This is a genomic window from Mycolicibacterium brumae (genome assembly GCF_025215495.1).
Taxonomy (GTDB): domain Bacteria; phylum Actinomycetota; class Actinomycetes; order Mycobacteriales; family Mycobacteriaceae; genus Mycobacterium; species Mycobacterium brumae.
Genome location: NZ_CP104302.1, coordinates 3,846,256 through 3,902,452, shown reverse-complemented (window position 1 = coordinate 3,902,452; position 56,197 = coordinate 3,846,256). Strand labels below are relative to the sequence as shown.

Genomic DNA, 56,197 nt, shown 5'->3' with positions numbered 1-56,197 from the left:
GCGATGACCCCGTCGTCGCCGCCGTCCTGATCTGGGGACAGTGGCAGATCACGTTCAGACCTGCGGTGTCCGATACCGGGCGTCGATGTCCGTGACCTTCTGGACCCGGCGGGCGTATTCCTCCCCGGCCGCGGTTGTTCCGAGCCAGTCCGTGGACATCCACACGCGCACGATCTCGAGCGCGATCGCCGAGCCGATGATCTTGCCTCCGATGCACAGAACGTTGGTGTCCGAATGCGAGCGCGCCAACTCGGCACAGAACGAGTCCTAGCACACGGCGGCGAACACACCCGCCACCTTGTTGGCGATCATCGCGCTGCCGTAGCCGACGCCGTCCACAAAGATCCCGCGGTCCACCTCGCGCCGGGCGACTGCCAGGGTGGCGGGAAGAACGTGGTCAGGCAGGTCGACCGGGTCATCGGCGTCGGTGCCGAAGTCGAGGACCTCATGTCCGCCGGCCGTCAGGGCAGCTTTGATCTCTTCCTTGAGAGCGAGGCCGGCATGGTCATTCGCCATTGCGATGCGCATTATCGGGACCTTCTTCCTCGGGTGACACCGTTAACCTAAGCAGCCCGATGCGATAGTTTCGTCGGGTTGTCCCGAACAGCGTCCAACGAAAGAAGCCACTATGTCCGAGGACCCGAACGCAGACAGCCCGCCGGATCACCTCTCGATCGATCCGCGCAGCCCGTTCTACGACGAAGAGACGCTCCTCCGCGGCGTGGGCATTCGGTTCAATGGCGCCGACAAGACGAACGTCCACGAGTACGACGTGACCGAGGGTTGGGTGCGCGTCGAGGTCCCCACGTCGAGGGACCGCCGTGGAAATCCGATGGTGGTCAAGCTCAACGGCACGGTGGAGCCGTATTTCCGTTCCGCGGCAGGGAACTGATCCTCGGCCAAATGTCACATGGGCGGCAGACGTCTGATCACAGGGTCTCCTCCGCGGCCTCACCGTGCAGGCGGCTCAACTCGGCCGCCAACTCGGCCAGCGTCTCGATGTCCTGGCCCTCGCGGTACAGCACCAGGCCGACGGCGCCGCTGGTCATCGACGACATCTGGATCAGGTCAGCGGGAAAGTCGATGGTGCGCGTCACCACCGTGGGTCGCACCTCGCCGTGCCAGATGAGTTGCACGTGCACTGGGAACCCGACGTCGACCGCCAGCGCGTCGGCCGGTTGGTAAACGTTCTCGCGGATCAACTCCAGGTCCTCGAACCGGTAACCGTGGACCGCGTGGCTGTCGGCGCCGACCACGATCAACAGCGGATCGTTCATCACGTAGCCGTGCATGTGATAAATCGTCGGGAGAATGACCAGCGTGGCGCCGCCGCGGCTGAGCACGTCGAGGTGCAGCGTCGGGGGCTCGATGCCGGAGGCCTGCACAATCGTGTCGGCGAGGATGCGTTGACCGGACTGCGACCAGCGCCGCACTGTACGGCTCGACGGTGGTTCGGCGCCACGCGGCTCACGTTCGTGCTGGGCGACGGCGAAGGTGTTGAGCCGCTCCTCGGTATTGCCGGTATAGCCGAACCCGCCCAGGTGGGCGAACGCGGCGCCCACGTCACGGCTGGTGTTGCGCCGCCGGATCCCGTCGATCACCAGGAACGCCTGCTCGAAGTCGCCGCGGGCCAGTAGAGCGGTGATGGTGGGGCACTGCACGAGGTTGTCGGCGGTGATGCCGCCCGGGCGGTCGATCAGGCTGTCCAACTCGGCGGTGATCGTCTCGACAATGCCCATCGACGTCCCCCTTGTCAATTTGGTGTCACGACTTCTGGCTGTGAATCCAGGAGCCTAGGGGTTGTCCGATCGGCACGAAGGAGGTGCGGCATGGCACGGCCGAAGTCGAAGAAAACTCATCCTGTTCGCCGGACGTCGATTTGGGATGCGGTGATCGCGGCGACGACCCAAGGATGGTCGGCGACGATGCGCCTGTGCGTGCTGCTGCTGGTGATCTGCGGCGCCCTGATCGCGGCATCGGTGCTCAACGCGCCTTTGCTGACCACGCTGACATCGCTGTTCGGAAGTTGAGGACCCCGAAGCGGCAGCGCATTCTCGTTCTCGGGCCGGAGGAGGATTTCGACCGGCTGACCGGCGGACGTGACCTCGTCGGTGACAGGCTCTGGGCGCGAGGCGCCAGCATCTGGTGGTGCCGTTTAGCCAGATCACATGACTACCGATAGCTCCACCGAAACGTCGCCGAGACGGCCGAGTTATGGGAGCGGGTGCCCACCTCGATGCCGATCCGCCACAGCACGGATCCGGCCACCGTGGAAGAACTCGACCGAACCGTCTCGGAGGAGATGGAACCGGAGGACTGGAGCGACGTTCTGTGAACCGATGCCGGTCGTCAGTTACGTGCAGTGCGAGCTGATCCGCGCTATCTCCCATGATCGGCTGGTGCGCCAAATCAGCGAGGTCGATCCGAGGGACACGTTGCAGATCGCCAAGATTGTTTCCCGAATGCTCGGTTTCTGAGGCAGGCCGGACGAGCGGGATCGCGCAGCCGACCGCCGTCGCCGTGGCATCCTCAAGGGATGGCGCGGACCTGGCTGTCGGTGACGGTGGAACTGCTCGGTGGGGGTGGGACAGACCTGTGGCCGTGGCCGGGTCGCATCTTCGCGGTCGGGCCGGCGCACACGTTCTCGGATCTCGCCGAAGCCATCAACGACGCGTTCGCGCGGTGGGACCGGTCGCATCTGTCGATGTTCAACCTCGCCGACGGGCGGATGATCGCCGACGTCGACACCGGCGCCGACCTGACGAACTCCATCGCCGGCCCCATCACCGATTCGTTGGACATCGAGACGACGAAGGTCGCCCGGACCCTGGCTCTCGGCGAGGAGTTCCAATTCACCTTTGACCTAGGCGACAACTGGGTGCACCGCTGCGAAGTCGGCCCCGCCAAGATTGATCCGCTGGACACCCTGGGCATCGTGCCGCGAAAACCGTTGCCGTACTGGGGCTGGGGCAGCATCCCGGACCAGTACGGCCGGCGCTGGTCCGACGACGACGGGGAGAGCCGGGTGCCAAGGCGGCCGGCATACCCGCATCCGATGCAGACGCACGCCTGGCCGGCGAAGGCGCGGGAGACGCCGGTGGACATGACCGAATTGCGGCAAGCCATCGCGGACGCAGACGCGGAGGGTTTCCTCGCCGCAGTGCGCGGGCATGAGATCGAGGACGTCCTGCAACAGGTCGGCGCCGGCCTGCCGATGCTGCTGTCGAAGCAAGGAGAGCGGGCCGAGCCGGTGGTTTTGGCGGTGGTCAACCGACTTTCGTTCCGCGGCGGTGACGGCGACGGCGTGTTGGCGGACGACCTGATCGCGTTGCTGCGCGGCGAGCCACTCGCGGGTCGGGTGGCGCCGGTCGATCTGGAGACGCTGGCCTACCTGCGCGAGGGCGATCCCCTCGAGTCGAGCGGCGGTTACCTCGATCTCGTCAGCGGTGAGGCGTTCAACGAGAGCGCCGCCGACGAGGGGATGGTCGGCGAGGACGCCGCGATCGATGTCGATGAGGACCCCGAGCGCTGGCTCTGGTTTCCCCGCGCCGGGGGACGGGACGGGTGGGAAGACATGGCGGCCTTCGCGGCGCGTCAGCGTGACGCGCAGCTGCGCGAGCGGCTGGAGCGGGCCATCGAGGGCCGGGGAGCGTTCCGGCGGTTCCGCGACGTGGTCGATCAGGAGGGTATGGCCGAGCAGTGGTTCGCCTATGCCGAGGACCGTAAGCAGGGTCGAGCCCGCCAGTTCCTCGCCGACGAGGGCATCCGGGTAGGCCGTCCTTCGGAGGCCTGAAACACGGGCCACGACGGCCGATCCAACTGAGCGACCGGAAACCTAGGAAATGCGGCGGTTGGTGAGGCAACCCGCTTCCGGTCGCCTCTAGTGAACCGACGAGCGAATCCTGCTAGTCTACCTACAGTAGGTACATGAGAGGTGCGGCGTGAGCATCACAATCACCAGCCGGGAGTTCAATCGCGACGTTTCGGCGGCCAAGCGTGCGGCCGAGCAAGGGCCCGTGACGATCACCGACCACGGGCGTCGTTCGCATGTCTTGCTCACCGCAGAGGAGTTCGACCGTCTTTCCCGCAATCGTGACCTCGTCGGCGAGCGGCTCTGGGCCCGCGGCGCCGAAGACATCGAGATGGAGCTGCCGGAGCGACGGGTGCAGACGCCCCGCGAGCTTGATCTGTGAGGTTCCTTCTCGACACGAACATCATCAGCGATGCCCGGCTGAAGCGGTCGCCGGCGCTGATGTCCTGGTTGCGAGGCCAGGAGGTGGGCGACCTGGCGATCAGCGTCGTCACCCTATTGGAGCTCGAGCGGGGCGTTCGGCGAAAGGAGCGCACCGACCCCAGGGGTGCGCGACCCTTGCGGCTTTGGCTCGAGGAAGACGTCCGCCCCATGTTCGACAGGCGTCTGCTACCTGTGGATGAGCCGACGGCGGTCACGGCCGCGCGGCTGCACATCCCGGATCCGTTGCCGGAGATGGACGCCCTCATCGCGGCGACAGCGATCGCGCATGATCTTGTGCTCGTCACCCGTAACGTCGGAGACTTCCACCGCACGGGAGTGCGGTTGCTGAACCCCTGGGTTGAGGGGTCATAGGTTCACGCCTATGGCAGAGGACACGCTTCCCGAACTCCGGGTCGACCTCCCCGCGCTGGAACACAACATCGCGGTCATGGCGCAGTGGTGCGCGCAGCGCGGCGTCGAACTCTGCCCGCATATCAAGACCACCATGACCCGGCCCATCGTCCAGCGCCAGTTGGCGGCGGGGGCGTGGGGCGTCACCGTGGCCACCGTGCGCCAGGCAGGGGTGGCACTGGATTGGGGGCTGCGCCGAATCCTGATCGCCAATCAAGTCGTTCACCCCGGTGACCTGGAGACTATTGCCCAGTGGCTCAACGCGATCGGCGACCTGGAGCTGTACTGCCTGGTCGATTCGGTGGCGGGGGTGCGGGCAGCCGGGTCAGCGATGGTCGGTGTCCAGAACCCGCTGCGGGTCCTGGTGGACGTCGGAACCGCCAACGGCCGCACCGGAATTCGTGAACTCGCGCTCGGACTCCCAATCGCTGAGCTGTGCGCCGCGACGCCCGGACTGTTGTTGGCCGGCGCGGCGGGTTACGAGGGCATCCGCCCCAATCGCCGCGACACCGAAACGATAGAACTGGTGCGGGCGCACTGCCGCGCGACCGTGGCAGTGTTCGAGCAGATCCGCGCGCAGACGCAGACCGAACGCCCGATCTTCAGCATGGGCGGATCAGCATTCCCCGACCTGGTCGTCGATGTGCTCGCCGGCCTGAGCGACCGCGACCAGGCGCTGGTCGTGCTGCGGTCCGGCTGCTACGTCACCCACGATCACGGCACGTACGCCAACGTGTCACCGGTGGCCGGGTTGCGACCGGCGCTGAGTGTGCGGACCGTCGTCCTCTCCGCCCCGGAGCCGGGGACCGTCGTCGTCGGCGCGGGCAAACGCGAACTTCCCTACGACGCCGGAGTTCCGGTGCTGCTCGGCGCCCGTGGCGTCGCGACGCGATTGTTCGATCATCACCTGGTGTTCACCGAGGCCGCTGGGCTCGAAGTCGGGGACGTCGTCGACCTGGGCATCTCGCATCCCTGCTCGGCGTTCGACCGGTGGGCGGAGATCGCCGTCGTCGACGCGGCGGGCCGGACAAGCGAACGTTGGCGCCCGCAGTTCCGCTGAACGCAGCAGGGCTGCGGCGTGGAAATGCAGCGCAGCATGAGAACCCGCACACGCTATAGATTCGGCCCCGTGGCCCGCGCAAACGTTTCTCCGGACGGTGGAGCGCGATCGCGGGCGGGCGCGATGGTGAGCACCGCGGGCATGTGCGTCTACCTCGCGGCGCTGGTCACCGTCGCCGTCGCAGGCGAGGGCCGGATTCGATACACCGCCGACAGTGACGACACCATCCCGATGTGGCATCCGCTGCTGGCCGCGGCCGTGGGTGTGATGCTCATTCAGCTCACACCGGGCGCCGCGCCGGCAGCCTCCACGACGCCGCGCCACCGAGCCGGGTTCGACGCCGTGACGCTGCTCGGGCTCGCCACCGGTTTCACGATCTCGTTGACGTTGCTCGGCGCCGACGACGCGAACTACCTCGTGCTCAAGGTGGCGCTCCTGGTGGTCGCGCCGATGCTGTTGTTCGCGGCTGGACGGCGGCGCGAGGCTGCGCAGCACACCGACATCGAAGTGCCGCAAACGCAGTCGCACCGATGGTGGGCGCTGACGCCCACGCTGGGCTGGGTGGCCACCTTCATGGCGTTGTCGCGTCCCCAGCCGGCAGGAGGATTCGAGGCCGACGTGGTCACCATTGCCGCCGCGGTGATCTTCGGGTTCGTGATCAACGCCGTCGTGGAAGAGTTCTTCTACCGGCGGTGGCTGCAGTCACGCTGGCAACTCGTGCTCGGCGGGGTGTGGCCCGCGATCGTCATCAGTTCGTTGGCCTGGGCGTCGTGGCACATAGCCATCCAGGGAACGGGTGACCTACCGCTGGACCTGGCGAACGTCGTTGCCAATCAGGGCATCACCGGGATTTTCCTGGGGCTGCTCTGGCAGCGCTACAAAGTGATGTGGCCACTGCTCGTCGCGCACGGCGTGATGAACGCGAACCCGATCGCGTTCATCTGAGTCGGGACGACGACGGCAGTCAGGGCCGCTCGGCCGCCGCGGATTCGATCCAGTTCGAGAACTCGCACGCCAGGTGCCAGCGGTGGCCCCGGATGATCCGGCCGAGAATCAGCAGCGGGAACTCCACGACGAGGCGGGCATGGAGCCCGTCGGCGGTGTCGCGGAACTGGTGTCGAACTCCGCCGATAGCGGTTCCGTCCGCGCTGCGGGCGACCCCGTCGAGCCGGAACGGAAACCGCGGATCGATGGCGGTGGTGAGGCTGGACACGTCGTCGTAGTCGATGGTGAACAGCGCGGTGAACGGACTCCCACCGTTTGTTTCCAGGACTTCCTGTTTGCCGCCGACCATCCGCAGCACGAAATGGTCGGGGCAGGACAATTCCATCGCGTCCTGGTTGGACGAGAAGGTGATCTCTTCGAACCAGTTGGTGAAGAATTCGGCGTCCGGGCCGCCTCGTGCCGTCAGGTCGATGGCGCAGGCGCGCCGCTTCTCGCTGACCTTGCTCTGCCACCGCGCGAAGGTGTCGGCGAGCTTGACGTCGCGGGTCAGTCGGCGGTGGATCTCGTCGTCGCCCAATTCACTCTTGGCATGCAGCCACGCTTCGCGGCGTTGTGCCACGGGCGCCGACGGCGGGGCGGGCAGCCGAAGCTTCCGCGCGGCCGCGTCGATCCGTTTGTTCTCCCACTCGAGCACCGCCGACCGGGAGACAACCTGATTTCCGATGGTGGCGGTGATCTCGACGCCGGGCCGGGCCATTGAAACAACCTAGCTGGCGGAGGGTCCTCCCGGTGGGCGTCCGAGCCGGACTCCGCTCCAAGCTCAGTTCGACGACGGGTCGACGAGGATCTCGACCAACGCCGGCCCGGGATAGTCGAGCGCCGCGCTGACAGCCGCGTTCAGCTCGGCGGCGTCGCTGACCTGGCGGCCGTACCCGCCGCAATCCCGCGCGAACGCGGCGAAATCCGGATTGCGCAGCGACGTCTGCCACACCGCGTACTCCGAACTGCGTTGCTCCTGGCTGATCTTCCCGAGCTCACCGTTGTTGAGCAGCACGTGAGTGATGTTCATGTCGTACTTCACCGCGGTGGTGAAGTCGGCGAGGTACTGACCGAAGCCGCCGTCGCCGGTGACCGCGACGACCGGCCGGTCGGGGGCCGCCGCCCACGCGCCCATCGCGGCCGGGAACCCGAAGCCGATGGATCCGAGGTATCCCGACATCAGCACCGATTGGCGGTCTTTGGTCTCGAAGTAGCGCCCGAACGAGTAGGCGTGGTTGCCGACGTCGACAGTGAGCACGGCATCGGCCGGCACGAGACGGCCGAGTTCGGCGAACACCGTCGCGGGGGCGATCCGCCCGGCCGGATTCCGTTGCGCCCGAAGTGATTTCTCCGATCGCCACACCGCCCAGCGCTCGGCGACCTCCGGGCGTTGGTCGACCAATGCGGGATGGGTGCGCAACCGACCCAACAGAGCCGACACGGTCACTCCGACATCTCCCAGCACCGGAACCGCCACCGGAGCAAAGCGTCCCAGCGCCAGCGGATCCGAGTCCACCTGGACGACGGGCTTGTACGGCGAGATGCCGGTGTGGTTGGAGAAGGACGCGCCGAACACGATGAGCAGGTCGGCTTTGTTCATCATCCAGGACGCCACCGGTGTGCCGGACCGGCCCAGCGCCCCACAGGCCAGCGGGTGCTCGTCGGGGATCTGTCCTTTGGCCTTGAATGTGGTGAGCACCGGCGCGCGCAGTCGCTCGGCCAGCGTGACGATGTCCGCCATGTCGAACTTGGCGCCCGCGCCGACGATGATGACCGGGCGGATTGATGCTTCGATGCGTTGCAGCGCGGCCGAAAGCGGAGCGGAAGGCGGCGAGATCCGCAGGTCGGGCATCCGACCCTCCGGGCCGGAGGCGCGCTGATCCGCGGCTTCGATGATCTGCACCTCGTCGGGCACGACGAGGTGGGCGACGCCGCGTTCCAGGATGGCGTGCTTGAGCGCCAGGGTCATCAACTCGGCGTGCTCGGAGCCGGCGCGCACCATCTCCGAGTAGACGGCGACATCGGCGAACGCCGCCAGCAGGTCGATGTCCTGGAACGCGCCCTTGCCGGCCACCGCCGAGTCGACGTTGCCGGACAGCGCCAGCACCGGCGCTCGGTCCGCCTTGGCGTCGTAGAGACCGGTCAGCAGATTTGTCGACCCGGGACCCGCGATGCCGAAGCAGGCCGCCGGTCGGCCGGTCAGTTTCCCGTAGGCGGCTGCGGCGAACGCGGCGGCGCCTTCGTGCCGGATGCCGAAAAACCGGAGTTTCCCGGCGCTCTCGGCGCGGCGCATGGCCTCGGCGAGTCCCAGGTTGGAGTGCCCGACCATTCCGAAGACCGTGTCGAGGCCCCAATTCGTCATCGTCTCCGCCAGGACGTCGCTGACGGTGCGCGCCGCGGGCGCCGGTGGCGGTGTCCCGACGTAGACGCCGTCGCCGCGGACCTGCACCGGGTAGGTCGGCACGTCGAAATCAGGGCCGCCGGCGGCCTCGCCGGTGAACGGGTCGAAGTCGAATCCGTGCCAGGGGCAGCGGATCTTGTCGTTCTCCAGGGTGCCCTGCCCGAGCGGCCCGCCCTGGTGCGGGCAGCGGTTGTCGATGGCCCCGTAGGCGCCGTTGAGCTTGGTCAACGCCACCGTTTTGAGGCCGGCCGGACATGACCGCACCTGGCCGTCGTCGAATTCATCGAGCTCGGCGGCCTTGTGCCACTGGAGTTTCCGGGCCGATGCGTCGGTGTGGTTATCAGCGGTCATAGCGGGAGCACTCCTGCGTAGGGGACCCCGCTGAGGTAGGCGAAGTCGCGGTCGAACGTGGTCAGGTCGTCGAGGGTGAAGTCGGCCAGGCGCCGGCGTCCGCAGGCCCGGGCGAGCACCGTCATCAGGTCCACGGTGGAGCGCAGGTAGCGGTTCAGTCGGTCCGCCGCCGATCGCACGGGCAGTCGGGCGCGCAGCTTCGGGTCCTGGGTGGCGATGCCCACCGGGCAGGTGTTGGTGTGGCAGGCGCGCATGGCGACACAGCCGATGGCCTGGATCGCGGCGTTGGAGACGCCGATCGCGTCGGCGCCCAGGGCCAGGGCCTTCACCATGTCGGCCGGCGTCCGGATCCCACCGGTGACCGCGAGGGTGATCCGGCTGCCGCGGGCGTCCAGGTGTTGACGGGCGCGAGCCAGCGCCGGAATGGTCGGGACGGAGATGTTGTCCCGGAAGATCGTTGGCGCGGAACCGGTTCCACCGCCACGGCCGTCGAGGATCACGTAGTCGACCCCGATCTCCAGGGCCGCGTCGAGATCGTGCTCAATGTGCTGCGCGCTGAGCTTGTAGCCCACCGGGATCCCGCCGGAGACCTCACGCACCTGCGCGGCGAAATCCCGGAAATCGTTCAGGGTGCTCAGGTCGGTGAAACGCGCGGGTGAGATCGCCGACGTCCCCGGCGGCAATCCGCGCACCTCCGCGATCTTGCCGACCACCTTTGATCCGGGGAGATGTCCGCCGGTGCCGGTCTTGGCGCCCTGCCCGCCCTTGAAATGAAACGCCTGCACCTTGCGCAGGTGCTCGAAGCTCCAGCCGAAGCGCCCCGACGCCAGTTCGTAGAAGTACCGCGAATTCGCTTGCTGCTCTTCGGGAAGCATCCCGCCCTCCCCGGAACAGATCCCGGCGCCGGCGAGCTCGGCCCCGGCGGCGAGCGCGATCTTGGCCTCCTCGGACAACGCTCCGTAGCTCATATCGCTGACGAAGATCGGGATGTCGAGCACCAGCGGACGATGCGCCCCGGGCCCGATGACCGTCTGGGTGTCGACCGGTTCATCGTCGAGTAGCGGCAGTCGCGCCAGCTGCGCGGTGATCAGCTGGATCGAATCCCAGGACGGCAACTCGGTGCGTGAAACGCCCATCGCCGCCGAGGGTCCGTGCTCGCCGACCTTGCTCAGCCCGTGCGTGGCCAGCTCGTGGATCGCGGTGTTGAACGGCTCCTCCGCGGTGTCGGCGGGCCGGACCCACCGGCCCTGATAGCCGTCGTCGACGTGGGTCTGCGGGTGGGCGCGGGTGAACTCCGCGAGCGCGGACCGGTCGGTGGAGACCACGCCGTCGACGACGTGAACCGGCAACGTCGGCAACGTGACCGACGGGTTCACCGGCGACACCCCGGTGTCCACGTCGTAGCGCCAGCCGTGCACGCCGCAGACCACGACGTCGCCGTCGATGTGGCCGTCGGCCAGCAGCGCGCCGCGGTGCGCGCACCGACCGGACAGCGCGGACACCTTCTGGCCGCGCCGGATAAGCACGAGGTCGGCTCCAGCGGCGGTCACGGCGAACGGGGTGTTGTCGGGTAGCTCGGATAGGTCGGCCAGCTTGACGCCGGGCGCTGCTTCCGAGGCCGTCGTCGTTGTGAGATTCGGATTCACTTCATCCAGCGTATGAGCGCTTGACGTGGCGATACGGTGCGGTGCGTCTCGCAACGAGACGATCCGGTTCGTCTTGAAACGGTTTGTGGGCCGGTTAGGTTCGAGGTATGGCTGAAACCCCTCCGGACGCCCGTCGGCGCAATGAATGCGCACGCAACGCCATCCTCGATGCCACGGTTTCGCTGATCGGCGAAGTGGGTTACGCCAACGTCTCGATTGAGGCGATTGCCCGGCGGGCAGGTGTCGGCAAGCAGACCATCTATCGCTGGTGGCCGTCCAAGGGCGCAGTGGTGCTCGACGCGGCGACCCGGAGCCTCGATCCGGTGGTCCTGCTCCCCGACACCGGGGACTTCCTGGACGACGTGCGCGCCCAACTCAAGGGCATCGTGGAGCGGATCGCGGACACTGGATTCGGGGCCGCCTACCGGGGCGTGATCGCCGCCGGCCAGTCCGACGACACGCTCCTGGAAGCCGTCTTCGACCGGATCATCGAGCCAAACGTCGGCGCCTTCGTAGCCCGGGCGGCGCGGGCAAGGGACCGCGACGAGATCCGCGCCGACGCCGATGTGGAGACCCTGGCCGACGTGCTGTACGGCTTCGTCGAGTTCCGGTTGCTGCATGCGCTACCGGTTGATCCGCGGCATATCGACGCCCTCGTGGAATTGGCGTTCCGCGGCGTGCGTTAAGCGCACAGGGGCAACGACGAGGAGTGCCAATATGACCGATTCGATGAAAGCCGTTGTGCTGACCCGGTTCGGCGGCCCCGACGCGTTCGAATTGCGTGACGTCGCCGTGCCGCCCGTCGGGCCCCGCCAGGTGCGGGTCCGTGTCCACGCGACCGCAATCAACCCGCTCGACTATCAGATCCGCCGCGGGGACTACCCGGATCAGGTGCCGCTCCCGGCGATCATCGGCCACGACATCTCCGGTGTGATCGAGGAAGTCGGATCCGACGTCATTGAATTCGGCGTCGGTGACGCCGTCTACTACACCCCGCGGATCTTCGGCGGCCCCGGCTCCTACGCCGAGCAGCACGTCGCCGACGTCGAGCTCGTCGGCCGGAAGCCGGAAAACCTCAGCCACCTGGAAGCCGCGAGCCTGACACTGGTCGGCGGAACCGTGTGGGAGTCCCTGGTGACCAGAGCCCAACTCGCCGTGGGGGAGACGATTCTCGTCCACGGCGGCGCGGGCGGAGTCGGCGCCATCGCCATTCAAGTCGCGAAGGCGGTCGGCGCGCGCGTCATCACCACCGCGAGGTCCGGCGACCACGAGTTCGTGCGCACGCTCGGGGCGGATGCTGCGATCGATTTCACCTCGGCGGACTACGTCCACGCCGTCGCCGAGCTGACCAGAGGCGCGGGAGTCGACGTCGTCTTCGACACCATCGGCGGCGACGCGCTGACCCGAAGTCCGTTGGCGCTAAACGACTTCGGACGTGTGGTAAGCATCGTCGATATCGCGCAGCCACAGAACCTCATCGAGGCGTGGGGCAAGAACGCGGCGTATCACTTCGTGTTCACCCGGCAGAACCGGGGAAAGCTGGACGCGCTCACCACGTTGGTGGAGCGTGGTCTGGTCCGGCCGGTGATCGGCGCGACCCTGCCGCTGGCACGAATCGGCGAGGCGCATGAACTCCTGGAGTGCCGGCGGGAGTATGCGCTGCGGGGCAAGGTTGCGATCGACGTCGCGGGCGACACGTTGGCGATTCCACCGCGCATTTCCTAGGGGACCGCGATTCCCCGCCTCCCATTCCAGGATAACCCGAGGTCGGGGGCTTGCCGCAAGGCCCCGGTGATACTGCATACTTGCCCCTTCCACCGTTGCGGCAGAAGGGATTTGGATGTCCGAGGCGCTTGAGGCAGGACCGTTCTTCCACGGCACCATCGCCAACCTGCGGGAGGGAGAACTCCTCACCGCGGGCCGCCCGTCGAACTACCGCCCGGAGATCGTGATGAACCACATCTACTTCACCGCGCGTGTCGATGGCGCGGGCCTGGCCGCGGAGATCGCCGCCGAACTCGCCGACGGTGACCCGGTCCCACGGGTGTATCAGGTGGAGCCCACCGGAGCATTCGAGGATGATCCGAACGTCACCGATAAGAAGTTCCCCGGCAACCCGACCCGGTCATTCCGCAGCGTCGCCCCGTTGCGCGTCCTGGCCGAGATCACCGAGTGGACGAGGCTGACTCCCGAGCAACTGCAGGAATGGCGGGAGCGGCTGACAAACCTGCTCGCGGACGAGCGCGCCGAGATCATCAACTGATGACGTCTCAGGCCTTGCCGCCCGGGAACATCGTCTTGACCGCCTGGGTGATGGTGTTGCGGGCGGTGGCCTCGTCGGTCGGCTGCAGCGAGCTGATCGCCATCACGTAGCGGCGATCGGCGCCGATGACGCCGGTGGAGACGTGCACCTGGTTGGCGCCGTTCCAGCAGCAGAACCAGCCCTGCTTGACCGCCACCGGTTCGCGGTAGAGGCCGTCGGGGATGCCGAACCGCTGCGGGTAGCCGTCGGCGCCCGAGGGGGCGAAGTGCGCCAGGTTGTTGATGATCACGTTGGCCTGCGCGACGGGCAAACCGCCGGCGCCGTTCAGCAGCATGTCGTAGTAGCGGACCAGGTCGCCGGCGGTGCTGGTGGTGACATCCCACTTCGCGGGCTGCCACGGCGCCGCGGTGCCGGTCAGCCCGTAGCGAGCGACGATCCGGCTGATGATGGCGCTCTGGCCGTTGCGGTCCCAGAACATCTGCGCGGCGCTGTCGTCGGAGAAGCGCAGCATGGAGTCCAGCGACTGCCGGTCGGCCGCCGACAGCGTGCCGCCGGACTCCTTCAACAGGTCGTCGGCGATGAACACCTTGACCACCGACGCGAGCGGGAAAGACTGGCCCGCGCCGCTGGAGAAGAACTGACCGCTGGAGCGGTCCAGAATCGCCGTCGTGATGTCGGCTCCGGCCGCGGACGCGTCGGCGGTGGCCTGACGCACCCGGGCGTCGAGCCCGGCCGGCGCCACTGCCGGCTCCGCCAGCGCCGGGGTGTCGGCCGTCGTCGTCGGCTCGGCGGCGGGAGCGCTGTGGGCATGTGCCGAGCAGCCGCCCACCAGCAGCGCCGCGGCAATGATGGCCAGTGTTCTCATTGCCCGAGTGTGGCTGGTGTGGGCCCCGAAGCGCGAATCGGAGGGCCACAATGAGATATGACCTCCCTCACAGAACTGGCCACCACCCTGAAGTCGCTGCACCGTAAGGGCGACCCCGTCGTCCTGCCCACCACCTGGGACGCCTGGTCGGCGAACACCGCCGTCGCCGCCGGGTTCGTCGCGCTCACAGTCGGCTCACACCCGATGGCTGATTCGATCGGCAGGTCCGACGGGGAAGGCATGTCCTTCGAGGAGGCGATGACGCGCGTCGCGCAGATCACCGCCGCGGCCCAGGTTCCGGTGTCGGTCGATATCGAATCCGGCTACGGCCAGCTCGCGCAGCGGCTGATCGACGGGTTGCTCGAAGCCGGGGCGGTGGGTCTGAACATCGAGGACACCGTGCACTCCGAGGACGGCCGGCTGCGTGAACCGCAGGAGCACGCCGACGTGATCGCTGCGCTGCGCGCGGCCTCCGACGCCGCCGGTGTGCACGTGGTGATCAACGCCCGCACCGACGTCATCCTCAAGAAGGTCGGCGACGAGGCCGATCGGGTGGACCGGGCGATCGCGCGACTGCGACTGTGCGCCGACGCGGGAGCGGATTCGCTGTACCCGGTCGGATTCCACGACGACGCCACCCTGCGCCGGCTCACCGACGAGCTGCCGCTGCCGGTCAACGCGATCGCGCATCCGGCCACCGGCGACTTGGCCGAACTGGCCGCCGCGGGTGCCGGGCGGATCAGTTTCGGGCCGCTGTGGCAGGCCGCTCTCACCGAGCGGTCCAACGAAATGCTGGCGCGCTGGGTGAAGGGATCGGAACAGTGAAGGTGACGGTGTTCGGAGCCCACGGCCTCGTCGGGTCGCTTCTCACCGAGACGCTGCGCCGGGAGGGGGAGGACGTGGTCGCGGCGTCCCGGCGCTCCGGTGTCGACATCTGCACGGGCGCCGGCGTGGCCAAGGCGCTGGCGGGCGCCGACGTGCTCGTCGACGTCACCGACTCGCCCTGGTACGGCGACGCCGAACTGATGTACTTCTTCACCCGGGGGACCGCCAACCTGCTCGAGGCGGCCCGCGCCGCCGGCGTCAGCCAGTACGTCGCGCTGTCCATCGTCGGCGTCGACCAGATCCCCGACAGCGGCTACATGCGGGCCAAGGTCGCCCAGGAAGAACTCATCGAGGAATCGGGTCTGCCGTACACCATCGTGCGGGCGACCCAGTTCCACGAATTCGCGCCGACGATCATCGACTCGCTGGTCGTTGAGAGCGACGACGACGTCGACGACGTGCACGACGTGCGGGTGCCGGACGCGCTGATCCAACCGATCGCCGCCGACGAGGTGGCGGCCTTCCTCGCCGAGGTCGTGGCCTCACCGCCACGCAATCACGTCAGCAACGTCGGCGGCCCGGAGAAGATCACCTTCGCGCAGATGGCCCGAGAGGTGCTGTCGCTGAGCCACGATGATCAGCGGGTGGTGGTCGACCCGACCGCGAAGTACTTCGGCGCGACGTTGAAGAAGGACAGCCTGGTCACCCGGGACGGGGCGATGTTGGCCTCGATCACCTTCGGCTGACCGGCGCCCATTCGGACTCCCGCGGGCGCCGTGCCACGATTCGGGGCGTGATGGCGCCCCGGGACTCCGACGAGCTGCGGGCCACCGGCCGGATGTCGTGGCCGGTGATGATCCCGCTGCTGGTCGGGATCCTCGCGCAGAGCCTCGCCGTCAGCATGATCAACACGGCGCTGCCCAAACTCGCGCGGGACCTGAGCGTCAACCCGGCGGACCAGGCCTGGGTGGTCAACATCTACCCGCTGGCGCTGGCCGCCGCGATCGTCCCGGCCGCCCGGTTCGGCGACCGCGCCGGACGCCGAACCGCCCTGGCGACCGGCGCCGCCGCGTTCGCGGTTCTGAGCGCGATCGCGCCGCTGCTTCCGGTGCCCGGACTGCTCGCGGCGCGACTCGGCCTCGGCGTCGCCGGCGCGCTCATCCTGGCGAACGTGGTGGCGACCATTGGCGCGGTGTTCACCGGGCACGCCCGCACGGTCGCCAACGGCCTGTGGGTGGCGGTGTTCGGCGCCGCCAACACCATCGGCCCGCTGGTCGGCGGTTACCTCACCGATCACTGGGGCTGGCAGTGGGTGTTCTGGATCTGCGTGCCGATCGCGGGCGCCGCGGCACTGCTCACCCGGATCGCGGTTCCGAACACCCGCGCGCCCTACTCGCCGCCGTGGCACCCCGGCTGGGTGCTGGTCGCCGCGGTCGGACTGGGGGCGACGGTCTACGGGGTGCAGCGTCTACCGTTCGCGCCGGGCGTCGGCGCTCTCGTCGCGGTGGCCGGGGGCGCGGTCCTGACCGTTTTCCTGCGCGCCCAGCGGCGGCTGCGGGACCCACTGCTGCGAGTGAGCCTGTTCGGCGACGGCGGGTTCTCGGCGGCAGTGGCGACCATCGTCGTCTCGGCGGGCATCACCCTCGGGGTGACCTACGTGACCAGCGTGCACCTGCAGGACGATCGGGGCTGGTCGGCGTCGGCGACCGGGCTGGTGCTGCTCTGGCAGGCGATCGCCACCACGGCGGGCGGCGTCCTCGCGCCGATGCTGGCCCGGATCGACCGCCGCGGGCTGGTGCTGCCCGCGGCGCTGCTGGCCCAGGCGGCGGGGCTGGCCTGGGCGGCCACCGACCCGGTGTCGATCGGGCCGCCGCTCGCGCTGATCGGCGCCGGATTCGGGGTGATCGGCACGCTCGGCACCACCGCGCTGTTCATTTCGTCGCCCCGCGACGCGGTGTCTCAGGTGGGCGTGGTGCAGGAGGTGTCCTTCGCTCTCGGCGCCGGACTGGGCATCGCCGTGCTCGCGGCGCTGATGGCGCCGTGGGGCTATTCCGGGGCGCTGGCCGCCGCGGCGGCCGGGGTCACGATAACCGCGGCCGTCACCGCCCGAGCGGGCCGGCCGCTGGCCTGACCCGGCAAGTTGGACAGGGACACCGCCGCTTACGTAACGTGGCTGGGCGATCAAGGCGCAGGGACAGGCAGTCGTGAAGATTCACCGACCATTCGTGGCGAAACTCGCCGGCCACCGACGGGTGGTCGGCGCCATCGCCGCAGCCGTGACCCTGGCCGCGGTCCTCGGTGGCCAGGCTGCCGCCGACCCGGCCCAGGACGACCTCGCCGATTTCACCGAGTTGTCCCGCCAGGTCGAGGAACTGTCCCAGACCATCGTCAACGCGCAACCGGATCTGGACAACAAGCTCAAACTGCTGAGCGAAGCCGACGCGAAGCACTCCGCGGACCTGGCCAACCTGGAAGCGACGAAACAGCAGTTGGCCGGCTACCAGAGCGCCGTCGACCAATTCGCGACGGCGGTCTACATGGGCGGTCGCACCGACAGCATGAGCGCGATCCTGACGGCCTCCTCGCCCGCGGACCTGATCGATCGGCTGGCCAGTCAGCGGGTGATCGGTTCCCAGATGACCGACCAGATGAACGGCCTACGCCAGGCGAACACCGACGCGCAAGCGGCGGCGACGGCCTCGCAAGAGTCGGCGACACAGGCCAAGGACGCCGTCGACGCCGCCGTCGCGGTGCGCTCGGACCTGCAGAACAAGCGCGCCGAACTCCGGCAGAAGATGGTCGCGGTCAACGCGAGCTACGCCAGGATCCCACCAGAGCAACAGGCCGCACTGACGCTGCCGACCGCGGCGGTGACCGAGGCGCTGGGGCCGATCGCGCCGATCCCGACCGTCGGCTTCAGCGGGCTGGTCCCGAACGCCCGGATGCTCGCGGACTACATCATGGCGACCTATCCCGGCGTGCAGTCGATCGGCGGCGTGCGCGCGGATCCGCTGCCGGATCACCCCAGCGGGCGAGCCATCGACATCATGATCGGGTCCGACATGGGCCTCGGTGACGCCATCAACGCCGACGTGCAGGCCCAGGCGGCGCGCTTCGGCGTCTCCTACACAATGTGGCGGGTGGCGGCGCACTTCGACCACGTGCACGTCACCGTCAACTGAGCCGCCGGACGGGGCGCTTCAGACGCCGGTCGCCCCGTCGATGCGCTCCCGGATCAGATCCGCGTGTCCGCAGTGCCGGGCGTACTCGGCGATCATGTGGAGGTAGATCCAGCGCAGACTGACTTCGCCGTCCATGAACGGACTGGTGTCATCGAGGGCTCGTTGCGCGCAGTTGGCGCGCGCTCGGCCGATCTCGTTCAGCCAGATCTCTTCGGCCGTCGAGTACGGCGACTGCGGGGACAGCGCGAACCCCCCGTCGTCAGGCCCGACGGGGGAACGGACGCGATCCGGAGTTGGGCCTGGTCGACGCCCGAGCACTTCGACGCCAGTGTCGCGCGGTAGAAGTCCAGCCAGCCTTCCAACGTGGTGCGCTCATCGCCGGCCGGCGGGGGCATCCGCCGCTCTATCGGGGTCATCTGCCGATAGTGCCAAACGCCTCGTTCCTCGGCAGCTTGACTCAGACGGTGCTGGTACGTCTGAGCTCTGCGCCGCCTCGTTCCTCGGCAGCTTGACTCAGACGGTGCTGGTACGTCTGAGCTCTGCGCCGCCTCGTTCCTCGGCAGCTTGACTCAGACGGCGGTGTACCCGCCGTCGGTGACCAGGATCGACCCGGTGATGAACGACGCGCCGTCGCCGGCCAGGAACACCACCGCTGGAGCGATCTCGTCGGGGGAGGCGGCGCGCTGCTGCGGGCAGTCCTCGATCCAGTACCGCTGGAAGTCGGGTCGGTCGACGTCGGCCATCTCGGTCTTGACGTAGCCGGGCGCCACCGCGTTGACCCGGATGCCGTACGGAGCCCATTCGACGGCCAGCGACTTGGTCAGGTGGTGCACCGCTGCCTTCGAGGCGTTGTAGGCGGGCTGCCACTGCGGACGATTGACGATCTCCCCGGACATGCTGCCGATATTGACGATGGAACCGCCGCCCTGGGCGCGCATCTGCGCGCCGACGGCCAGCGACGTCTTCCACAACGCTCGCACGTTGAGGTCGAAGACGTTCGCCCACTGCTCGTCGGTGACCTCGAAAGACGGTGCGTGATAACAGGTTCCGGCGTTGTTGACCAGGATGTCGATGCGGCCGCCGAGGCCCGCGAGGGCCACTTCGGTCATCGCGTCGACCTGGGCGTCGTCGGTGATGTCGGCGGTGATCGGCAATAGCGTGTGGCCGAGCTTCTCCGCTTCGGCGGCCGCGGCCAGGTTCGCTTCCTCCCGTCGTCCGGAGAACGCGACCTGCGCGCCGGCCGCGGCTAGGCCGAGCGCGAACGCCCTTCCGAGCCCCTGGTTCCCGCCGGTCACCAGTGCTGTTTTTCCGCTCAAGCTGAAGGGGGAGGTCATGGGCTCAAGCCTTCCACCTTCGAGCCGCGCCGATGCGGCGTTCCGGCAACGGAACCGGACTAGTTGCCGTACAGATGCAGCGCCTGTCCGGCCAGCGTGGCGATCTCCCCGCTGAGCCGGACGATCGGCGGTCCGCCGCGCTGGTGGATGACATTGCCGAGCACGATCACGTAGCTATCCGAACCCGGATCGATCCACACCGTCACCCCGGTGAACCCGGTGTGCCCGAAGCTGCCGACCGGGAAGATCCGGCCGCGCGGGCCGGAGTGCGGGGTGTCGATGTCCCACCCGAAGCCGCGCAGGTTGTCTGGGTCGGGTTGCTGCGGGGTGGTCATCGATTCCAGGGTGTCGCGCCGCAGCGGAAACGCGCTGGGGCGCCCGGCGAGCCGATCCAGCAGCGCCTGGGCGTAGCGGCCCAGGTCGGTCACCGTGGAGAACACTCCCGCGCTGCCGACCGCGCCGCCCATCCGGCGCGCCGTCGGATCATGCACCGTCCCGCGGATCAGGTGGCCGTAGTCGGGATTGAGCTCCGGCGGTCCTTCCTCGTCCAGCGATGTCGGGGCGATCCGGGCCAGCAGGTTGATGTCCCAGCTGTCCCCCGCGCATTCGGGGACCTCGGTGGCGTCGGGGTCGAAGGAGACCGCGTTGCCCAGAATCCGGCGCGGACCGCACGCCTTGGCCGGCGGGAGAAACCGGGTGTCCGTCATGCGCAGCGGCTCGAACACGTGTGTGCGGGCGTATTCGTCCAAGGGTTCGCCGCTGACGCGCTCCACCAGCTCCCCGAGCAGGATGAAGCCGGTGTCGGAGTAGTGGAAGGTTCCGGCGCGACCCGGTTCCAGCGGGGTGGCCAGGGCGCGGGCCAGGCCGTCGGCGCGGTCCGCCGCCGTCAACCCCCATGGCCCCTGATGACTCAGATCGCCACCCAGGCCCGAGGTGTGGGTGAGCAGCATCCGCAGCGTCACCGCGGAGCGCTCCGGATCGTCGTCGGGATTGAACTCCGGCAGATAGGTCTGGACCGGATCGTCAACCTGGACCAGGCCGCGTTCCTGCAATTGCATGACCGCGGTCGCGGTGGCGAAAATCTTTGTCAGAGAGGCGATGTCGAAGATGGTGTCGAGCGTCATCGGCTCCGCGGCCGACGGTTTGCCATCCAGGCCCGGTTCGCCGGCCAGTTTGCGCACCCCGAAGGCCTGCCGATAGACGACCTCGCCGCCGTGCCCGATCTGCACCACCGCGCCCGGCAGCCGCGGGGCCGCGATCGCGTTGTTCACGGCCTCGGCGATGGCGGGCATGTCCCCGACCGGCGGGGTCGTCGAGGGCGGCGCCGTCGGGACCGGATGGGGCAGCGAGACCGTTGTGGTGGTGGACGTGATCGTGGCGGTGGGTGGCGCCGGCGTCGCGCAGGACGACAGCCCGGCCAGGCCCAGCACGACGGCCGCTGCGGTGGCGCACCGTTTCAGCGCCGGCGAGGACACCGTCATCCCGTCGACGCTACAAGCGCCGCGGGGCCACCCGCGGTGGGGATAGCCCTACCCTGAAGAGGCGGGCCCGCCAGATGGGAGCGAAGCCGACCGATGCCTAGCGTCAGAAGCATGAGTGACAACGTTGGGTTCCTGCGCCAGCTCGGTATCGACACCGGATACGTCCTGCTCGGCTTCCCGCTCGCGGTGGCGAGCTTCAGCGTGCTGGTCACCGGATTGGCCGCCGGGTTGGGCACCCTGGTGATCGGCGTCGGGCTGCTGGTGATCGCCGTGACGCTGCTGGTGGCCAGGGTGTTCGCCGATATCGAGCGGTACCGCATCCCCGCTGTGCTGCGCCGGCCGCCGATCCGGCCGGCGTATCCGAGCGCCCAGCCGGGATCCGGTTTCTGGCGGCGGATTCTCACGCCGATCACCTCGACCCAGTCCTGGCTCGACGCCGCGCACGGCATCGTCATCTTCCCCGTCGCCACAGCTGCCTTCTGTGTCGTGGTGAGTTGGTGGGCGGTCGCTCTGGCCGGTGTCACCACCATCGCCTGGGACTGGGCCATCCCGCGGGGCCCGGACAATCAGTCGCTGGCGCAGCTGATCGGGCTCGGTGACAGCACCGCCGCGCGCGTCGCCTTCCAGACCGCCGTCGGTGTGCTGTGCCTGCTCACCCTGCCGCTCGTGGTGCGCGGTTGCGCGTTGCTGGCGGCGTCGGTGAGCCGCCTGCTGCTGGTCGGGGTGGCCGAGATGCGCCAGACGATCTCGGTGCTGACCGAGCAGAAGCAGGCGGCGGCCTCGGCGGAGGCCACGGCGCTGCGCCGCCTGGAGCGCGACATCCATGACGGCCCGCAGCAGCGGCTGGTGCGGCTCGCGATGGACCTGAGTCGGGCCCGCCAGCAGGTGGACCGCAATCCGGAGGCGCTGCCGGTGGCCCTGGACGAGGCGCTCGGGCTGACCCAGGAGACCCTGGACGAACTGCGGGCGCTGTCCCGCGGTATCGCCCCGCCGGTGTTGGTCGACCGCGGTCTGCCCGGCGCGGTGTCGGCGCTGGCCGTGCGGTGCTCCGTCCCGACAGGCCTCGACGTCGACCCCACGCTCGGCGCCGCCGAGGGGCGGGTGGATCTTGCGGTGGAGTCCGCCGCCTATTTCGTCGTCGCCGAGGCGTTGACCAACGTCGCCAAACACAGCGGCGCCGGGCGGTGTCGGGTCGCGGTGGCACGGGAGCAGGGCGTGCTGCGCGTCGAGATCGCCGATGACGGCGTCGGCGGCGCGCAGCTGGATAAGGGGCACGGCCTGGCCGGCCTGGACGACCGGGTCCGGGCCCTCGGCGGCGCGCTGAGCATCTCCAGCCCGGGCGGCGGCCCGACGACGATCGGGGCCCGGCTGCCGTGTTGAGGGTTGTGGTCGCCGACGATTCGGTGCTGCTGCGGGAAGGTCTGATCCGGCTGCTGACGGAGAACGGGCACCGGGTGGTCGCCGCCGTGGGGGACGGGCCGGCGCTGGTCGCGGCCATTGAAGAGCACCGGCCCGACATCTCGGTGGTCGACGTCCGGATGCCGCCGTCGCATACCGACGAGGGGCTGCGCGCCGCGGTGGAAGCGCGCCGCAGGGCGCCGCGCACGCCGATCCTGGTGCTGTCGCAGTACGTGGAGGTCTCCTACGCCGACGATCTGCTCGCCGACGGCTCCGGCGCCGTCGGCTATCTGCTCAAGGACCGGGTCACCGCGATCGAGGAGTTCCTGGACGCGCTGGAACGGGTGGCCGCGGGCGCCGCGGTGCTCGACCGAGAGGTGGTCGCGCAGTTGCTGGTTCGGCGCCGCCGCGACGATCCGCTGCGGGATTTGACCCCGCGGGAGCGTGATGTGCTCGCGCTGATGGCGGAGGGCCGATCCAACGCCAATATCGCGCGTGCCCTGGTCGTCGGTGACGGCGCGGTGGAGAAGCACATTCGCAATATCTTCGCCAAGCTCGTGCTGCCGCCGGATGACGAGCAACACCGACGGGTGCTCGCGGTGCTGGCGTATTTACGCAGCTAGTGGGGCCTCCTTGACGAAGCTGTCACTTAGTGCCACATTGGACCTGTCACTAAGTGACAGGAGGTGGTAAAGGTGGTCGCCGAGTCGGCGTCGTCCCGAATCGAGCAGGCGCGCCTGGAGGTGTCCCGGCACGCCTGCGCGCTGTTCTGGGATCGAGGAGTCGCGCGCACCAGCGGCGACGACATCGCCGCTGCCGCAGGCGTTTCCACCCGAACCGTCTGGCGGTACTTCCGCTGTAAGGAGAGCTGCGTCGAGCCCATCCTGGGTCGCTCCGCGCAGCGGTTCGTCGCTCAGGCGCGGCGCTGGCCGGCGGAATTGTCGCTGGTCGATCACATGGCCGCCGATCTCGCGGCGAACCCGCTCACCGAGCAGGAACTCGCCGACGAGATCAGCGCGCTGCGGATCATCACCCTCTCGGTCTCCGAGCCTGCCCTTCGCAGCGGGTTCCTGATGGTGCACGACGAGATGGAGCGGCAGTTCGTTCCGATCGTCGCGCGCCGACGCGGGGTGCCCGAAGACGATCTGACGGTGCGCCTCGACGCCGCCGCGGTGTCTGCGGCGTTTCGCGTCATCGACGAGGACGTCGGCCGCAGGGCCATCCTCGAGAAGGAGAAGATCAGCCAGGCCGAGGCGCTGGCGCTGATCGACCGAGCGATCCGGGACGCCACCAACGGCCGGCTGGGCGGACCCGTCACCTCCTGAATCATCCATGTCCCCAATCGGATTGGAATCAACACCGTGGCATTGCCCGACCTGATCGCCGTCGAGGACTTCTTCCGTCCGCCGGAGCGCACGATGGCGAGCATCTCGCCCGACGGAACCCGGATGGCGTTCCTGGCCCCCTGGCGTAACCGCCTCAACCTGTGGGTAGAAGACCTCGACGCCGAGAATCCGGCGCCTAGGTGTGTGACCGCGGACGCGAATCGCAGTGTGCACCACTATGATTGGACCGATGATCCGCGCTGGATGATCTACCTGCAGGACACCGGCGGGGATGAGAACTGGCATGCTTTCCGCGTCGACCTGGACGATCCCGAGGCGGGCGCGGTCGATCTGACGCCCTTCCCCGGCGCCTTGGCCGTCCCGGTGCGAGATGTCAAGAACGGCAAGACCACCATTCTGACGAACAGGCGCATTCCGACGCAGATGGACGCCTACGAGCTTGATATCCCGACTGGCGAACTCACCCTCCTCGCCGAGAACCCGGGCCACATCACCAGCTGGTTGTCCAGCGACAAGGGTGATCTGCTGGCCACCGCGCTGAACGACGACGGCAACCTGGAGATATCCGAATACGACAGCGGCACAGGGGCTTTGCGCCCCATCGTGACGTTCGACGGCGCGGACTGGCCGACCGGCGTCCATCCGCTGGTGATCACTCCGGACGGAACCGGCCTGTGGGCGGGTTCCTATCGGGGAACCGACCGGACGCAGATCGTGCACATCGATCTGAGCACCGGCGTGGAAACCGAGGTGGACAGCCACCCGGAATTCGACGTCGACCCACGCGGTCTGGTCAGCCCTGTCATCCCGGCGGCGCTGATTCAGGACCGCCGCACCGGTGACCTGCTGGGTGTGCGCTATCTGCGTGAGCGACAGGTGATTCGCGCGCTCGACGAGCGATTCGCGGACGTGCTGGAGAACCTGGCGAAGCTCTCGGACGGGGATATCGGCCGGATCTCCTCCGATGAAGAGGGCCGACGCTGGATCGTCGGCTTTGTCCACGATCGCGATCCTGGGGCGACCTATCTCTACGACCATCAGACCGGCGAGCACCGGCTGCTGTTCCGGCCGTACCCCGACCTGGATCCGGAGCAACTCGCGCCGATGGAGCCGGTGACCATCACCGCGCGTGACGGCTTGGAGTTGCATTCCTATCTGACCCTGCCGCCGGGGGTGGAGCCCGCCGGGCTGCCGCTGGTGCTGGTGGTGCACGGTGGCCCGTGGTTCCGGGACAGCTGGATCTACGACGCTGGCGCCCAGGTGCTGGCCAACCGCGGATACGCGGTGCTGCAGGTGAACTTCCGCGGCTCGGTGGGCTACGGCAAGGCGTTCATGAAGGCCGCCATTGGTGAATTCGCCGGCAAGATGCACGACGACCTGATCGACGGGGTGCGCTGGGCGGTGGACCGGGGTTTGGCCGACCCGGAGCGGGTGGCGATCCTGGGCGGGTCCTACGGCGGATACGCGGCGCTGGTCGGGGTCACCTTCACCCCGGATGTGTTCGCCGCCGCCGTCGACTATGTCGGGATCTCCGACCTCTCCAACTTCATGCGGACCCTGCCCGCTGTCGCGCGTCCGCACCTGGCCAACAACTGGCATCTCTACGTGGGCGACCCGGACGATCCGGAGCAGTTGGCCGACATGATGGCGCGTTCGCCGATCACCCAGGTCGACCAGATCCGCACTCCGCTGCTGGTCATCCAGGGCGCCAATGACGTCCGCGTCGTGCAGGCCGAGTCGGACAATCTGGTGCGGGCGCTGCGGGCGCGCGGCGTGGAGGTCGACTACCTGATCCAGTCGGATGAGGGCCACGGCGCGGTCAACCCGGAGAACACCCTGGCGATCTGGACGGCCATCACGGAGTTCCTCGGCAAGCACCTGGGCGGCCGCGTCTGACTTTTTGTTGCACTGATGCAAATACTGCATTAGCGTAAAGATATGAGCACGACGATTGGGCTGCGCGAACGACGGCGACTCGAGGTGCTGCGGGACCTCAATGACGCCGCGGTGACGCTGACGGAGAAAGCCGGGTTCGGCGACGCGACCATCGACCTGATCGCTGAGCGGGCCGGGGTGTCGCGGCGGACCTTCTTCAACTACTACGCCTCGAAGGAGGACGCCGTGCTCGGTGTCGTGCCGCCGACGGTGTCCGAGCAGGTCCTGGCGGTCTACGACTCCGACGACGGGGACCGGTTCAGCCGCACCGTCCGGCTCATCGTGTCGATCATCCATTCCACCCTGGTCGACGGCGTGGCGGTCGCGCAGCGCCGCGCGCTGATCGCGCAATACCCGCAGCTGCGGGAACGGATGTCCCAGCACATGGCCGCCGCCGAGGCGCTGGCCGAGACGGTGCTGGGGGAGCGGGCCGCGGCGCTCGGCGCGCCGGCCGAACCCCCGGGGGTGTTGGCCATGCTCGCGAGCGCAGTGCTGCGCCACGCCTACTCCCGTGACCCGCACGCGCTGGAATCCGCGGACTCACCGGCCATCGAGGCGTCCATCGCGGCCTTCCGCGACGCCATCCGGGAGCTGGCGTGACAGCCACCGACACCGTTCCACGTGAAACCGGGGCCACCAAGCACCTCGGTCTGTTCTTCGCGAGCCTGATGGTCACGATGCTGCTCGCGTCGCTCAACCAGACTGTGCTCTCCACGGCGTTGCCCACCATTGTCGGCGACCTGCACGGCGTGAACCAGATGACCTGGGTCATCACCAGCTACATTCTGGCGTCCACCATCGTCATGCCGGTCTACGGCCGAATCGGCGATCTGCTGGGCCGACGACCGGTGCTGCTCGTCGCGATCTCATTGTTCATCGTCGGCTCCGTGGTGGGGGCGCTGGCCGGCAACATCGAATGGCTCATCGTCGGCCGCGCCATCCAGGGCCTCGGCGGCGGTGGGTTGATCATCCTGTCCCAGGCCGCCATCGCCGACGTCGTGCCCGCCCGCGAACGCGGCCGCTACATGGGCATCATGGGCGCCGTTTTCGCGGTGTCCTCGGTGGCCGGACCGCTACTCGGCGGCTGGTTCACCGAGGGCCCGGGCTGGCGGTGGGCGTTCTGGATCAACCTGCCACTGGGCGTCGCCGCGGCGCTGGCTGTCATCGCCTTCCTGCGCATCCCGCGCGCGGATCGCACCGACCGGCCGACCATCGACTACCTGGGCGCGATGCTGACCGCCATCGCCACCACGGCGATCGTGCTGGTCTGCACCTGGGGCGGTGGCACCTACCCGTGGGACTCGCCGCAGATTCTCGGGCTGATCGCGACCGCCGTGATCGCCGGCGCGCTGTTCGTCTTCGCGGAGACCAGGGCCGCCCAACCGATCATCCCGATGTACCTGTTCAAGGACCGGGACTTCACCCTCAGCACGGTCGCGGGTTTGCTGTTCGGTGTCGCCATGTTCGGCGCCATCGGCTATCTGCCGACCTACCTGCAGATGTCGGCCGGCGTCACCGCGACGCAGGCCGGGATGCTGATGGTCCCGATGATGGGTGGTCTGCTGGGCGCGTCGATCACCACCGGCCAGTTGGTCTCGCGGACCGGACGCTACAAGCGGTACCCGATCGCGGGCGCGCTGCTGATGGCGATCGGACTGGCGCTGATCTCCGCGGCGCACACCGACACCCCGCTGTGGATGATCTGCGGGTGCCTGACGATCATCGGGATCGGGATCGGCATGGGTCTGCAGATCCTGGTGCTGATCGTCCAGAACGCCTTCCCGGCGTCGATCGTGGGCACGGCCACGGCGTCGACGAACTACTTCCGGCAGGTCGGCGCCAGCATCGGCTCGGCGGTGGTGGGTTCGGTGTTCGCGCAGCGCCTCGTCGACCAACTCTCCGCGCGGCTACCGGCCGGCGCGGGGGGCGTCGACACCCACTCGTTCACCCCGGCGATGGTCGCGCACCTGCCCGACGCAGTCCGGGTCGAGATCGTGGAGGCCTACAACACCGCGCTGCTGCCGATCTTCGCCTACATGGTTCCGCTGGCGCTGGCCGCCGCGCTCGCGATGTGCTTCGTTCGGGAGCGCCCGCTGGCCACCTCGGTGGAGCGGGACATCACCGCGGAATGCCTGGCCGAGGGCCAGCTGATCATCGAGAAGTAACGCTCGGCGCGCAGTCGTCAGCGCCGGCTCGGTGCGATGATCCGGGCGGCGGCCTCGACGGCCGCGGCCCTGCGCCCGGCGACGACGGCGGCGTCGTCGGCGCCGGCGGCCGGGTGCGGCCAGCCCGCCCAGGACAGCGCCAACCCGAACAGCATCACGATCAGTTCCTCCGGGTCCCAGCCGGCGTCGATGTGGCCGGATCTCTGCCCGGTGGCGACCACGTCGATGGCCGGCGGGGGCACGGCGGGGGTGTCCGGTGGCAGCAGGCTGAGGCCTTCCAACCGGGCCCAGGTCACCATCCGCAGATGCTCGGGGTTGGCGCGGGCGAGGTCGTAGATCTCGCCGACGAACTCGGCCAGCGCGTCCGGACGGGGGAGCACGGCGGTGAAGAACCGGGCGGCGTCGGCGGTGACCACCTCCCGGAAAAGGGTCTCCTTGTCGCCGAAATGGGCGTACAGGCGTTCCTTGCTGGCGCGGGCGTTCTTCGCCACCCGGTCGATGCGCGCGCCGGCCAGACCGTACCGAGCGAACTCCTCCCGAGCCGCGGTCAGGATTTCGCCGCGCAGTTCTTCCCCGTTGCGCATCAGGCCGTCGGCATCAGCGCGGACGTCCAGGACAACGGGTTCAGCGAACGGTAGGGATCCGATTCGCGCAGCCGCTGCAACGCGGCGAGCTCGGATTCCAGCTGGGCCTGGACCCGGTCCTTGACCGTGGTGACCCACGCCGCCTCGGTGACATCGGCCGGTTTCGTGGTGTCCACCACCGGGCCGAACCGCAGGTACATCCGCTGCGGCTGGGCGATGAGCGTCGGCCCGATGCCACGGATGAGTGGCATCGCCATGTCGGAGCGCCCGGTGAGTCGTTCGGTGATCCAAGTGCTGGCCCGGCCGTAGAGCCCGTCGCGGCTGGTGAGCGGCGTGTAGAGGTCGTCGCCGCCGACGAGCGCGGCGGTGACGATCGGGTAGTCGTGCGCGATGGCGACGCGCGCGAACCCGTACCGGTTGTGCCAGCGCAGCTGGTACTGCTCGCCCCGGAACTTGCCGATCTCGCGACCGCCGCCGGGGAAGACCAGGATCGGGCGGTTCTCCCGCATGAGTTGCGACGCGGACTCCGGGGAGCCGACGACGGCGCCGAACGCCGCCAGCAGGTCGGCCTGCGGCCCGCCCATCTTCCCGAACTGCCGGTCTGCCAGCGGCCGCAACTGCCGGCCGAGGTGGTGGCGGATGTAATAGGCGGGCAGCACGGCCTCGGGGAAGCCGGCCTGGGTGTGGTTGCCGACGAGCAGGAATCGGCCGTCGGCCGGCAGGTTCTCCAGGCCGTCGACATACGGGCGGTACAGCTCGAGCACCGGGCCCAGGTTGTCGGCCGCGACGCCGAGCGCCGAGCGCATCAACCGCTGGGTCAGCGAATCCGGATTCTGCATGCCTCCGAGACTAGCAGAGAGCCAAACGAACTAGTTTGTCTCTAATCTGGAGGCTCGGCGCTGTTCGCGGCGGCGATCAACTTCCGGATGTCATCCGCGGTGACCCCGGCGGAGGGGAAGCCGGGCAGCCGTCCCAGTGGAATGGACCCGATCATCTGCAGGACCATGTCGTCGGCGAACCCTTCACCGTCGCTCGCGCCGCCGTCGCTCGCGCCGAAGATTCCCTTCGGAAGCGAAGCCCGCACGGCCGGGCCCACCACGGGATGCGCAGCCGCTTCGGCCAGCGAGGAATGCTCCGTCAACGCGACGCGCACGTCGTCGCCGGCGATGTCGACCACGCTGGTCGAGCGGATGTCGCGGCTGGAGGCGCCGACGTCGACGCGGTAGGTCCCCGGTTCCACCACGAAGCGCCCGACGCGGGTGTCCCAGTAGGCGAGGTCCGCGCTGCGCACGGTGACGGTGACCTCAACGGTTTCACCGGCGGGGATCTCCACCGACCGGAAGCCCTTCAACTCCCGCGGCGGGCGCTCCACCGCCGAGTCGTCGAGCCCGAGGTACACCTGGACGACCTCGCGCCCGGGGCGATCCGAGGTGTTGGTGACCGGAACGGTCACCAACAGGTCCCCGTCATCGGCGAGGTGAACCTGCGCGACGCCGTAGTCGAACACCGCATAGGACAGCCCGTGGCCGAAGGGAAAGGCCACCGCCGTCTCGCGCAGGTCGTACCAGCGGTAGCCGACGAAGACGCCTTCGCCGTATCGGACGTGCCCGAATGAGCCCGGGAAGTTCCCGAACGCCGGGGTGTCCTCCAGCCGGACCGGGATGGTTTCGGCGAGCTTTCCGGACGGATTCGCCTCGCCGAGCAGCACGTCGGCGGTGGCGGATCCGCCGGCCTGTCCCAGCAGCCACGCCTCGACGATCGCCGGAACTCGGTCGGCGAACGGCAGCGCGACCACGGAGCCGTTGGAAAGCACCACGACGACGTTCGGGTTCGCGACGAGCACGGCGTCCAGCAATTCGAGCTGCGCGGCGGGCAGGTTGATGTGGGTGCGGTCGAAGCCCTCGGATTCCTCCGCCTCGGTGAGCCCGAGGAACACCGCCGCGACATCGCTGGCCGCCGCCAACGCGACGGCCTCATCGCGAAGCGACGCGGCGTCGTCGGCCGCGGCGAAGCCGAAACCGGGCGCGAACCGGAGGTGGTCGCCCGCCACCGCGGCCAGGGCGTCCAGCGCGGAGTCGACCCTGGTTGGGTTGATGTGCGACGAGCCGCCGCCCTGGAAGCGCGGCGTTCGGGCGAACTCGCCGATCACCGCGATGCGGCGGCCGGGATCCAGCGGCAGTAGTCCGCCGTCGTTCTTGAGCAACACGATCGAGCGAGCCGCGGCCTCACGGGCCAGCGCGTGATGGGCGTCGACGTCGAGCTTGTGCGACGGGTGGATCCTGGCCTCGGCCTTGCGAGCGAGGGCGATCACCCGGGCCGCCGCGGAATCCAGCACCGATTCGGGCAGGCGTCCGTCGGCGACCGCCGCGACGATCCGCTCGGCGGAGTGCCCACTGCCGCCGGGCATTTCCAGGTCCAGGCCGGCGGTGAGGGCGGCCACCCGGTCATCCACCGCACCCCAGTCCGAGACCACCAGACCGTTGAAACCCCAGTCGTCGCGCAGCAGCTTGGTGAGCAGCCGGTGGTCTTCGGAGGCGTACACGCCGTTGATGCGGCTGTACGAACACATCACCGTCCAGGGCTGGGCGTCGGTCACCACCCGCTGGAACGCGCGGAGATAGATCTCGTGCAGCGGCCGCTCATCGATGTCGGCGGAGACCCGCATCCGATCGGTCTCCTGATTGTTCGCCGCGAAGTGCTTCAGCGACGCCCCGACGCCCCGGGATTGAATGCCGCGGACCAGTCCGGCGCCCAGCACGCCGGAGACCAACGGATCCTCCGACAGGTACTCGAAGTTGCGACCGCACAGCGGGGAGCGCTTGATGTTGACGCCCGGGCCGAGGATCACGGCGACGTTCTCGATGGCCGATTCCACACCGAGGGCGATGCCGACCCGTTCGGCGAGTTCTGGATCGAAGGCGCAGGCGAGCGCCACCGCGGGCGGGAAACAGGTCGCCGGAACGCTGCTGCCCAGCCCGAGATGATCCGCGCTGCCCGTCTGCTTCCGCAGTCCGTGCGGACCGTCGGTCAGCATGACGGACGGGATCCCGGCGTGCGCGATCGCTGTGGTGGTCCAGAAGTCGGCGCCGCTGGTCAGGGAGGCCTTCTCGGCCGTCGTCAGCTTCGCCAGGGTCTCGCGGGCGCGGTCGTCCATGGCGCCGTCAGTCCAGCCCGCCGAGGACCAGCTGGTCCCAGTCGATGACCGATCCCGTGACCACCCCGCTGCGTGGGGACAGCAGCAGCACCACCATGTCGGCGATCTCGTCGGGCTGCCCGAGCTTGCCCATCGGGACGTTCTTGGCGGCTTGCTCCGCCCAGTCGGCGCCGCCGTCGTGGAATCTGCGTTGGGTTTCGGCTTCGCCCTCGGTTTCGGTCCAGCCGATATTGAGGCAGTTGATCCGGATCCGGTCCCAGCGGTGCGCATGGGCGGCGTTGCGGGTCAGCGCCGTCAGGCCGGCCTTCGCCGCGACGTACGGCGCGAGGAACGCCTGCCCGCCGTGGGCGGACGTCGACCCGATATTGACGATGCTGCCGGCGACGCCGCGGGCCCGCATGTCCTCGATGGCGGCCTGCATTGCGAAGAACGGCCCGCGCAGGTTCACCGCCATGTGGGCGTCGAATAGTTCCGGGCTGGTGTCGGTGATGGAGCCGCGCGTGGTCAGACCGGCGGCATTGCACAGGCCGTCGATACGCCCATACGCGGTGACGGTTTCGGCCACCGACGCGCGAGCCTGGTCGGGGTCGGCGAGATCGAGCTGGGTGAACTGCGCCCGTCCGCCGAGGGTCAACAACTCAGCGGCGAAGCGCTCTCCCGCATCGCGGCGACGTCCGGTGACCATCACATCGGCGCCCGCGAGGACCGCGGCGCGGGCGACGGCGCCGCCGACGCCCTGGGTGCCGCCGTTGACGAGCACGACTTTTTCGGCGAGGAGTCCGCTCATGGTGTCAGTCTCGCCGCGCCGGGGATCGCGATCAATCGGCTCGCTCCATCAAATTCCCCTCATCGGCGGGTCAGCGATGTTTCAGGTCTCGCCCGCTGGCGGTCCAGGCGCGCATACCCCCGTCGAGTTCGACGATGTCGGTGTAACCCAGGCCGCTCAGGGTGTCCATCGCGGTCTGGCTCATCGGCCCGCTGCGGCAGTACACCGCCAGCGGCGTGGAGCGGTCCGCGGGCAGCAGGCCGGACAGCTGCCCGATTTCGTTGTACGGCAGCTGCAGGTCGGTGTCGGCGATCTCGCCCTCATAGGGGATGTGCACGTTGATGATGAACCGGTCCGGATCGGAGATCGCCGTCGCGAAGGCGTCCGGGCCCAGCGAACGCGGACCGGCGGAAACCGACGCGGCAGAATCCTGTTGTGTCACAGGGCTTTCCGCCGTATCCGGCGCCGCGCAGCCGAGCAGGGTCGCCATGCCGACGCAGAACCCGGCCGCCCATGGGGCGCGCGGCCGGGTTCTCGTCGGGGTCATGGGACGAGGCTACCCCTCGACGCTGAACGCCCAGAGCACGCCGAACTTGTCCTTCACCTGCCCGTAGTGCCCGCCCCAGGGCGCCTTCTCGAAGGGCATCGCGACCTCGGAGCCGGTGCTGGTGAACTTCTCGATCAGCGCCTCGGCCTCGTCGGTGGAGTCGAGTTCGAGCAGGAACGAGTAGGCGTTGTTCTCCAGCGGATCGGCCGGGTTCTCCGGGCAGATCCAGTCGCCGCCGGCGAGTTGCACGGCCCCGGCGTCGAGGTGTCCGTGGGCGAGCGCGTCGGCCGGCGGGGTGAACGGCATGCCCTCCATCGGAAAGTCGGTGTAGGAGGCGGTGTTCAGCGATCCGCCGAAGATCTCCGTGTAGTAGTCGAGCACCTCGCGGCCATTGCCGGGAAACGAAACGTAGGGAACCAATCGAACAGACATTGTGAGACTCCTTGGGGGATGACTGCTTGCGTGTTCGACGTTAGGCGGATCCTCCCGAGCGGGTTTGTCCGAAATTGCTCAGGTCGACGTTGGGCCCGCGAGCGCCGGTAGCGCCGGGAGCATCGGCAGATCCACCGGGGTGGCATACCGGTAATGCAGGTCGATGTTGGTTGGCGACGTGAGTGGCGCGGGGTGCCGGGCCACCAGAGGCGCCGAGGGGGCCAACCGTTCCCGGGCACAGGCGTCGGCGGACACCGCGAAGGACAGCAGCCACGGGGCGTCCGGGCACAATGGCAATTCCAGTTCGGCGTCCGAGACGGTCAGCGCCCCGGCCGCGGGCAGCCCGATCGGGGCCGGTTTGGGGAACCACCCGATCCACAGTTCGACCCTTGGGCCCGGACGGAGATGCTCCGGCAGCCGGGGCCGGATCCGGACGGTGGGCTGGTTCGGGTCGACGAGCCGGAACGGTTCGACGGCGCCGTCGTCGACGTGGTCGGCCAGCGCGCGAAACGCCGCCGGGGAGGTTCCGACGACGGCGCGGAAGCGGCGGGAGAAGCTGGACAGCGAATCGAAGCCGACTTCGGTCGCGACGTCGATCACCGGCGCGGGGTCGGCGAGCAGCAGCCGCTTGGCCGCGTCGATCCGCAGGCTGGTCAGATACGCGCCGGGGGAGACGCCGGTGGTCGCGGCGAACAGCCGGTTGAAGTGGAACGGGCTGTAGGCCGCGTGGTCGGCCGCGTCGGTGGCGGACAGCCCGGTGACCGCTTCGGCGCGCATCACCTGCACGACCGCGCGCAGCGCCGCCGGGTGCAGCCGGCCGACATGCTGGGTCACGCCATCGAGAGTACGAGGACCACCCGACAAGTCGAGCGGCGAGGAACGAGCTGCTCCCGATTGGCTTGCGGAGCCGGGTATCGATACTTTATTAATCCGTGATGTTCTCTGCGCTGGCCCGCCGGATCCTGCCCGCCCTCGCCGTCGCGACTGTCGTCGCCGCCGGCCTTGTCTCCGAGCCCTCGACTGCGGAGGTGCGGTTGGCCAGCGACGCCAACCCACTGGCCGGCCGGACGTTCTACGTCGACCCGGATTCCAAGGCGATGCGGGCGGCCCAATCCAGCGGCAGCCCGGAGATCCAGGCCATCGCCGACGTCCCGCAGGCCTTCTGGCTGGACCACTACTGGTCCCCGAGTTCGGTGACCGGGTTCGTCTCGCGCTACACCGGCGCGGCTCTGGACGCCGGGGCCACCCCGATCTTCGCGATCTACGGCATCCCGAACCGGGACTGCGGCAGTTACGCGGCCGGCGGCTTCGGCTCCGGCGACAGCTACCGGGCCTGGATCGACGGCATCGCCGACGGCATCGGTGGGGCGCCGGTGACCATCATCCTGGAGCCCGACGCCATCGCGATGGCGAGCTGCCTGTCCGAAGACCAGCGCCAGGAGCGGTACGGCCTGCTGCGCTACGCCACCCAGCGGTTGACCCAGAACCCGGCCGCCGCGGTCTACATCGACGCCGGGCACCCGCGCTGGATCAGCGTCGAGGACGCGGCCGCCGGTCTGAACGCCTCCGGGGTGGAGATGGCCCGGGGCTTCAGCCTCAACCCGACGAACTACTACACCACCGAAGAGAACATCGGCTACGGCGAGGCGATCTCCGGGCTCACCGGTGGGAAGAACTACGTGATCGACACCTCGCGCAACGGCAACGGGCCGCTGGACGATTCGTCGATGGGCTGGTGCAACCCGCCCGGTCGCGCGCTGGGCGTCACCCCGACCACCGCGACCGCCGGTCCGCACGCCGACGCCTACCTGTGGATCAAGCGGGTCGGCGAGTCCGACGGGTCCTGCGGTGGCGGCGCTCCGGCGGCCGGTGTGTTCGTGAACCAGTTCGCGATCGACCTGGCCCGCAACGCTGGCTGGTAGCCCGCGGCGCAAACCCGGGGTTCAGGCGGCGGCCTGCTGGTCGATGATCGCGCTGAGCGCGCGTTCCATCCGGCTGGGCGCCCGGGGTGTTCGGCCCGGCAGGATCGGTGGCGCCGTACTTCGATAGGTGTGGCCGGTGGGCGTGGTGGTGACAGTGGTGTGCCGACCAGCCATGGTGGTCGTGACGGACCAGCCGTCGGCCTCCTTGTTGTAGTTGCACGCTTCGCAGGCGCCCTGGCCGTTGATCTCCGCGGTCTTCCCGCCGCGGCCGGCAGGTCTCGCGTGGTCGATGTGGCGGATGGGCGCGTCGCAATAGGGGGTTCGGCAGGTCTGGTCGCGCAGACCGATGAAGGTGGCCAGCCCCTTGGGGAACAGCCGGGCTTTGGATTCCATCGCCACCAGGGCGCCGGACGCCGGGCGGGCGTAGAGCCGCCGCAGGGTCGAGCAGGCGAGGGGATCGTCGATGGCGGCGGCGAGCAGCAACCGGGCGATCTGCGCGGGGATCGGACCGTACCCACTCACCACCGCGGGATCTGACCCGCCGACCAGGGTCTCGTCGGAGAGCACCAGGTTCACCGCCACCGGTTCCGGCGCGTCGGCCGGGCGGCCGGTGACGCGCTCGATGAGCGTGTCCGCCATGACCTGGCCGCCGCCTCGACCGTCGGCGCAGCTCTTGGCCTGCCGGCGCAGCGCCGCGTAGACCGCGACGCCCTTGGCCATCGGCAGCAGAGCCGTCAGGTACGCCATATTGTCCGGCGCCGGACGCACCCACACCGAGCGGTCCTCCTCGGCCTTCACGGCGCGCTCGACAACAGCTCGCGGGTCCAGCCGGTAGGCGATGGCCTTGGCGTCGGCGGCGATCCGGGCATTGCCGAGACCTTTTAGCCGAGACTGGTCGGCGCACAGTTCGGCGTCCAGCCTCCGGCGGTCATCGACATCCAGGCAGGCCGATTCGCGCACGATCAGGGTGGCCCGCCACTCCGAGAGGGCGCCGGATTCCAGCGCGGCCAGCGTGTGCGGCATCTCGCGAACCAGCGCCTGCGCGAGACCGAGATGCCGATTGCCGCAATTCGGGGAATCGTGTCTGGCGAGCGCGACCTCGGCCGCCAGCCCCTTGCCGCGCCGGGCGGCCGGCACGCCGCGGGCCAGCTCATCCGCGCGCCGGGCGTCGGCCAATTGAACGGTCAGTCTGGCCTGCAGCGCCGCCGCCCGAGACTTGAGAATTTCGAGTTCGTCGATGCCGCTGATCAGGGCGGACTCCTCGAGGAGGTCCGTCTCCGAGATCACCAACTGGAACATACATCCATGTTATTCACCGGCGCCGACAACAACGAGGGTCGAAGAGCCGATCTGTGGATGAACTCGGATCTGTGGATAACCACTGGTCAATGGGGCTGAGCAAGGCCGGCCGCCTCAGTCTTGGCGCAGCGCCAGCAGCCGCAACGCGTTGGCCACCACGATCAGCGTCGAGCCTTCGTGGATCAGCACGGCCGGGCCGATGCCCAGGCCGAAGATGGTGGCCGGGATCAACAGCGCCACCACGCCCAGGCTGGCGAGCAGGTTCTGCTTGATGATCCGGTTGGACGCCTGGCTGACCTTGACCGCGAACGGCAGCGCCTTGAGGTCGTCGGCCATCAGCGCGACATCGGCGGTCTCCAGCGCGACGTCGGATCCGGCCGCGCCCATGGCGATCCCGACATCGGCGGTGGCCAGCGCGGGCGCGTCGTTCACGCCGTCGCCCACCATCGCCACGCGCTCGTACCGCTCGCGCAGGTCGGTGATCGCGGTGGCCTTGTCCTCGGGCAGCAGGTTGCCGACCGCGCCGCCGACGCCGACGGAATCGGCCACCGCGTCGGCGATGCGCTGATTGTCCCCAGACAGCATCACGGTGTGCCGCACACCGAGCGCGGCCAGCTGGCGCAGCACCTCGGCGGACTCCGGGCGCGCGGTGTCCATCACCCCGATGACGCCCAGCCAGCGTTCGCCGGCCCGCACCACCAGGGTGGTGCGGCCGCGGGCCTCCAGCGCGGCGACCTGATCGCCGAGCACGTCCGGGCGCGGCAGCCCGGCCGCCACGAACATTGCGGGCTTGCCGATCTGGACGGGGATCCCGCCGACCGTGCCGGTGACGCCGAATCCGGCGACGGCCAGCACGTTCTGGGCCCGCGGCGCCGGCTCGGACCCGAGGAGCGCACGACCGTCGCGCACCACGGCCCGGGCCAGCGGATGGTCGCTCTGCTCTTCGATGGCGACGGCGGTGCTTAGCAGGAACGGTTCGCTGATGCCGTCGGCGGGGATGATGTCGGTGATGGTCGGGCGGCCGGTGGTCAGCGTGCCGGTCTTGTCGAACGCGATCGCAGTCACCCGGCCGAGGCTTTCCAGCGCGGCCCCGCCCTTGACCAGGATGCCCACCCGGGCCGCGCGCGCCACTCCGGAGAGCACCGCGCTGGGCGTGGCGATGGCGAGCGCGCAGGGGCTGGCGGCCACCAGCACCGCCAGCGCGCGGTACAGCGAGGAGGTGAACGGCTCATCGATCACCAGCGGGGCGAACAACAGCGCCACCACCAACAGCAGCACCGCGGGCACGAAAATGCGCTGGAACCGGTCCGCGAACCGCTGCGCGGGGGAGGCGTCGACCTGCGCGTCGCTGACGAGTTTGACCACCCGCGCCAGCGTCGAATCCGCGGCCAGCCGGCTCACCTGGATCTCCAGCGCTCCCGCGCCGTTGATGGATCCCGCGTAGACCCGGGAGGCCGGGTCGACGTCCTCGGGCCGCCGGGTCGCCGCGGCGACGTCGGCGACCGGCATCTTGTCCACCGGCACGCTTTCGCCGGTGACCGGCGCCTGGTCGACGCTGCTGGCGCCGGCGACCACGAATCCGTCGGCGGCCAATCGGGTGTTCGGCCGCGCCACCACCACGTCGCCGACACGCAGGTCCTCGACCGGGATCTCGATGATCTCGCCGGTGCGGCGCTGGCGCGCCAGCGCGGTCTTGGGCGCGAGTTCGGCCAGCGCCTCGATGGCGCGTCGTGCCCGGCCCATCGCGTAGCCCTCCAGCGCGTGCCCGATGCTGAACAGGAATAGCAGCAGAGCGCCTTCGGCGACCTCACCCATCGCCGCGGCGCCGATCGCGGCGACCAGCATCAGGGAGTCGATCTCGAAACGCTTGTGCCGCAAGCTTTCTGCGGCTTCCTGCAAGGTGAAGAAGGCGCCGAAGAAGAAGGACGCCCCGTAGAGCGACATCTCGATCCAGCGCGGGGTGTCGGCGAAGGCGGCCAGCAGGAAGCCGGTCAACAGGGTGAACCCGGCCAGTCCGGCGAAGATGAGCTCGGTGCGCTCGCCGAAGATCCGGCTGCCGAATCCGTGGCTGTGGTCGTGATCGTGGGGGTCCCCGGGGCTCGCGGTCACGCTGATCGGCTCGGGTTCCGACCCGGTGATGACTGCGACCAGTTCGTCGGCCGTGATCCGGTCCCGCTCGAACTCCACCTGCAGGCCGCCGGCGGACGCCTCGGCATCGACGACGCCCGGGGTGGCGCGGAGCCTGCCCAACACGTCGTCGCCGTGATTGGCGTCGACGTCGGTCCAGGTCAGGTGCCCGTAGCGGTTGCGCAACCGCGCGGCGGCCTGCCGGGCGCGGGCGGTCACATCGGCGGCGGTGGTGGCCGCCGCGTCGTAATGCACGCACAGGTGGGATTCGCCGTCGGCGCCTCGCCGGACATGCGCCCGCTGCACGTCGGGCGCGGTGCTCAGGTCCTCCAGTAGCCGCCGCTCGCAGTGCTCATCGCCGTCGGGCAGGAGTTCGCCGAGGCTGATGGGTGAGTTCTGGCTCATGATCCTCCGTTCCTCGCCAGTATTATGCATGTATTGCAATATTGCAATGTGATCTGCGCAGCGACCGGGTTGGCGAGGGCGGGGACCGAGACGGCGCCGTCGTGAAACCGTGACCGATCCCTGACCGAAAGGCCGAGGCGCGCCGCCGTCCCGGCCGCGCCGCCGGACCTACCATTTCTGCCGCAGGGGGTCACGTCGAAGGGCTGGTCAATGATTCGCACGGGTCTGGCGTTGGGGCTATTGGCCTCGACGCTGCTCACCGCCGCTCCGGCGGTTCAGTCGACGTCGGCCCGCACGTCGTCGACACCGGTCCTGATCGCCGTCGAACCCGATCCGTTCACACCCGTGGGGGTGGGGCACCCGATCGTGCTGAAGTTCGATCGGCCGGTCCTCGACCGCGCCGCCGCGGAGCGGGCCGGCGACGTCACCCCGATATCGCCCGGGATGACCGGCAGCTACGTTTGGCTGGAACCCGATGTCGTGCAATGGGTTCCGGACCGGTACTGGCCCGCCCACAGCACCGTGCTGTTGTCGGTTGGCGGGACGAAGACGCAACTGACGACGGGGCCCGAGGTCATCGGCGTCGCGGACATCTCCGATCACACCTTCATCGTGACCGTCGACGGGCAGACCGTCGGCCTACCGTCACCTCATCATCTGCCGCGCGCCGGGGAGGAAGGCGTGTTGCTGGCCACCATGGGCAGGCCCGAGTACGGGACTCCGCCGGGGAAGTACACGGTGCTCGCCAAGGAGCGCAATGTCCGCATGGACTCCAGCAGCGTCGGAATCCCCGTCGATCATCCCGACGGCTACCTGCTCGACGTGGACTACGCCGTCCGGTTCACCCGCCGCGGACTGTTCGTGCACTCGGCGCCCTGGGCGGCCTCGGCCATCGGATTCGAGAACGTCAGCCACGGCTGCGTCAGCCTGCTGCCGGCCGCCGCCGAGTGGTATTACAACACCGTCAGCGTCGGCGACCCGGTGATCGTGCAGGAGTAGCCGAAGTCGAGCGACGCTCAGCGGGCGATGATCTCGGAGTCCTGCGGCCCGGGCAGCGCCGGCACTCCGGGGGCCGGGCCGCTGGTGTTCACGGTCTCCACCGGGGCGCCCTTGCCGCCGACAATCGGAGCCACCACGGGGGCGCCGGCCGGCGCGGCGGCAACCGGCGCCGCAGCGGGCACGACCGGGACCGGGGCCAGCGGCGCGACCGGCGGCGCGGCGACCGGAACCACCGGGGCCACCGGGAAAACCACCGGTCCGGGCGCCAGCGGAACACCGGCCGCGGGCGCCGCGCCCGCGGCGGCCGCCACCACCGGGACGCCCTTGCCGGGCAGTTCTGCGTCGGTGTCCGGGTTCGCCACCGCCACCGGGCTCAACACCAGCGCGCACGCGCACAAGCCGGCGGAGGCGGAGAGGGAAAACAGGGTGATAGCCACGGCCGACCTCGGGTGCTCGAAGGGGATTGTTAGCAAAGCAGTGAGGAGAACATAAGGCTGCTCTGAGAGTCGTGCAACACAAGAGCCGAATGGTTACCTGGTTGACGCGTATCCGAGTCGTGTCGGACCCGACGAGCGACCGGGAGCTCGGTTGCAGACCTATGCTCACAGCATGCCTGAAAGCGCTCCCGAGCTGCGTGAGCTCGGTCGGTTCCTCAAGGCGCGCCGGGCCGAACTGCGACCGCAACAGATCGGGTTGCCGGACCGTTTGACCGAACGTCGCCGCGTGAACGCCCTGCGCCGGGAAGAGGTCGCCGATCTGGTGGCGATCAGCACCGATTACTACACCCGGATCGAGCAGGGCCGGCTGGCGCCGTCGGGACCGGTGCTGGAGGCGCTGGCACGCGCCTTCGGGCTCGACGACGGGCAGTCGGAGTATCTCAGGACGCTGCTGGCCCAGGCCGGGTCACGACGACCCGTCGAATCGGAGGTGGAACTGCGGCGGAACTCGTCGGCACACCCGCGGCTGCTCCGGCTGCTCGACCAGCTCGACGCGACACCGGCGATGGTGCTCGGTCGAGCGGCTGTGGCATCCGAGCGTCGGCGAGCTGACCTTGGACTGGGACGGATTCACCCAACCCGGGGTACGGCATCAGGAGCTGGTGACACTGTCGGCCGAACCCGGGTCGCTGTCCCAGCGCGGTCTGGAGGAACTGCGGAAGCTGCGCCGCAGTGAACGCCTGATGCGCAGCGTCGGCGCCTGACCCGGGGGCCAGGCGCCGACGGCTGGGCGAACACTTACGCGCGGGGCAGGATCATCACCGGGACCGGTGCGTGCCGCAGGATCCGCGCCGCGGCGGAGCCCAGGAACACCTGGTTGAACTGGCCGGCGGCCCCGGAGCCGAGCACCATCAGGTCGCCCGGCTGCCAACTGACGTCGTTGACCGCGCCGGGCCAGTCGCCACCGGCGCCGATGATCACGTCGACGTCCGGAATCGGGATCGACTTGCGGGCCTCGGCCAATTGCTCCACGACCTTCTCGGTGGTCCGCTCGGTCCACTTCCGGATGGCCAGGTCGTCGGCCCCGCTTTCCACGCCGTAGCCGAAGCGCCACACCGGGCGCACCGTGAACGACACGATCCGCAGCGGGACGTTCCAGGCCAGCGCAAGCTCGCCCGCCGACGCGATCACCCGATTGGCGTCGGCGTGACCGCCGAACGCCACCGTCAACCGCTGGATCGACGACGGGCTGGCCGGGTAACCGCGGGGCGCGATCGCGACCGGAACGTCGGCGCCGTGCACCATCCGCTCGGTCACGCTGCCCAGCAGAATCCGGCCCAACAGACCCGACGACGACGAACCGGCTACCACCAGATCGACGTCGTTCTCGGCGGTCAGCTCGCTGATCCCGCGGGGCACCGAGGTGGCCAGGTGCACCGTCGGGGTGATCTCCACCCCGTGCACCCCGGCGATCGCGGTACGCAGCGAAGCCTCGGTGCGGGCGGACAGCGCGGTCAGGTACTCCTTCTCCACCTGATCGGAGTCCACCGTCACGTTGGCTTCCAGGATCGCGGCGGCGAGCACCTTCTCGCCGTTGGTGCGCGCGATCTCGGCGGCCAGGTGCAGCGGCGCGTGGCTTTGGCCACGCGCGCTGAACGCGGCGAGGATCGTCATCGGCTCAGCTCCGGGTCGATTGACGCCGGGTCCGCGACGATATGGGTGACCGGGATGTTCGGGAACTCGGCCCGGGCGCGGTCGACGACGTCGAAGCGTTGCCACACCGAACGTTCCGGGGGCAGTGTCGCGATGACGATCTGATCCGGCTTGAAGGTGTCGACCGCGTCGGCGAGTGCCCGCAGCGGGCGGAAATCGCCGTGCGCGCCCTCGGCGTCGAGGTTCGCCTCATGCAGCGCGGCCAGGGTGTGATCCAGGCGAGCCTGCGCGGCGGCCCGGGTCGCCTCCACCATGTCCAGCGGTCCGTGGGTGTCGGCGACCCCGGTTTCGATCGGGTTGTCCGGCACCACGACGAGGTACTTGGCGTTGTTGGCCGCGCCGATCTCGTGCAGTTCGGCGAGCAGTTCGCGGGAGTCCGCGGTCTCGTTGGCCAGCACCAGCACCCGCTTGGACGGCGCGGTGAGCGGGGCGCTCTCCACCACCGGCCGGCGAGCCATCACCCAACGGTTGACCAGGAACAGCACGATCAGCACCGCCCAGGAGCCGAGGCTCAGGCCCAGCTGGGATCGCAGACCCGGGGTGATGCCCATCTGGATGAGCAGGCCCAGGATGACCAGCACGGTGAGGATGGACAGCACCGGGAACAGCCACATCTTCACCCGCAGGTTCGCCGACCCGTTTCGGTAACGCAGCACGATCTGGGACACACAGATCAGGCCGTAGACGAACAGGATCACCGCGCCGGAGGAGTTCAGTAGGAACGCGAAGATGGTGTCGGGGGAGAAAGCGGCGGCGATGACGCCGATGAAGCCGACCACCGAGGAGGCCAGGATGGCGGCGGCGGGCACGCCGCGGCTGGTCACCTTGACCAGGGCCTGCGGGGCTTCGCGGCGAGCGGCCAGCACGAACAGCATCCGGGACGCGGTGTACATGCCGGCGTTGAGGCAGGACAGCACCGCGGTCAGCACCACGGCGTTCATGATGTGGTCGGCGTAGGGGACGCCCATCTTGGTGAACGCGGCGACATACGGCGAGGCGGCGATGCTCTCGTCGTTCCACGGCAGGATGCAGACCACCAGGAACACCGAGCCGACGTAGAAGATGCCGATACGCCAGATCACCGAGTTCGCGGCCTTGGCGACGGCCTTCTCCGGATTCTCCGACTCGGCGGCGGCGATGGTCGCGATCTCGGCTCCCACCATGGAGAAGATGACGGTGACCATGGCCGCGGTGACCGCCCAGGAGCCGTTCGGGAACAGGCCGCCGTGCGCGGTCAGGTTGGAGAAGTGGGTCTCGCCGAAGTGGCTGGGCCACGCGCCGCACACGTAGGCGCCGCCGATGACCAGGAAGGCGATGATGGCGCCGACCTTGATGCTGGCGAACCAGAACTCGAACTCACCGAACGCCTTCACCGAGACCAGGTTGGTGGCGGTCATGGCGATCAACAGGATCAGCGAGGTCAGCCAGAGTGACACATCCGGCCACCAGAACTGGATGATCTTGGCCCCGGCGATCGCTTCGAAGCCGACGACGATCACCCAGAAGTACCAGTACAGCCAGCCGACCGAGAAGCCGGCCCAGTTGCCGAGGGCGTCGCGCGCGTAGTCGGCGAACGAACCGGTGGCGGGCTTGGCGACCGCCATCTCGGCGAGCATCCGCATCACCATGATGATCAGCGCGCCGCACAGGATGTAGGTGATGAACACACCCGGGCCGACATCGCCGATGATGACGCCGGAACCCACGAACAGGCCGGCGCCGATCACACCGCCGATGGCGATCATCCTCAGCTGTCTTTCGCTGAGGCCCTTCTTCAGCTCTACGTTGCCACTCACGGCGTCTCCTTGATACGTGACGGAATTCGGCATGGGGGTAGGCCGATTCCGGGTACGCAGAAGCGTATGGGAGATGCCCGGCGTTGGCAGCGCATTAACAGAAAATTCACGCGGGAAAATTCACGCCGAAGATGTGGCGGAAAATGCGCGGACACGAAATCCCCGACCATTGTGACCAGCGATAACAGCGTAGTAGTTCGGCGTGTTCCGAAGAATCGAACACTGGCTGTGTCGCTAATTAATGGTCGGGGATTTCGTGTGCTTTACTGCCTGATCGCGCGCCTGTCTTTTGTTACTCGGGAGTTTTCTTAATTGACGTGGCTGTCGGCGACGGTGAGCGCCGCGTCCAGGATCCGCAGGCCCTCGGCCACCTCGTCGTCGGTGACATTGAGCGCCGGCACCGCGTGGATGCGGTTGAAGTTGGCGAACGGCAGCATGCCGTTCTCCTTGCAGGACGCGATGACCGCGGCCATCGCCGGGCTGCTGCCGCCGTAGGGCGCCAGCGGCTCGCGGGTCGTCTGGTCGGCGACCAGCTCCAGCGCCCAGAAAACGCCGAGGCCACGGACCTCGCCCACCGACGGGTGCCGGGCGGCCAGCTCGCGCAGGCCGGGGCCGAGCACGTCGGCGCCGATCCGGGCCGCGTTGGCGACCATGCCCTCGTCCTCCATCGCATTGATGGTGGCGACGGCGGCCGCGGTGGCCAGCGGGTGACCCGAGTAGGTCAGGCCGCCGGGGTAGGCGCGGTTGTCGAAGGTCGCCGAGATGGCTTCGTTGATCGCGACGCCACCCAGCGGGACGTAGCCGGAGTTGACGCCCTTGGCGAAGGTGAGCAGATCCGGCTGCACGTCGAAGTGGTCGATGGAGAACCACTTGCCCGATCGTCCGAACCCGGCCATCACCTCGTCGGCGATGAACACGATGCCGTAGCGGTCACAGATCTCCCGCACCCCGGCCATGTAACCCGGCGGCGGAACCATGATGCCGGCGGTGCCCGGAATGGATTCCAGGATGATCGCGGCGATGGTGTCCGGACCTTCCATCGCGACCAGCTTCTCCAGGTACTCCAGCGCGCGCTGGGATTCCTGCTCCTCGGTCTCGGCGTAGAACGACGAGCGGTACAGGAACGGGCCGTTGAAGTGCACGACGCCGGCCGAGCCGCGGTCGTTGGGCCAGCGCCGCGGGTCACCGGTCAGGTTGATCGCGGTCTCGGTGCCACCGTGGTAGGCGCGGTAGCGGGACAACACCTTGGGCCGGCCGGTGTGCAGCCGAGCCATCCGCACCGCGTGCTCGACGGCGTCCGCGCCGCCGTTGGTGAAGAAGATCCGGTTCAGGTCGCCGGGGGTCCGCTCGGCGATGAGCCGGGCGGCCTCCGAGCGCGCGTCGTTGACGTGCTGCGGCGCGACGGTGCACAACTTGGCGGCCTGATCGGCGATGGCGGCGACCACCTTCGGGTGCTGATGCCCGATGTTGGTGTTCACCAGCTGGCTGGAGAAGTCCAGCAGCTTGTTGCCGTCGCCGTCCCAGACGTAGGACCCCTGGGCGGCCAGGATGGTCATCGGCTTGAGCTGAGCCTGCGCGGACCAGGAGTGGAACACGTGCTTGCGGTCCAGCTCATAGGCGCGCCGGCCGTCGGCGATCGCGGTGTCGAGATCCTGCCCGGAGGGCAGCGTGGTTTCGGTGAGGGCGGTCATGATCGTGATCCTAAGTCCAGGTGCGGGGGTGAGCTCAGGCGTTCTGCGGGAAGCCCAGGTTCAGGCCGCCGTGGCTCGGGTCGAGCCAGCGGCTGGTGACCGCCTTCTGCCGGGTGAAGAACTGCACGCCGTCCATGCCGTGGGCATGGCTGTCGCCGAACAGCGAGGCCTTCCAGCCACCAAAGCTGAAGTACGCCATGGGAACCGGGATCGGCACGTTGATGCCGACCATGCCGACCTCGACCTCGTTCTGGAAGCGCCGGGCCGCGCCGCCGTCGTTGGTGAAGATGGCAGTGCCGTTGCCGTAGGGGTTGCTGTTGATCAGCGCCATGGCCTCGTCGTAGGTCTCCACGCGCAGCACCGAGAGCACCGGGCCGAAGATCTCGTCGGTGTAGACGGTCATGTCCGGGGTGACGTTGTCCAGCAGGGTCGGGCCCAGCCAGAAGCCGTTCTCGCCGCCGTCGGCCTTCACCGTGCGGCCGTCCAGGACCACCTTGGCGCCGGCCTCTTCGCCGGCGTCGACGTAGGCGGCGACCTTGTCGCGGTGCGCCTTGGTGACCAGCGGGCCCATGTCGGAGTCCTTGGTTCCGTCGCCGGTCTTGATGGTGGCGGCGCGCTCGGAGATCTTGGCGACCAGGTCGTCGGCGATCGGGCCGACGGCGACGCAGGCGGAGATGGCCATGCAGCGCTCACCGGCGGAGCCGAAGCCGGCGTTCACCATGGCGTCGGCGGCCAGGTCCAGGTCGGCGTCGGGCAGCACGATCGCGTGGTTCTTGGCGCCGCCGAGGGCCTGGACGCGCTTGCCGTTCGCGGTGCCGGTGGCGTAGACGTACTGGGCGATCGGGGTGGAGCCGACGAAGGACACCGCCTTCACGGTCGGGTTGGTCAGCAGCTCGTCGACGGCGGTCTTGTCGCCGTGCAGCACGTTGAAGACGCCGTCGGGCAGACCGGCTTCCTTCCACAGTTCGGCGGTCCAGTTGGCCGCGGACGGGTCCTTCTCGGACGGCTTGATGACGACGGTGTTGCCGGCGGCGATGGCGATCGGGAAGAACCACATCGGAACCATGGCCGGGAAGTTGAACGGCGAGATGACGCCGCACACGCCGACGGGCTGGCGGATGGAGAACACGTCGACCTTGGTGGAGGCGTTCTCGGTGAAGCCGCCCTTGAGCAGATGCGGGATGCCGCACGCGAATTCGACGACCTCCTGGCCGCGGGTGACCTCGCCCAGGGCGTCGGAGAGCACCTTGCCGTGCTCGGCGGTGATGATCGCGGCCAGCTCTTCCTTGCGCTCGTTGATCAGCTCGCGGAAACGGAACAGCACCTGCACCCGCTTGGCCAGCGAGGTGTCCCGCCACCCCGGGAACGCGGCGGCGGCGGCGTCGATCACCGCGCGGGCGTCGTCGACGTTGGCCAGCGCGACCTCACCGGTGACCACGCCGGTGGCCGGGTTGGTGACCGGGGCGGTGGCGCCGCTGGAGCCGGCAAACGGAGCGTTGTTCAGCCAGTGGGTGATGGTGTTGGTCACGGTATGGGCGCCTTTCTGCAGCGGTTGCGAGCTTGGTTCCCATCCTGGGGGATGAAAGAGGGGTCGCAGGCGGGACAAACCGTCGGATATAGAGCTATTCGCTTTACACTTCGTAGATGATCACCACGGTCGCCGACGTCGTCGCGCTGCCCGTGGTGCAGGCCGCCGACCCGGAGGTGCTCGCCGCGGCCGGGCTGGACAACCCGGTCCGCTGGGTGCACATCAGCGATGTCGCCGACCTGTCGTCGCTGCTGCAGGGCGGTGAACTGGTGCTGACCACCGGCGGCGCGCTGCGCCGATCACCGCGCCGATACCTGGAACTGCTGGTCTCCGCCGGCGCCATCGGCGTGATCGTGGAGGTGCTGCCCACCGCGGCGCCACTGCCGGAGCAGGTCGGTCCGATCGCCGCCGAGCTGGGGTTGCCGCTGGTGGCGCTGCATCGGGAGGTGCGGTTCGTCGAGATCACCGAGGCCGTGCATCGCGGCATCGTCGCCGACCAGTACCAAGCGGTCGAGTTCGCCCGCAGCGCGCACGAGATCTTCACCGATCTGAGCATGGAGCGGGCCGGGCCTTCGGAGATCGCCGCGGCGGCGGCCCGCCTGTTGGACGCCCCCGTCGTGCTGGAGGATCTGGCGCACCGGGCGCTCGCGGTGGCCGCCGCGGGACGCGACGCCTCGGTGGTGTTGCGGGACTGGGAACGCCGATCGCGGCGCCAGGCCGGCGGCGCCGGCGGGCTCGACACTGCGAACTGGGCTGTCACCGAGGTGGGCCGGGCCGGGGACCAGTGGGGACGACTGATCGCGGTGGCTCCCGCCAGCGCCCCCGACCGAACCTCCATGGTGCTCGAGCGCGCCGCCCAGACCCTGGTCATCCACCGGATGGCCGAACGCGGCCGCTCCGATATCGAGCACCAGGCGCAGGCCGGGTTGATCGACGACGTGCTGCGCCAGCGGGTGCGCTCCGAGGACGAGGCAATAGCCCGGGCGCTGGCGCTGGGCCTGCGCCGCTGCGACCGCTACATCCCGGCCGCCGTCCGAGTTCGGGATTGGGCCCCCGAGGCGGATCCGGTACGGGCGCAACGGCGAAACACCCGGTTGCTGGACACCGTGCTGCGCGCCACCCGGGCGCTGGGTCACACCGGGCTGTTCACCGTGCTGCGGCCAGGGGAGGTCGGCATGGTGCTCGGACTGGGCCCGGCCCGCGGCGGCGAATTCGCCATGCTGCAGGCGCTGGGCCGGGCGCTGCGACGAGACTGCCGCGCCGAGGCGGGCATCGGCGACGTGGTGCTGGCGGTCGCCCCGTCGTGCCCCGGGCTGATCGAGGCGGTGCAGCGCGTCGAGGAGGCCGCCCACGTCGCCGAGGTCGCCGCCGCCATGCCGCCGGGCAATCGGCAGTGCTTCCGGGTATCCGATATCCGGCTGCGCGGTCTGCTGGCCCTGCTGCGCGACGACTCACGGGTGCAGCGCTTCGCCGAGACCGAACTGCAGGCCCTGATCCTGCACGACCTGCAGACCGGGGAACACTGTATGGAGACGCTGCGCGGCTACCTGGAGCTGGGGCGGAACAAGTCCGCGCTGGCGGCTCGGCTGCTGATCAGCCGGCCCGCCCTGTACGCCCGCCTGCGCCGGATCGAAGAGATCCTCAACGTCGACCTGGCCGACGGTGAATCGCTGACCTCGCTGCACGTCGCGGTGCTGATCCTGGACGCGCGCCAGGCGTTCTCCGAGCAGCCGTGACCACTTCGTGACCGGACCGCTGTAACAACCCCGGGTTGTCGAGGCGATCTAACGACTGTCGATCAATACGGAGGACAGTTGATGATCAAGCGCCTGGTCCCGGCCGCAGTCGCCGCCGGAGTCGTGCTCAGTGGCCTGGCCACCGCCACCGCCACCGCCGCGCCGGACTGCGCAGACGTGCACGTCATCGGGGCCGCCGGCTCCGGGCAGCGCAACGCGATGAGCATGGCCACCCAGGAGGGCATGGGCGATGTCGTCTACAGCTCGTACCAGCAGCTGCGCTCCGACCTGGTGAAGGCCGGCTACACCGTCACCTCCGAGTCGGTGAACTACCCGGCCGTGGAGGTCCCCGAAGACGGCAGCATCGGCGGCTGGATGGGCTTCATGGACAGCGTCCGGGCCGGCGCGGCCGCCACCGGCGCCCAGTACCAGGCCTACGTCACCAAGTGCCCCACCAGCAAGGTCGTGCTGGCCGGTTACTCCCAGGGCGCGATGGCCGTGCACCGCAACCTGCACGGGCTGGCCACCAGCCCGCAGCTGGCCGGGGCGCTGCTGATCGCCGACGGCGACCGCAACCCCACCGACACCACCATCAAGATGGGCACCACCGCGCTGATCGCCCCGGGCGAGACCATGGGCGTCGGCCACGAGCACTACATCCTGGCGGGCACCAACACCGACCCGCTGCCGGCCGACCTCGGCGCGCGCACCATCAGCGTTTGCGATGTGGGCGACCCGGTCTGCGACTACGACGTCGACGGCGACGAGGCCACCCCGGCCCAGATCGCCATCCACACCGGCTACAAGCCCACCGCAGGCGGGCCGCACGGCTGGAACGCGCCGCTGTACAACCTGGTCGTCGCGGCCGCGGGGACTCCGAGCGGCGCGCCCGTCGGCGCCGAAGACGAGGCCGAAGAGCCCGCGGCCACCCCGGGGCTGACGCTCACCCAGCTCGCCGCGAACTAAAGCGCGAGTCAGGGCTCCATACTCACGCGGCTGAAGCCCTCGTTCATCACCTGCTCGGCCTCATCGGTCACGCCGTAGCCGCAGGCGTTGATGTCGAACACCACGTTGTTCTTCGCGCCGAGCGCGCGTGAGCAGGCCCAACCGCTGCCCGCGTCGAGTTGCGCCACCAGGGTGATGGTGTTGTCGGTCTCCGTCGGCGTCCCGATGGCGAAGGTCTCCTCGCCGCTGGCGAACGTGGTGCGCAGCTGCGTGCCGCCGCACTTCTGCCAGGTCGGCTTCGCGTTGTTGACGAAGTCCTCCGCCTGGGCGGCGGTGGGGAACGCGGCCACCGACTGCTGAATGACATGCGACACCGGGTCGGTGGTGTCCTCCATCCGCTGCCCCCAGGCCCCGCTGTAGCCGGTCCCGTCGTAGGCCACCGCCCGCAGCGGGTACATCACGCCCAGGCACTCCGGCCGGTCGGCCACGCCGCCGTCCTCGGCCGTGGCCTGCGACACCGCGGTGCCCTGGGCCTTGAGTTCCAGATCCGAGGCGCCGATCAGCGATTCCATGTCGGTGACGTCGGGCAGCAGCGGCGCGAGATCGGCGGGCTTGATCGGCTTCGCGGTGACCGTCGGGGTGGCGCTGGTGGTCGTCGACGCGCCGGAGTGCTTGGTGTCATCCCCGCCGCCCGACGCCATGAATCCGACCACGCCGAGGCCCAGCAGCGCCGCGACGCCGACCGCGCCGGCGATCAGCAGGGGCCGCTTCGAACTGCCGGATGACGCCGGCGCCTGGGGCTGCCAGCCGCCGGAGTTGGGCGCCGCGAACTGCGGCGACGGGTGCGCGGCATATCCCGGGTGCGACGGCGGTGAGCCGTGGAAGGACTGCGGGGCGGGCGTCGGCTGGAACGCCGCGGCGACGGCGTTCGCGAACGCGCCCGAACTCTGGAACCGCGCGTTGGGATCCTTGGCCATCGCGGTGGCCAACGCCTGGTCCAGCGCCTGCGGCAGGTTGGGGTTCGCCTCGGTGACGCGCGGCGGCGGGTAGTTCAGGTGCGCGTTCATCACCGCGGCGGAGCTGCCGAACTCCTGGTACGGCGTCTTTCCGGTCAGCATCCGGTACAGCGAGCAGGCCAGTGAGTAGGTGTCGGTGCGCCCGTCCACCCGTCGGCCCAGCAGCACTTCGGGAGCGGCGTAGGCCAGCGTCGCCATCACCGCGCCGGTGCTGGTGATGGACGCGTCGTCGACCGCCCGGGCGATGCCGAAGTCGGCGAGCACCACCCGCTCGTCGGGGCCGATCGGCCCGGACAGCAGGAAGTTCGCCGGTTTCACGTCGCGGTGGATGACCTGGCGGTTGTGCGCGTAGTCGAGCGCCTTGGCGACCTCGCGGACGATGTGCACCGCGCGGTTGGGGGTCATGGTCCCCGCGCGCAGGGCGGCGTCGGCGTCGGTGCCGTCGATGAACTGCATCGCGATCCACAATTGCCCGTCGGCGGTGGTTCCGCGGCGGTAGATCGAGGTGATGTTGGGGTGGTCCAGCTGGGAGGCGACGGAGGCCTCGCGGTCGAACCGGGCCCGGAACGACGGATCGCGGGACAGTTCGGCCGACAGGAGTTTCAGGGCGTCGTTGCGGGGCAGCTCAGGGTTGGCGACCAGATAGACCGCACCCATGCCGCCTGAGCCCAAAGTTCGAATGACGCGGTAACCCGCGATCACAGCGCCCGGTTCCAACACCGGTCAAACTTAACCCCTCGGCCGACGGGTTGGCGTCACAGATTTCTGTTCTACGGGATCAGGCCGATTGCCGAAGGAAGGCGACGATCCCCGACGTCACCGCCGCGGCGTAGCGCGCCCGGCCATCCGCCGACGTCATCACCGCGGCGTCCTCGGCGTTGCGCATATTGCCGAGTTCGACCAGCACCGCCGGGTACTCGGCCAGGTTCAGTCCGGCCAGATCGGGCCGGGCGAACAATCCGTCGTCGCCCAGATACGTCGACGGTGTCAGCCCGGCGTCCGCCAGCGAGTCGCGCATGGTGGTCGCGAGCGTCACCGCCGGCCCGCCCTGCACGGCGTTCAGCGGTGGCGCCGAGTAGTTGACGTGGAACCCGTGCCCGCCGGCCGGGCCGCCGTCGGCGTGGATGCTGACGATGGCGTCCGGCTGAGCGGCGTTGGCGGCCGCGGCGCGGACGTCGATACAGGGCGCGGGCCCGGAGTCATCGGCCCGGGACAGTTCGGTGCGGACCCCCAGTGCCGAAAGCTCGGTTCGAACCCGCTGTGTCACATCCCAATTGAAGGTGTGCTCGGGGTATCCGCCGTCGGTGGCGGTGCCCGAGGTCTGGCAGTCCTTGGCGCCGCCGCGCCCGTTGGGCACCTGGGCGGTGCTGCCGCCGTCGGCGGAGTGCCCGGCGTCGAGGAAGACCAGACGACCGGCGAGCCCCGGGCCCGCGCCGGCGGGCGCGACCCCGGCCAGCGCCAAGGTTGCCGTCGTGCAGAGGGCGGTGACCAATCGGACCAAACGCATCTGGTCAGGCTACAAACTCGACGCCCCGAGCCCAAGCACACGAGGGGCTTACATTGTTGTTATTCGTGGTTTCGACACGGTAACGACTCCATCGCCGTTATGCATCATCAGTCACAATTGCATCATTCATCACTATCGTCACAGGCAGCGAAATCGCTGGCGTCGAGACCGAAACCTCCTGTGCGACGTCCTGTTCCGGGAAAGGTGAGAGATGCCGCCGCGTCTTCGAATTGCCACCGCCGCTGCCTCGGTGGCGGTGCTCGGCCTGCACTCCGTGGTGGGCCTGACGCCCACCGCCGTCGCCGACCCGTGCACCGGAACCGTCGCCAACGCCCAACCGCCGCAACCGATGCCCCGCGCCGACACCGGCGGAAACATGCAGCCGCCCACCGGCCACCGTCCGCCGAACGCCAACAGCAGCGCCCCGCTGCCGCGGCTCGGTGAGCTGTCCCGCAGCCTGATCTCCGCGTTCAACCCCAACGCCGCCCGCCAGCAGGCGCAGGTCAACCCGGCGCCCCGTCCCGCCCCGGTCCAGCAGCAGCCGGCCCCGCAGCCGCAGCGGGCGCCTGAACCGACCGTGCCCGCACAAGACGTCCCGCACCCCGCGATGGGCAACACCCCCGGCACAGCCATCGTCGGCTGGGTCACCGGCATCGACTCGGCCGCCAACACCCTGAACCGGTTCGGCGTCTCCGGCACCGACCTCGGAATCATGTGGGACAACGGCGATCCCGGCAACAACCAGGTGCTGATGGCGTTCGGCGACACCTTCGGCTACTGCGGCGTCAGCGGCCAGCAGTGGCGCTACAACGTGCTGTTCCGCACCCAGGACCGCCAACTCGCCCGCGGCATCAACGTGCAGGCCGGCTCGATGACCAACCAGTACGCCGGCGCCCCGGAGATCGCGCCGGGGTACGCCAAGCAGATCGTCAACAGCATCAAGTGGGCCCCGACCGAGAAGGGCATCATCCCGACCGCGGGCATCTCGGTGGGCAACGTCCAGTACATGAACATCATGTCGATCCGGAACTGGGACAGCCCCGGTCACTGGACCACCAACTTCTCCGCCATCGCGGTGTCCCCGGACAACGGCCAGCACTGGGGCGTCTACCCCGGATCGGTGCGCACCCCGGCCCCCAACGACGTCAAGAACACCCAGTACACGCCCGGCAACGAGAAGTTCCAGCAGGGCGCGTTCCTCAAGGGCGGCGACGGCTACATCTACTCCTACGGCACGCCCGCCGGGCGTCGCGGCCAGTTGTTCATCTCCCGCGTCCCGCAGAACGCGGTGCCCGATCTGAGCCGTTACGAGTACTGGAACGGCGGCAGCTGGGTGGCGAACAACCCGGGCGCCGCGGCCCCGATCGCCGACGGCCAGGTCGGCGAACTGAGCGCGCAGTACAACACCTACCTGCGCCAGTACCTGATCATGTACGGCAACGAGGCCGGTGACGTGCTGCTGCGCACCGCGCCCGCGCCGCAGGGCCCGTTCAGCCCGCCGCAGATGGTGGTCTCCGCCGCGCAGACCCCCGGCGGCGCGTACGCCCCGTATCTGCACCCCTGGTCGACGGGCAAGGAGCTGTACTACACCCTGTCGCTGTGGTCGGCGTACAACGTGATGCTGATGAAGACCACCCTCCCCTAGGGAGAGGGCTACATCCGGGCCCGACGGGCCAGCTTGGCCGGGTCGGTGATCCAAGTGGTGCGGCCCTGCTGCCGGATCCACCCGCGGGAGGCGAAATCCGACAGCGCCTTGTTGATGGTCTCCCGCGACGAACCGACCAGCTGAGCCAGTTCGTGTTGCGTCAGCTGCAGGTCGATGCGCACCGCGCCGTCGTCGGTGGAGCCGAACCGGTTGGCCAGGTCCAGCAGCTGCTTGGCCACCCGGCCGGGCACATCGGTGAAGATCAGGTCGGAGAGCGCGTTGTTGGTGCGGCGCAGCCGTCGGGCCAACACCCGCAGCAACTGCTCGGCGATCTGCGGCCGGCCGGTGATCCAGCTGTGCAGCGCCTCGCGGTCCATGCTGACCGCCTCCACCTCGGTCAGTGTGGTCACCGTCGACGTCCGCGGGCCCGGATCGAAGATCGCCAGCTCACCGAAAATGTCCGCGGGGCCCAGCAGCGCCAGCAGGCTCTCCCGGCCGTCCGGGGCGCTGCGGCCGATCTTCACCGTGCCGGAGGCGATGATGTACAGCCGGTCACCCGGCTCGCCCTCGCGGAACACCCGGTGCCCGCGCGGAAAGGCCAGCGGCTGCAATTGGTCGGCCAGCGCGGCGACCGCCGCCGGATCCACGCCCTGGAAAATGCTGGCGCGAGAGAGCACCTCCTGCATGGCAGGGGTGATCTCCACAGCGCGCGGAGGCGATGAATCCATGGACGGAGGCCCCCTTCAAGGCAGCGAACAGGCGCGGTTCAAGCGTAGGAGCACTTCATCACATTTCGCACCGACGGTGTCCGCGATCACAATATTGCCAGGGGCTCCACATATGCGGGCACATCAAATGCTGAGCCGGCGGTAGCGCTGCAGCCGCTTCACCCCAGCGGCGGGCGCCGGCCCGTCGACCGGGGTCAGCGCCGCGCGGAGCCGAGCGGCCACGTCGTCGCGGTCCAGGTTCATGCCGATGGCGACCAGCGCGGAGCCCTTGGTTCCCGGCGCGGTGTCGATGTGCACTCCGGCCCCGACCAGGTTCACCACGTAGTGGCGCACCGAGGAGCGGTAGCGGACCGCGAACGTGCCCTTGAGCCGGTAGACCCCGGGCGGTGGGTTCTCGCAGAGATCCAGGATCGCGCCCGGATCTACGCACCCATCGCCGGTGACACTCACCGAATCGGCGTGCGAATGGTCGTGATGGTGATGCCCGTCGGCGGGCGGTTCGTCCTGAACCAGCAGATCCCGTAGCGAGAGCTGGCCGTACTCCTCGCCGGCGTCGGCGATGTCGTAAAGCAGCGCCGGGTCGATCCGGCCGCGGGAGGCGCCGACGATCTGCGCGCCCGGATTCGCCACCCGGATCCGCTCGCTCACTCGGTCCAACAGCGGCTCCCGGTCGGATTCGGTGAGCTGGTCGAGCTTGTTCACCACCACCAATGAGGACGCGCTGTAGCGGGCCGGCGGCAACGCCTCGGTGTCGACGGTCTGGAAGTGGTTGACCGCGTCGATCACATCGACCACCCCGCCGGGGCGGACATTGTCGACCCCGGAGAACCGGATGATCCGGGCCAGGGCGGCCGGCTCGGCCAGCCCACTGGCCTCCACGATGATGGCGTCCAGCCGGAGTTTGGGGTCCGATAGCTTCTCCAGCGCCACGTCCAGTCCACCGTCGTCGGGCAGGCAGCAGATGCAGCCACCCGCGATGGACGCCGGCTCGTCGACCTGACCGGTGACCAGGCCGGCGTCGACGTTGATCTCGCCGAAGTCGTTGATCACCAGACCGATCCGGGCGTCCGGCCGGCGCAGCACGTGGTTGAGCAGCGTGGTCTTGCCCGCGCCGAGGTATCCGGTGAGGGCGATGACGGGCACAGCCATAGCGCTCCTTCCCGGTCGGCGTCAGCGACAACCCAAGGTACCGAGCCGCCGCCGGCAATTAGAGTGGACCCGCTATGAGCTGCTGCCACATCGAGGGCGGGGACACCGCGTTCACCGTCGACGCCTCGCGGATCACCTTCGGCCGAGGCTGCGTCGCCGAACTGGGGCCCCGGGCCCGCTCGCACGGCAT

At 69.1% G+C, this 56,197-nt stretch carries 53 protein-coding genes and 3 pseudogenes (1 of these 56 cut by a window edge); 29 read left to right on the top strand and 27 right to left on the bottom strand.

The genetic code is table 11. The annotated features are described in order from the left end of the window. Window positions 1–54: 54 nt before the first annotated feature. A pseudogene (locus tag L2Z93_RS18920) lies at window positions 55–516 on the bottom strand (RpiB/LacA/LacB family sugar-phosphate isomerase). 112 nt (window positions 517–628) lie between these two features. On the opposite strand from L2Z93_RS18920, the gene L2Z93_RS18915 reads away from it, so the two are divergent. Further along, entirely contained in the window at window positions 629–892 is a 264-nt protein-coding gene (locus tag L2Z93_RS18915; protein ID WP_090587669.1) for a DUF3297 family protein, read from the top strand. 37 nt (window positions 893–929) lie between these two features. Here the strand turns inward: L2Z93_RS18915 and L2Z93_RS18910 are convergent, their stop codons facing one another. Next, complete coding sequence (locus L2Z93_RS18910; RefSeq protein WP_090587673.1) at window positions 930–1,739, bottom strand: hypothetical protein; 810 nt, start codon at window positions 1,737–1,739, stop codon at window positions 930–932. Between the two features lie 90 nt (window positions 1,740–1,829). Here L2Z93_RS18910 and L2Z93_RS18905 point away from each other — a divergent pair, with 90 nt between their 5' ends. The 7 genes from L2Z93_RS18905 (at window position 1,830) to L2Z93_RS18875 (ending at window position 6,650) form a co-directional block, all read left to right on the top strand. Continuing rightward, on the top strand, window positions 1,830–2,030 hold the full coding sequence (locus L2Z93_RS18905) for a hypothetical protein (RefSeq protein WP_128111911.1): 201 nt from the start codon (window positions 1,830–1,832) through the stop codon (window positions 2,028–2,030). A gap of 309 nt (window positions 2,031–2,339) precedes the next feature. Further along, entirely contained in the window at window positions 2,340–2,477 is a 138-nt protein-coding gene (locus L2Z93_RS18900) for a hypothetical protein (protein WP_162561886.1), read from the top strand. Between the two features lie 59 nt (window positions 2,478–2,536). Further along, the gene (locus L2Z93_RS18895) at window positions 2,537–3,793 is read left to right on the top strand and encodes a plasmid pRiA4b ORF-3 family protein (RefSeq protein WP_090587675.1); all 1,257 of its coding nucleotides are present in this window, start codon (window positions 2,537–2,539) and stop codon (window positions 3,791–3,793) included. A gap of 148 nt (window positions 3,794–3,941) precedes the next feature. Then, entirely contained in the window at window positions 3,942–4,193 is a 252-nt protein-coding gene (locus L2Z93_RS18890; RefSeq protein ID WP_090587678.1) for a type II toxin-antitoxin system prevent-host-death family antitoxin, read from the top strand. Further along, a complete protein-coding gene (locus L2Z93_RS18885) occupies window positions 4,190–4,606 on the top strand; it encodes a type II toxin-antitoxin system VapC family toxin (protein ID WP_090587681.1) in 417 nt (138 codons plus the stop codon). Before L2Z93_RS18890 ends, L2Z93_RS18885 begins: the two co-directional genes overlap by 4 nt. 10 nt (window positions 4,607–4,616) lie before the next feature. After that, window positions 4,617–5,705, top strand: coding sequence for an alanine racemase (locus L2Z93_RS18880; protein ID WP_090587683.1), 1,089 nt, complete (start codon window positions 4,617–4,619; stop codon window positions 5,703–5,705). A 69-nt stretch (window positions 5,706–5,774) separates the two neighbouring features. Further along, a complete protein-coding gene (locus tag L2Z93_RS18875; RefSeq protein WP_234786059.1) occupies window positions 5,775–6,650 on the top strand; it encodes a CPBP family intramembrane glutamic endopeptidase in 876 nt (291 codons plus the stop codon). 19 nt (window positions 6,651–6,669) lie between these two features. Here the strand turns inward: L2Z93_RS18875 and L2Z93_RS18870 are convergent, their stop codons facing one another. The 3 genes from L2Z93_RS18870 to L2Z93_RS18860 form a co-directional block, all read right to left on the bottom strand. Next, window positions 6,670–7,407 (bottom strand): hypothetical protein, encoded by a 738-nt coding sequence (locus L2Z93_RS18870; protein ID WP_090587687.1) that lies wholly within the window; start codon window positions 7,405–7,407, stop codon window positions 6,670–6,672. Between the two features lie 63 nt (window positions 7,408–7,470). Further along, window positions 7,471–9,441, bottom strand: a complete 1,971-nt coding sequence (locus tag L2Z93_RS18865) for a thiamine pyrophosphate-dependent enzyme (protein WP_090587690.1) — start codon at window positions 9,439–9,441, stop codon at window positions 7,471–7,473. Continuing rightward, window positions 9,438–11,087: a glutamate synthase-related protein gene (locus tag L2Z93_RS18860; protein ID WP_090587692.1), complete on the bottom strand. Its 1,650-nt coding sequence runs from the start codon at window positions 11,085–11,087 to the stop codon at window positions 9,438–9,440. Before L2Z93_RS18860 ends, L2Z93_RS18865 begins: the two co-directional genes overlap by 4 nt. 107 nt (window positions 11,088–11,194) lie before the next feature. On the opposite strand from L2Z93_RS18860, the gene L2Z93_RS18855 reads away from it, so the two are divergent. The 3 genes from L2Z93_RS18855 to arr all read left to right on the top strand — a co-directional run bounded on the left by L2Z93_RS18855 (window position 11,195) and on the right by arr (window position 13,350). Continuing rightward, entirely contained in the window at window positions 11,195–11,773 is a 579-nt protein-coding gene (locus L2Z93_RS18855) for a TetR/AcrR family transcriptional regulator (protein ID WP_090587695.1), read from the top strand. A 31-nt stretch (window positions 11,774–11,804) separates the two neighbouring features. Then, window positions 11,805–12,812, top strand: coding sequence for a zinc-dependent alcohol dehydrogenase family protein (locus L2Z93_RS18850; protein WP_090587698.1), 1,008 nt, complete (start codon window positions 11,805–11,807; stop codon window positions 12,810–12,812). A gap of 115 nt (window positions 12,813–12,927) precedes the next feature. Further along, a complete protein-coding gene (arr, locus tag L2Z93_RS18845; RefSeq protein ID WP_090587699.1) occupies window positions 12,928–13,350 on the top strand; it encodes an NAD(+)--rifampin ADP-ribosyltransferase in 423 nt (140 codons plus the stop codon). Between the two features lie 7 nt (window positions 13,351–13,357). Here the strand turns inward: arr and L2Z93_RS18840 are convergent, their stop codons facing one another. Beyond that, window positions 13,358–14,215, bottom strand: a complete 858-nt coding sequence (locus L2Z93_RS18840) for a serine hydrolase (protein WP_090587701.1) — start codon at window positions 14,213–14,215, stop codon at window positions 13,358–13,360. A 57-nt stretch (window positions 14,216–14,272) separates the two neighbouring features. Between L2Z93_RS18840 and L2Z93_RS18835 the strand changes: the two genes are divergently transcribed. The 4 genes from L2Z93_RS18835 (at window position 14,273) to L2Z93_RS18820 (ending at window position 18,222) form a co-directional block, all read left to right on the top strand. Further along, complete coding sequence (locus L2Z93_RS18835) at window positions 14,273–15,040, top strand: isocitrate lyase/PEP mutase family protein (RefSeq protein ID WP_090587704.1); 768 nt, start codon at window positions 14,273–14,275, stop codon at window positions 15,038–15,040. Beyond that, window positions 15,037–15,786: an SDR family oxidoreductase gene (locus L2Z93_RS18830; RefSeq protein WP_090587707.1), complete on the top strand. Its 750-nt coding sequence runs from the start codon at window positions 15,037–15,039 to the stop codon at window positions 15,784–15,786. Before L2Z93_RS18835 ends, L2Z93_RS18830 begins: the two co-directional genes overlap by 4 nt. Window positions 15,787–15,836: 50 nt before the next feature. Then, window positions 15,837–17,171, top strand: a complete 1,335-nt coding sequence (locus L2Z93_RS18825) for an MFS transporter (protein ID WP_090587710.1) — start codon at window positions 15,837–15,839, stop codon at window positions 17,169–17,171. Window positions 17,172–17,265: 94 nt separating this feature from the next. Beyond that, window positions 17,266–18,222, top strand: a complete 957-nt coding sequence (locus L2Z93_RS18820) for a VldE C-terminal domain-containing protein (protein ID WP_128111910.1) — start codon at window positions 17,266–17,268, stop codon at window positions 18,220–18,222. A gap of 18 nt (window positions 18,223–18,240) precedes the next feature. Here the strand turns inward: L2Z93_RS18820 and L2Z93_RS18815 are convergent. The 3 genes and pseudogenes from L2Z93_RS18815 to L2Z93_RS18805 form a co-directional block, all read right to left on the bottom strand. Continuing rightward, window positions 18,241–18,638 (bottom strand): annotated as a pseudogene (locus tag L2Z93_RS18815) (mycothiol transferase). 153 nt (window positions 18,639–18,791) lie between these two features. After that, a complete protein-coding gene (locus L2Z93_RS18810; protein WP_090587715.1) occupies window positions 18,792–19,556 on the bottom strand; it encodes an SDR family NAD(P)-dependent oxidoreductase in 765 nt (254 codons plus the stop codon). A 59-nt stretch (window positions 19,557–19,615) separates the two neighbouring features. After that, window positions 19,616–21,037 carry a serine hydrolase domain-containing protein gene (locus L2Z93_RS18805; RefSeq protein ID WP_090587718.1) on the bottom strand — a complete coding sequence of 474 codons (1,422 nt, stop codon included), beginning with the start codon at window positions 21,035–21,037 and terminating at the stop codon, window positions 19,616–19,618. A 111-nt stretch (window positions 21,038–21,148) separates the two neighbouring features. Here L2Z93_RS18805 and L2Z93_RS18800 point away from each other — a divergent pair, with 111 nt between their 5' ends. The 6 genes from L2Z93_RS18800 (at window position 21,149) to L2Z93_RS18775 (ending at window position 27,881) form a co-directional block, all read left to right on the top strand. Beyond that, a complete protein-coding gene (locus tag L2Z93_RS18800) occupies window positions 21,149–22,417 on the top strand; it encodes a sensor histidine kinase (protein ID WP_234786060.1) in 1,269 nt (422 codons plus the stop codon). After that, complete coding sequence (locus L2Z93_RS18795) at window positions 22,414–23,058, top strand: response regulator (protein ID WP_090587906.1); 645 nt, start codon at window positions 22,414–22,416, stop codon at window positions 23,056–23,058. The genes L2Z93_RS18800 and L2Z93_RS18795 overlap by 4 nt, the downstream gene beginning before the upstream one ends. A 72-nt stretch (window positions 23,059–23,130) precedes the next feature. Beyond that, window positions 23,131–23,760 carry a TetR/AcrR family transcriptional regulator gene (locus tag L2Z93_RS18790; protein WP_234786061.1) on the top strand — a complete coding sequence of 210 codons (630 nt, stop codon included), beginning with the start codon at window positions 23,131–23,133 and terminating at the stop codon, window positions 23,758–23,760. A 36-nt stretch (window positions 23,761–23,796) separates the two neighbouring features. Further along, window positions 23,797–25,677 carry an alpha/beta hydrolase family protein gene (locus tag L2Z93_RS18785; protein ID WP_090587724.1) on the top strand — a complete coding sequence of 627 codons (1,881 nt, stop codon included), beginning with the start codon at window positions 23,797–23,799 and terminating at the stop codon, window positions 25,675–25,677. Window positions 25,678–25,719: 42 nt separating this feature from the next. Next, window positions 25,720–26,316, top strand: coding sequence for a TetR/AcrR family transcriptional regulator (locus L2Z93_RS18780; RefSeq protein WP_090587727.1), 597 nt, complete (start codon window positions 25,720–25,722; stop codon window positions 26,314–26,316). Continuing rightward, the gene (locus tag L2Z93_RS18775; protein ID WP_370745919.1) at window positions 26,313–27,881 is read left to right on the top strand and encodes an MDR family MFS transporter; all 1,569 of its coding nucleotides are present in this window, start codon (window positions 26,313–26,315) and stop codon (window positions 27,879–27,881) included. Before L2Z93_RS18780 ends, L2Z93_RS18775 begins: the two co-directional genes overlap by 4 nt. Window positions 27,882–27,898: 17 nt before the next feature. Here the strand turns inward: L2Z93_RS18775 and L2Z93_RS18770 are convergent, their stop codons facing one another. From L2Z93_RS18770 to L2Z93_RS18740, 7 genes are all read right to left on the bottom strand, one after another. Then, window positions 27,899–28,465 carry a TetR/AcrR family transcriptional regulator gene (locus tag L2Z93_RS18770; protein WP_090587730.1) on the bottom strand — a complete coding sequence of 189 codons (567 nt, stop codon included), beginning with the start codon at window positions 28,463–28,465 and terminating at the stop codon, window positions 27,899–27,901. Beyond that, window positions 28,465–29,304 carry a lysophospholipid acyltransferase family protein gene (locus L2Z93_RS18765; protein WP_090587732.1) on the bottom strand — a complete coding sequence of 280 codons (840 nt, stop codon included), beginning with the start codon at window positions 29,302–29,304 and terminating at the stop codon, window positions 28,465–28,467. The genes L2Z93_RS18770 and L2Z93_RS18765 overlap by 1 nt, the downstream gene beginning before the upstream one ends. 41 nt (window positions 29,305–29,345) lie before the next feature. Continuing rightward, on the bottom strand, window positions 29,346–31,619 hold the full coding sequence (locus L2Z93_RS18760) for a glycoside hydrolase family 3 C-terminal domain-containing protein (protein ID WP_090587735.1): 2,274 nt from the start codon (window positions 31,617–31,619) through the stop codon (window positions 29,346–29,348). Window positions 31,620–31,626: 7 nt separating this feature from the next. Further along, window positions 31,627–32,406, bottom strand: a complete 780-nt coding sequence (locus L2Z93_RS18755; RefSeq protein ID WP_090587738.1) for an SDR family oxidoreductase — start codon at window positions 32,404–32,406, stop codon at window positions 31,627–31,629. Between the two features lie 70 nt (window positions 32,407–32,476). Beyond that, the gene (locus tag L2Z93_RS18750) at window positions 32,477–32,932 is read right to left on the bottom strand and encodes a rhodanese-like domain-containing protein (RefSeq protein WP_090587741.1); all 456 of its coding nucleotides are present in this window, start codon (window positions 32,930–32,932) and stop codon (window positions 32,477–32,479) included. A 9-nt stretch (window positions 32,933–32,941) separates the two neighbouring features. Then, window positions 32,942–33,364, bottom strand: coding sequence for a VOC family protein (locus L2Z93_RS18745; protein WP_090587744.1), 423 nt, complete (start codon window positions 33,362–33,364; stop codon window positions 32,942–32,944). Window positions 33,365–33,442: 78 nt separating this feature from the next. Beyond that, entirely contained in the window at window positions 33,443–34,198 is a 756-nt protein-coding gene (locus tag L2Z93_RS18740; RefSeq protein ID WP_090587746.1) for a helix-turn-helix transcriptional regulator, read from the bottom strand. Between the two features lie 101 nt (window positions 34,199–34,299). On the opposite strand from L2Z93_RS18740, the gene L2Z93_RS18735 reads away from it, so the two are divergent. Further along, window positions 34,300–35,286, top strand: coding sequence for a glycoside hydrolase family 6 protein (locus L2Z93_RS18735; protein ID WP_090587749.1), 987 nt, complete (start codon window positions 34,300–34,302; stop codon window positions 35,284–35,286). 21 nt (window positions 35,287–35,307) lie between these two features. On the opposite strand, the gene L2Z93_RS18730 is transcribed toward L2Z93_RS18735, so the two are convergent. Both L2Z93_RS18730 and L2Z93_RS18725 read right to left on the bottom strand, forming a co-directional pair. Next, window positions 35,308–36,585: an HNH endonuclease gene (locus tag L2Z93_RS18730; RefSeq protein WP_090587752.1), complete on the bottom strand. Its 1,278-nt coding sequence runs from the start codon at window positions 36,583–36,585 to the stop codon at window positions 35,308–35,310. A 114-nt stretch (window positions 36,586–36,699) separates the two neighbouring features. Then, window positions 36,700–39,117 carry a heavy metal translocating P-type ATPase gene (locus tag L2Z93_RS18725; protein WP_090587755.1) on the bottom strand — a complete coding sequence of 806 codons (2,418 nt, stop codon included), beginning with the start codon at window positions 39,115–39,117 and terminating at the stop codon, window positions 36,700–36,702. A gap of 210 nt (window positions 39,118–39,327) precedes the next feature. Here L2Z93_RS18725 and L2Z93_RS18720 point away from each other — a divergent pair, with 210 nt between their 5' ends. Further along, complete coding sequence (locus L2Z93_RS18720) at window positions 39,328–40,116, top strand: L,D-transpeptidase (RefSeq protein ID WP_090587758.1); 789 nt, start codon at window positions 39,328–39,330, stop codon at window positions 40,114–40,116. Between the two features lie 17 nt (window positions 40,117–40,133). On the opposite strand, the gene L2Z93_RS18715 is transcribed toward L2Z93_RS18720, so the two are convergent. Continuing rightward, the gene (locus L2Z93_RS18715; RefSeq protein ID WP_090587762.1) at window positions 40,134–40,553 is read right to left on the bottom strand and encodes a hypothetical protein; all 420 of its coding nucleotides are present in this window, start codon (window positions 40,551–40,553) and stop codon (window positions 40,134–40,136) included. A 172-nt stretch (window positions 40,554–40,725) separates the two neighbouring features. Between L2Z93_RS18715 and L2Z93_RS19475 the strand changes: the two are divergent. Together L2Z93_RS19475 and L2Z93_RS19470 are read left to right on the top strand one after the other, a co-directional pair. Next, window positions 40,726–40,923: pseudogene (locus L2Z93_RS19475) on the top strand (helix-turn-helix domain-containing protein); the annotation flags it as partial. A gap of 244 nt (window positions 40,924–41,167) precedes the next feature. Then, window positions 41,168–41,317, top strand: coding sequence for a hypothetical protein (locus L2Z93_RS19470; RefSeq protein WP_368859698.1), 150 nt, complete (start codon window positions 41,168–41,170; stop codon window positions 41,315–41,317). Between the two features lie 34 nt (window positions 41,318–41,351). Here the strand turns inward: L2Z93_RS19470 and L2Z93_RS18705 are convergent, their stop codons facing one another. The 4 genes from L2Z93_RS18705 to L2Z93_RS18690 form a co-directional block, all read right to left on the bottom strand. Beyond that, entirely contained in the window at window positions 41,352–42,227 is an 876-nt protein-coding gene (locus tag L2Z93_RS18705) for a universal stress protein (RefSeq protein ID WP_090587767.1), read from the bottom strand. Then, window positions 42,224–44,062 (bottom strand): amino acid permease, encoded by a 1,839-nt coding sequence (locus L2Z93_RS18700; protein WP_260575474.1) that lies wholly within the window; start codon window positions 44,060–44,062, stop codon window positions 42,224–42,226. Before L2Z93_RS18700 ends, L2Z93_RS18705 begins: the two co-directional genes overlap by 4 nt. A gap of 308 nt (window positions 44,063–44,370) precedes the next feature. Then, window positions 44,371–45,753, bottom strand: a complete 1,383-nt coding sequence (locus L2Z93_RS18695; protein WP_090587773.1) for an aspartate aminotransferase family protein — start codon at window positions 45,751–45,753, stop codon at window positions 44,371–44,373. A 34-nt stretch (window positions 45,754–45,787) separates the two neighbouring features. Then, window positions 45,788–47,281: a CoA-acylating methylmalonate-semialdehyde dehydrogenase gene (locus L2Z93_RS18690; protein WP_090587776.1), complete on the bottom strand. Its 1,494-nt coding sequence runs from the start codon at window positions 47,279–47,281 to the stop codon at window positions 45,788–45,790. Window positions 47,282–47,397: 116 nt separating this feature from the next. On the opposite strand from L2Z93_RS18690, the gene L2Z93_RS18685 reads away from it, so the two are divergent. Together L2Z93_RS18685 and L2Z93_RS18680 are read left to right on the top strand one after the other, a co-directional pair. Beyond that, complete coding sequence (locus L2Z93_RS18685; protein WP_090587779.1) at window positions 47,398–49,017, top strand: PucR family transcriptional regulator; 1,620 nt, start codon at window positions 47,398–47,400, stop codon at window positions 49,015–49,017. Window positions 49,018–49,098: 81 nt separating this feature from the next. Continuing rightward, window positions 49,099–49,983: a cutinase family protein gene (locus tag L2Z93_RS18680; RefSeq protein ID WP_090587781.1), complete on the top strand. Its 885-nt coding sequence runs from the start codon at window positions 49,099–49,101 to the stop codon at window positions 49,981–49,983. Window positions 49,984–49,991: 8 nt separating this feature from the next. Here L2Z93_RS18680 and L2Z93_RS18675 read toward each other — a convergent pair whose 3' ends face one another. Both L2Z93_RS18675 and L2Z93_RS18670 read right to left on the bottom strand, forming a co-directional pair. Further along, on the bottom strand, window positions 49,992–51,635 hold the full coding sequence (locus L2Z93_RS18675) for a serine/threonine-protein kinase PknH/PknJ (protein ID WP_234786062.1): 1,644 nt from the start codon (window positions 51,633–51,635) through the stop codon (window positions 49,992–49,994). Window positions 51,636–51,756: 121 nt separating this feature from the next. Next, a complete protein-coding gene (locus L2Z93_RS18670; protein ID WP_090587785.1) occupies window positions 51,757–52,485 on the bottom strand; it encodes an Rv3717 family N-acetylmuramoyl-L-alanine amidase in 729 nt (242 codons plus the stop codon). Window positions 52,486–52,696: 211 nt separating this feature from the next. Between L2Z93_RS18670 and L2Z93_RS18665 the strand changes: the two genes are divergently transcribed. After that, window positions 52,697–54,130, top strand: a complete 1,434-nt coding sequence (locus L2Z93_RS18665) for a glycoside hydrolase family 183 protein (RefSeq protein ID WP_090587787.1) — start codon at window positions 52,697–52,699, stop codon at window positions 54,128–54,130. Window positions 54,131–54,138: 8 nt separating this feature from the next. Here the strand turns inward: L2Z93_RS18665 and L2Z93_RS18660 are convergent, their stop codons facing one another. Both L2Z93_RS18660 and L2Z93_RS18655 read right to left on the bottom strand, forming a co-directional pair. Continuing rightward, entirely contained in the window at window positions 54,139–54,816 is a 678-nt protein-coding gene (locus L2Z93_RS18660; protein ID WP_090587917.1) for a Crp/Fnr family transcriptional regulator, read from the bottom strand. Window positions 54,817–54,981: 165 nt separating this feature from the next. Next, window positions 54,982–56,007: a CobW family GTP-binding protein gene (locus tag L2Z93_RS18655; RefSeq protein ID WP_090587790.1), complete on the bottom strand. Its 1,026-nt coding sequence runs from the start codon at window positions 56,005–56,007 to the stop codon at window positions 54,982–54,984. A 74-nt stretch (window positions 56,008–56,081) separates the two neighbouring features. Here L2Z93_RS18655 and L2Z93_RS18650 point away from each other — a divergent pair, with 74 nt between their 5' ends. Then, window positions 56,082–56,197, top strand: partial view of a hydroxyacid-oxoacid transhydrogenase gene (locus tag L2Z93_RS18650; RefSeq protein ID WP_090587793.1) — the start only. 1,183 nt of this gene lie beyond the right edge of the window; the window shows 116 of its 1,299 coding nt (coding positions 1–116); it begins with the start codon at window positions 56,082–56,084; its stop codon lies off the right edge, out of view.

Coding starts and splice junctions, on each gene's coding strand:
- L2Z93_RS18915 (WP_090587669.1), top strand. CDS start 629: ATGTCCGAGGACCCGAACGCAGACAGCCCGCCGGATCACCTCTCGATC.
- L2Z93_RS18910 (WP_090587673.1), bottom strand. CDS start 1,739: ATGGGCATTGTCGAGACGATCACCGCCGAGTTGGACAGCCTGATCGAC.
- L2Z93_RS18905 (WP_128111911.1), top strand. CDS start 1,830: ATGGCACGGCCGAAGTCGAAGAAAACTCATCCTGTTCGCCGGACGTCG.
- L2Z93_RS18900 (WP_162561886.1), top strand. CDS start 2,340: ATGCCGGTCGTCAGTTACGTGCAGTGCGAGCTGATCCGCGCTATCTCC.
- L2Z93_RS18895 (WP_090587675.1), top strand. CDS start 2,537: ATGGCGCGGACCTGGCTGTCGGTGACGGTGGAACTGCTCGGTGGGGGT.
- L2Z93_RS18880 (WP_090587683.1), top strand. CDS start 4,617: ATGGCAGAGGACACGCTTCCCGAACTCCGGGTCGACCTCCCCGCGCTG.
- L2Z93_RS18870 (WP_090587687.1), bottom strand. CDS start 7,407: ATGGCCCGGCCCGGCGTCGAGATCACCGCCACCATCGGAAATCAGGTT.
- L2Z93_RS18865 (WP_090587690.1), bottom strand. CDS start 9,441: ATGACCGCTGATAACCACACCGACGCATCGGCCCGGAAACTCCAGTGG.
- L2Z93_RS18855 (WP_090587695.1), top strand. CDS start 11,195: ATGGCTGAAACCCCTCCGGACGCCCGTCGGCGCAATGAATGCGCACGC.
- L2Z93_RS18850 (WP_090587698.1), top strand. CDS start 11,805: ATGACCGATTCGATGAAAGCCGTTGTGCTGACCCGGTTCGGCGGCCCC.
- arr (WP_090587699.1), top strand. CDS start 12,928: ATGTCCGAGGCGCTTGAGGCAGGACCGTTCTTCCACGGCACCATCGCC.
- L2Z93_RS18840 (WP_090587701.1), bottom strand. CDS start 14,215: ATGAGAACACTGGCCATCATTGCCGCGGCGCTGCTGGTGGGCGGCTGC.
- L2Z93_RS18835 (WP_090587704.1), top strand. CDS start 14,273: ATGACCTCCCTCACAGAACTGGCCACCACCCTGAAGTCGCTGCACCGT.
- L2Z93_RS18825 (WP_090587710.1), top strand. CDS start 15,837: ATGGCGCCCCGGGACTCCGACGAGCTGCGGGCCACCGGCCGGATGTCG.
- L2Z93_RS18810 (WP_090587715.1), bottom strand. CDS start 19,556: ATGACCTCCCCCTTCAGCTTGAGCGGAAAAACAGCACTGGTGACCGGC.
- L2Z93_RS18805 (WP_090587718.1), bottom strand. CDS start 21,037: ATGACGGTGTCCTCGCCGGCGCTGAAACGGTGCGCCACCGCAGCGGCC.
- L2Z93_RS18800 (WP_234786060.1), top strand. CDS start 21,149: ATGAGTGACAACGTTGGGTTCCTGCGCCAGCTCGGTATCGACACCGGA.
- L2Z93_RS18780 (WP_090587727.1), top strand. CDS start 25,720: ATGAGCACGACGATTGGGCTGCGCGAACGACGGCGACTCGAGGTGCTG.
- L2Z93_RS18770 (WP_090587730.1), bottom strand. CDS start 28,465: ATGCGCAACGGGGAAGAACTGCGCGGCGAAATCCTGACCGCGGCTCGG.
- L2Z93_RS18765 (WP_090587732.1), bottom strand. CDS start 29,304: ATGCAGAATCCGGATTCGCTGACCCAGCGGTTGATGCGCTCGGCGCTC.
- L2Z93_RS18760 (WP_090587735.1), bottom strand. CDS start 31,619: ATGGACGACCGCGCCCGCGAGACCCTGGCGAAGCTGACGACGGCCGAG.
- L2Z93_RS18755 (WP_090587738.1), bottom strand. CDS start 32,406: ATGAGCGGACTCCTCGCCGAAAAAGTCGTGCTCGTCAACGGCGGCACC.
- L2Z93_RS18750 (WP_090587741.1), bottom strand. CDS start 32,932: ATGACCCCGACGAGAACCCGGCCGCGCGCCCCATGGGCGGCCGGGTTC.
- L2Z93_RS18745 (WP_090587744.1), bottom strand. CDS start 33,364: ATGTCTGTTCGATTGGTTCCCTACGTTTCGTTTCCCGGCAATGGCCGC.
- L2Z93_RS18735 (WP_090587749.1), top strand. CDS start 34,300: ATGTTCTCTGCGCTGGCCCGCCGGATCCTGCCCGCCCTCGCCGTCGCG.
- L2Z93_RS18730 (WP_090587752.1), bottom strand. CDS start 36,585: ATGTTCCAGTTGGTGATCTCGGAGACGGACCTCCTCGAGGAGTCCGCC.
- L2Z93_RS18725 (WP_090587755.1), bottom strand. CDS start 39,117: ATGAGCCAGAACTCACCCATCAGCCTCGGCGAACTCCTGCCCGACGGC.
- L2Z93_RS18720 (WP_090587758.1), top strand. CDS start 39,328: ATGATTCGCACGGGTCTGGCGTTGGGGCTATTGGCCTCGACGCTGCTC.
- L2Z93_RS18705 (WP_090587767.1), bottom strand. CDS start 42,227: ATGACGATCCTCGCCGCGTTCAGCGCGCGTGGCCAAAGCCACGCGCCG.
- L2Z93_RS18695 (WP_090587773.1), bottom strand. CDS start 45,753: ATGACCGCCCTCACCGAAACCACGCTGCCCTCCGGGCAGGATCTCGAC.
- L2Z93_RS18685 (WP_090587779.1), top strand. CDS start 47,398: ATGATCACCACGGTCGCCGACGTCGTCGCGCTGCCCGTGGTGCAGGCC.
- L2Z93_RS18680 (WP_090587781.1), top strand. CDS start 49,099: ATGATCAAGCGCCTGGTCCCGGCCGCAGTCGCCGCCGGAGTCGTGCTC.
- L2Z93_RS18675 (WP_234786062.1), bottom strand. CDS start 51,635: ATGGGTGCGGTCTATCTGGTCGCCAACCCTGAGCTGCCCCGCAACGAC.
- L2Z93_RS18670 (WP_090587785.1), bottom strand. CDS start 52,485: ATGCGTTTGGTCCGATTGGTCACCGCCCTCTGCACGACGGCAACCTTG.
- L2Z93_RS18665 (WP_090587787.1), top strand. CDS start 52,697: ATGCCGCCGCGTCTTCGAATTGCCACCGCCGCTGCCTCGGTGGCGGTG.
- L2Z93_RS18660 (WP_090587917.1), bottom strand. CDS start 54,816: ATGCAGGAGGTGCTCTCTCGCGCCAGCATTTTCCAGGGCGTGGATCCG.
- L2Z93_RS18655 (WP_090587790.1), bottom strand. CDS start 56,007: ATGGCTGTGCCCGTCATCGCCCTCACCGGATACCTCGGCGCGGGCAAG.